Raw genomic sequence first — 56,149 nt, 5'->3', positions numbered from 1 at the left:
CCTTGAATGTATTTCCGTAACGCGCCAACTTGTTCTCTCTTTATCGCCCCCAGATTCCAATTTTATCCAGGCGACAACCATTGTGACGCGGGGGGGTTCCGCCAAATGGCGCATACGGTGGGGTTTCCGACGTCGCCCAAAATGAAAAAAGGCCCTCGGCATTTGCCTTAGGGCCTTGATTTATTCAGGTTTGTGCTTTTTCGCTACTGATGTCGCGAAGTGCACCCTTCTCGTGTCGTTTGCGACATCTTTCGACCATCTTTCCGATGCAATCGACCGTCTCCGATGCCCGCGTTCCACGGGTGTACACCCAACCGTTGTCGCACGTTTCCTTCGGCACACCCTTCAGGTGACGCACGAGCGATTTCCCTCAAAGCCTTGCTGAGAAAGGCTGAGCGGCCTTAGAAGCAGTTTAGCCTGCTCGAATTTGCAATGGCACCAAGCTTTTTGCTCGTCATTCGCTCCGTGCGCGCGCCGACAGTTCAAGGCTGGCCCCAACCCCGCTTCGCATCTATCGAGCACTCTCCGCATCCGGATTCAAATAACTGTATATTTATACAGTATAAGTGAGTTGCTTCCACTGCAGTTTCAGGCGACGCGTATGCCGGCACCCGTAGCCCCGAAACCCGCCATCTGGCAACGCAATAAAAATGAAGCCCGCCTTTGAGCGGGCTTTTCTCTATACAGCGCTTTCGACGCTATCGACCGACATAAAGCCCGTTCACAAAATTGCAATCGACATCCGGCCCATACAACTTCGATATGTCGATGTACTGCGTACCGTGCATCGTCTGCACCCCCACCATCGGAAGACGAACGTCGAACACTTGACCGCAATTCGTCTGCGTGCCGATTCGAACCTGCTTTCTCATGGAGCTAGCATTGTCCTCAATGCGCTGATTCGCCAGCAATCTCGCTTGTTCCTCTTCCTCGCGCTGTTCATCGAGTTTCGCTTTTGCCAACGCGCTTTGGTCAAGCTCGTCCTTGAACATCTTCAAATACGCATCGTTCAATTCGCCTTCCGGGATTGAATGAACGACGTTTTCGGCGTCGGCCTTATTGACCGAATAAGGCTTGGTCTTAAGCATCGATGCACCAAGGCTCATCGTCACCGAAACCATGGCCCCGAGCTTGCTGAAGCTGCCGAGTTGGCTATTGCAGACCGTGTAGGGCGCAACATCCTGGCTCGCTTTCGAGTCACACCAGGCAACCTCGCTGGGGATGGCCAGATACCAATCGCGCTGGTCTTCCGAAACCCAAAATATTTCCTGCAGTTGATTTCTCGACAGCTGATTTCTGGATATCGAGTCCAATACCCAACCGCCGTGCTCGTGCGTCACGCGAACGTAAAAGCCACGAACTGCAATGGGCGGCTTCATGCTTGAACCGACCAGTTTTCTAAAGCTGGTATCGGTGCTGAATGTGGCAGCAGAGAGTACCGCCTTCCCCTTCCCATCGGCATTTAGCGATGCATCACCTCCGCAAGCCGAAAGCGACATCGCGACACAGCAGACGAGACCAGACAAGCTTCGCTTCATGTTCTTTCCAAGAAAAACGAGATTCCAACGAAATGCTTTCGATTTCTTTTACCCATTACCACTCGACTAGTCAGTGCTCTAACGTCACTTTTTTTAATAACTTAATACTTATCGCCGGGCACGCGAAGCAGGAAGCGTTCGTGTTGAACGGCAGAACTTACAGTTTGAAGGACATCGACTTGACTGGACGAGAAGACGAAGCCGGAGGGCGGATATGTACAAGGCATAAACGGCGTGACAGATATGCGACTTCCGGAACCTGAGGCTCCATATCTTAAATCGCGGGTTTGACGCGCTGAGCTAACGTGGGAATCTCTGACGGCCATTTGACCAGGGTGGCACCTGGGACGGCGCAAGAGAGGGGGCGGCGGACAGTAGAGCTTGAGCCAAATGCGAGACCTAATCAGTCGAGCATAAGGTGAGCCCGTGCAAGGCGCTTGAAAACTGCCAGCGGCTGCGGTGTATGCACCCGAAACGGGAAGGGCTTGGCAGCCCGAATGCAGGTTGTGCCAAATGCAATGCTTGGCGGTGTTGCACCTGAACCTCTACTTTGGCCAGTGAAGCAGCGGCATGAATAAAAAATGCAGGTCTCGAAGATTTCTCACTCAGCCCCGCCGAACAGCGCGGCTTCAACCGCCAGCCCTCACCCGTTGCGAGTGCAACCGCACTCCACCATACGCATCCGTTCGAAGCACCTCATCGTTCGGTGGTTCAGAAGTGAGTCGGCTGAATTGGCACCATCGCCGACTTATGCGGCGTCAAGTGACTCCTGACAACACGCTTGGGACTTGCGAGTTATTGGTTTTCGGGTAAGAACCGCGCTCTTGGATGCCAAGTTCCAGTCTTCAGTATCTTCAAGATACTTTTCAAGGCTCTCAATATTTCGTTCATACCAGCCGTCAAACCCATTCTTGGGCGACTGAACCAAATCGCGAACGATTCGCCCTAAGCATTGGTGGACCTTAACCATTTTCTCAATAAAAACTGGGTCCAATGAGGCCAGAGCACTGCTCAACTTCGGATTCTCTCTGGTATTTTTTGAATTCAGCGCACGTATCCACTGGCCATGAGCAATCTTGTTTCTTATAGTAGCAGGCTGCTCAATGTAAATATTCACGAGGCCTATCAGGGTAGCTAGACGCTCTGAAATCAATTTCTTTACTTCTTCATCAACAATTTTTGTTGACGCCAGTTTCAACATGTACTTCCACCCGTGAGCAATGCCTTGCCGCTCCTTCTCTTCACCAATTTTCTTTATTTCAGACGAATTAAAACTATGTGGCGTGTATAAAATTTGTACAAATTGCGCCTCCGACCATGCCGAATAGGTCAAAGCAAGCATTTTTGTTTTAATTGACACCTGAAAATCATCACCCTTTCTTATTTGGTGATTTATATCTCTAACAACACCATCTATTACCTTGAGAAGAGCCCGCACATTTTCGCTCTGTGCTAAATAGAGATTGTAGATTTCTTGGTCCGTCATCGGCAGCTAGGGGATGAGACGTTTGCAGTAGGCGGGGGGGCGGGAATCGAACCCGCGTTCTTTCCTTGCCCTAAGACAAGGAACGCATTAGGCCATCGTATGCTAACCCCCATTGATGACTCTTCTAAGAGCATACCCGAACCACTTCAACGCAGTCAAAAAGAAAATGCATGCTTCGTCTGTACCCTGAGTATGGCCATAAGGCGTCCCACGACAACAGTGCCCACGTGATAGCTTGATTGTGAAAGCAATTTGCGCCCCCGGGCATCAGGCACCGTCACGCTATAAGGGGCTCGCGACGAGCTAGTCGAAGCAGATGGGCTCCCCGGGCGTACAGCTAGCGCCGGATAACTAATGCAAAAGTGCCCTTAACGGAAAATCAGCCTCAGCTGTGCGCCATTAAAGCCCATGCTCGGGCGCCGCGAGACGGGTTGTGCAAGCGACCTAGTCGGCGGCCTCCGGCACCGCAGCATAGGAGCCAGCACCTTTCTTCGCGCTCATCCTTTTGTTACGCGAAAAGGTCCCTGACGCGCTCGAAGGGAAGCCCCGATTCTGCGGCACGTCGAACCTTACGTTCGAGCACATGGTTCAAAGGCAGTTGTCTGTCCAACGCGTCAAAAAGGTCAAGTCCGTCCATACAAATGACGCGCTTAGCGCGACCGAAGGCGGCTAACCCGTCCGCGGTGAATCCACTGTTGCTCACAAACAAGCCACGAGCCCACGCTGCTTTCTGGTCAAGCTTCCCGTGGAATGCATGCAAATCGGCCGCTCCTGTCGGCTCGGACTGCCACTTGGCCTCGACGAGGTAGGTCTCGCCTTGCAGCACGAAGCTGCCGTCTATCTGCTCTCCTCGATGGCGAAACGGCTCTCGGGCTTCCAGGCCGAAGCAGTCGAACGCCTCCTTGAGCCACGCCTCAAACGCGTAACCTCGCGGATGAGGAGGCAGTGACGACAACTCAAGAAGCTTGTTCTTGAGTCTCACGATTCGTTGAACGTCCAGCGCAGGCTTGGGAGGTGGATTTGCACCGAAGGTGTCCTCCGGCTTGCCCTCGAGACGGTTAATCAGGGAAAAAAAACGTCCTTCGGCATTGACTACCCAGTCGTCCCGACCCTGCGACTGCCGAACGGCTTCGCGATATTTCCATAGAGCCTTGAGCGTCTTGATGGCGGTCGCCAAGTCGACCTTGTTCAAAAAGCACCTCAAGCGCTTCGCTTTAGACTTACCGTTATCAAGGTAGGCTGGGTCGTCGATGTCGACATTGAGCTCTTCCAGGAAGAATATGCCCATGGTTCGGTCGGAGAAATCGAGCACATACCCGCCATTCATCTCAAACAAGTCATCGACGAGTTTCATGTCGAAGGTTCGAATATTCGGCGTCTTTATACGTTGCATAAGGTACCTGCGTGATGGGTAATCATGCCGGCGTCAGTTTTCCGCCTGCACCGCAGGCCGCCGCGCTTCTCGAGTCCAATCTTGGGAAACGAAGAAAGTATGCCCGAACACTAGCCGGGCATTGCTACATGTTCGGCGTCGATGAAGGCAGGCTCACCGGCATGTAACGGCCCGCGCACATCATTGCGAACAGAGAGTCGTATCGACAACCCTACGGACGGACGCCTCGTATTATTCTGCGCAGGCGCTGCATTTCGTCGACGCCACGGAACATCAAGGAATTATCTTGCCTGACCACATCTGCTACGAATGCTTTGAAGATTCCGTCCTCCATGAAAGAGTACAACGCGAGGGGGACGTTGACGAGTGCAGAGTCTGCCAGGAACGGCGCGAGGGCATATCCGTCGAACAACTTGCCGAATGGCTAGAGCCCGTTATGCGCGACAACCTCGGTTGGGGCCGTGAGGTACCGGACTTCGGCGGCGGCGACAGCGACCGCATCAGTTACCGCCGCCTTGGCGACCCCCTCGAATACTGGGTGCAGACCTTTCTCGGACAGTATTTCGATTTCCAGAGCGAAATAATCGACGCGGTCATCGAAACCGAATTCATCAATCCCGGGGATGGCGAAGAGGCCTTCTGGGACGAAACGATGGATTACGAGGAGGTCAGGCAAGGCGGAGGGGACTTCGGACTTGCGTGGCACGAGACCCTCCAGGAGGTGTGGCATAGACGGCGCTTCTTCAGCGAGAAGGCTCGCAACTTTTTCGCCGAGCTGTTCGCCGATGTCGAACACATGCACCTACCCGGCAAACCGCGGTCACCGGTCGTACGCACACTCCGAACGGGTACTCGACTCTTTCGAGCACGGGTGGTCACTAGCCCCTCACTGTTAAGCGAGATGGTCGATAACCCGTTGGCGCACATCGGCCCGCCGCCTCCGCACCTTGCGCGGGCTGGCAGGATGAACGCGGAAGGAATTTCGGTCTTCTACGGCTCGCTGGAGTCGCCAACCTGCCTGGCAGAGATGCGCCCCGCGATTGGAAATGACATCGCGCTTATTGAACTGCGAACCAGCCGGCCGCTGCGTGTCCTCGATTTCGCGAGGCTTGAGACAGCACACTCGAGCAAGCCACTCAGCTATTTCCAACCGGATTTTCAAAAGCAGCGAAAGCGGCGCAACTTTTTGAAGATACTTCACACGCTGATTGCGCAGCCCGTCACGCCTGGTCATGAATCTGACTACCTCATCACCCAAACAATGGCGGAGTTCCTTTCCCACGTCGCCAAGCCGTCGTTCGATGGAATCTTGTTCAAATCGACACAGCGCCAGAACGGTACGAACATTGTGCTGTTTCCGAATGCGATGGTCAACGATGCTGGCCAGCCTCTGGCCTTGCCAGTGTCTCTCGCAGACGGAAAAGTAAATCTGTTCCGGACCGAATCCATCTCTTACTCGCACGTGACGCTGGACTTCTATCGGGAGGAGGATACAAATACAATTTTTGTCCTTCGAGATGACGTAATTTATCCGGACGACGCCCATTGGGACGACTGGCCCGACTAATCGTGGCCTACCCTAGACCGGATTGGAACTTGTGCCAACCCGACCAGCCGCCTCCTAGGCGCGTGTCGTCTGGTCGGGCAACATTAGTCACGCAATAGGAGCGAATGGTGGCTGAATACATCCCGCCGAATGATGGGCACGGTCGCGCAGGTCATCTCCCAGATGCGGCAAACACCCTCCTCGAACTGCATCGACTGCTGGCAATCTTCCTGGCAAGCAAAGGATTCGCGGAGCTGGTCGAAGCCGGGGTTCGTCATGCCGCGGAGTTGCACGACCCTATCCTAGTTTTGCAGGAAGTCGAGGATTCGGAGATACCAAGAATTTTGCTGGCCGTTGCCATTACTGCGCGGGTGCTCGACGACGCCAACGAACGCGTGCTCAACGAGATTGCAGGGGAGTGCGGGACATTGATTCAGGACCTGCGGGCGCCAGAAAACTCCGTACCGCTGTCGCTTCGCGAGGCATGCAATAAAATCATTCACGCATCCAAAATTCGTGTCGACATAGCACATAACGAGCGCGGTCGTCCGTACTTGCAACCCTTCTTGTATCTGTACGGGCAACGAAATCGGGTTGAGTGGAAGGCGACACTCGACGTCGTCGCCTTTGTGAAGCAATATTCGACGTGTGTCTCCCGACTATAAGCAAAACATCGATGGAAGAGCGTCCCGCCATGGCATTCGTAGCTGAAGGATTTACGAAGCAATATTGCGATAACTCCCGAAGCGAGCTTCGAGCGCAGTATCCGGAGGTCTTCGACCTAGCTGATAGGTGCGGCGCGCATGCAGCAACCATTACGGCGATTCTGGACAAATCAAAGAACCGTCGGCAACTCATCGTGTCGCTGTTTTTCTGCCGGTGTATGTCGCACTACCAAGCTGCATGCATGTTGGCTGAATGCAGCATGACAGTCGAGTCACTGTCGCTCTCACGAAACCTGATGGAGACGGTTTTCGTCATGCTTGCGATAGTGGAGGATGCTGTCACCTTTGAGGAACTGGTTGGACACGACAGAGCGACAAGGGTCAAACATGCAAATGCAATCATGCATTCGAGCTATCCCGAAGTCGACTCATACAAAGATATTCTGGCCACATTTCTAGCCGAGTCGAAGGGCCTGAGCGCGATAGACATTCGCGAGTTCGCGCGGCGAGGCAACGCTCTCGCCGCATATGATGGAATCTATCGACACCTGTCGCACCACGCGGCGCACCCGTCTCTCTCCTCCGTTGACGACTTCATCAGCCGTACACCGACCGGAGGCCTCTACGCGGACTTCCGACCACTGAAAGAGAAAGCGCTGGCTGCTTCGCTGAGCGCCAGCGCTGGGATACTGCTGGCGTGCTCTGCATGCGACAAAGCTGGAATTGGCACTGCGGCGAGCAAGGCCGCCTTCGACACGCTGTGGAAGAAGTACACCGAGATTTACGCGGTCCACAACCCTTGGCCAGAATCACCGCAAGCTGGTTGCTGACCGCGTACGGGCGACGCCGTGCGACTACAAGACGCCATGGTGAGCAAGCGGTCCGACAACCTTCTGAGGGAGTTGGATGAGATGAAATTTACTTCCCTCGGTGACTTCCGTGAAGAGCGCGTCGCTATCGTCGAACGAAGCGGCGACGATGCTCTGGAGTTGTTTCTCGCCACTCAAAATCTGCATCAGCGCCTTCTGACTATACGTACTCATCGAATGCTGACCAGGTTCGTCGAACAGAAGCACGCCGGGGTGGTTGCCTTCATAGCCCAGTTGGTGCGAGGCCTGATAGATAGCGATAAGGTACGCCCAGATTAGACGCACAAAGTCGCTGGCCGACGACTCCGACTTCATATCCCTGCGAAACATCACACGAAGGGTCAAATCGTCCAGTGCCGGCAACAGCGTTTCAGGATTGATGCGGATGTCGGACGGGTTCGCGCTACTGTATTCGAATGATGATGCGTTAGCCCGGAAGTGCTTTTCCAGGATGGAAATCTTTGTCCTGTCGCGTTGAGAACAGAGGTCATGAGGGAAGTCCTTCTTCGCCTTCTCCGCCACATCCAAACGGCGAGCCAACTCTGGCCCTTCCTCAAGGAAGGTGGACAGCCGTGACTGAGCAGCCTCATATTCCTTGATTTCGCGCTCCAGGATTACCTGCTTTCTGACCGCAGCTTCGAGGACTGCATCCGACTGAGAGGTACTGCGCCGGATACTGACGACATAGGCACGCTGCTCGGAGATGACAGCCTCCAGCTGCTTCAAGACTGCGCCGCTCTCCTCAAGGTCGCTCGACAGCCCAGCAATTTGTCGACGGAGCATACGAACCTGCGCTTCCAGGTACTCGACATTCGCGTCTAGGTCCATGGGCTGAATGCCTTCGGCGCGCCCTGCCAGGGTTGCGGTCGGAGAGCCACATGTGGGGCATTCCTCCTTTGACGTAGCAAGTTCCATCGCGGCGCCAAGCTCTCGCAGCTTGCGAGTTGTCTTGTTCTTTTTCAGGTCCGAATCTGCTTCTGCAAATAGCTCTCGAAGCTCAGCAAGAGTCGCTTTCCGCAGGCGCTCCTCTGTTGCCAGTTCCTCATATTGAGCCAGCGCGACCTCGAGCTTCTTCGTTTCCATGTCAAGAAGACGGATGACATCCGGCGATGCTGATGTTGGGCCGGCTCTTCGTTTCGCATCAATATCGTGCCATTCCTGGAGCTTCGCCGAGATTGCTGTCTGTATCGGAACATCTTGCCCATCGAATTGCACCCACAACGAGGCATCGTCTGCCTTGAACTCCTTGTTGAGTACCTTCGGCACACCTCTCACCGCCACGCCCGTCGAGCGCAGACTGCCATGAAATTCGGCGTATGCATTAGCCCATTGAAACTGAAGCGATGCGATGAGCTGCTGGTTCTTCGCCTTTTCCTCTTCCAGCCGGAAGTTGTCCAATCCGAGGAGATACTGCACCACACGCGTCGGCGCAGAGAGTATTTGATAGAAGGGAATGTTCGCGATGTAGTCAGTCCAGCCGCGCTTTTGCTCAATAAAGAGCGCAGCGGCTACGACCTGTGGGTAAAGCCGTGTCAGTCCTCCATTCGAGGACTGTACACGCGGCAGTTGCATTCCGATAAAGCGCTCAAAATAGTTCAGAAAGCCCTGTTCATCTTGCGCCGCGCCTCTATCGTGCAAGTACAGCGGGAGCGGCGCTCTCGTGGCCGTCGAAGGTTGCGTGAGCACCGCTGCGTCGAAGACTTCGACGAGCTTCGTCCCCTTATTCACGTTCTTGATGGGTCGGCGGAACGTCACGACGCGACCGGCTGCATTACGCACCTCCACCAGCACTGCCGATTCGTCGATTTGTCGTACTTGCCCGTCGTACTGGAAACTGTCTCGGACGGCTGACGTAAGCGCCCGCTCCCCCTTCATTCCAACGAGCTCCTCGAGGCCCAGACCGTACATCAGCGTGTTGACGAGGGTACTTTTCCCAGATGAGTTGTTGCCTCGGATGACATTGAGGCCACCCTTGAACTCGCACCTGAATCCAAAGCGCTCGCCGTTGCTATTGATTCTTACCTCCGCCGCGCTGATGAACATGCTTATACCCACCTGTTAACGATAATTTCAACCATCTTTTCGGTAATCGAAGTCTTCAACGTTGCCAGGAAGCCTCGGTCCTCGGCATACAGCTCCTCGGCGACGACGGCAGCACATAGTTGCGCTCCCTTCGCGGTCAGCTTCACCCCCGTTGAGGTAGGCTCGACTAGTCCATCTGCCCTTGCCAGGGAGACTGCAGTATCCAGTGCTGGGTCAAAGCCCCAGGCTGGGAAATCCAGTCCGCCTTTCGTGGCCGCCGCCGCCAATTTCTGCCGACGCGGAGCGCTCTTGAGGACCCAGTTGAACATCTGCAAACGGACCATGCTCGACTTCTTTCCGTACGAAGCCATCTGGAGCACCAGAAGAATCTGGACAATCTTGTAAAGCGGGCGATGTTCCGGGATGACGACCGATGGGCGAACAGTGAATGCGAGGGATGTCATGGCTATTCGGACTCGCTGAAGTCGAGCTGACAGACCGCTAACCAGCGGGACACCATAAGGTCTGCGAGATGCAACGCGTCTGCGACGCTGATGGCCGTCTTCGACTCATTCGCAAGCCGCTGGCTCAGTTCCGCTTTGATACGGTCAATGAGCTTTTGTGGTTCATCAGACCACGTGAACTGGAGCTCAGTCATCTCCTCCGCATAGCGACCGATGACATGAACAATGTGCTGATAGGCTTGCGGAGAGACCTTCTCAATAGCGGACAGGCGTATGTCGCATTCGACGAACTTGCGCTCGGTGGTATCGTTCAACGCTCTAAGGCTGCGCTCAAAGCCCGGGCGGTCGGCCTTGCTTTGCAGTCGAACTCGATTTTTGCGGTCAACGAGCAGTTGAAACGCCTCCGGGGCCTCCGGTAGCACCATCGTGGGCGGTAGCTTGGGACCAAGCTCCAGCTTGGCTCCTTGGCTACGACGAGACTCTTCGAATTGGGTTGCGTAATGCTCAACATCTTGAATGAATATCGAAAAATTCGAATCAAGGATGTTGCACTCCCACTTACGCGCTTCCGCCTCTTTCTTCCGAGCGTGTTTGTGAATATCGTTGTGAGGGATGACGGGCGTAACGAAGAGCCACGAGTGAATCCTGGTCTCGCCGATTCGAGCCTTGATTTCTTTCTCGTAGCGTTTGAGCTTGGGTATATCGGTCGTTATCTTGTCCCTGACAGCCTCGTGCAGTTCGGTCTGCGTGTAGTTCTTTTCTGGGCAGTAACATTGAAAGGCGTGGCCGTCAGCGGTCCAGCCTTCAATTCCGTAGTCGCCAGGGGACGCGGGCATATGCTGATACCGGTCTCCGTACTTAAGAACGAAAGCCGCCCGGCACATACGCTCCCAACTCGGGCCATCCAAGTGCCCAAAGGTCGTGTGATTCAAATCGCCCCCATATTACGTACGCCTTGTGCCGGAGATTCGCATTTTCCACGCCCTGACGGGCCCATGAAATGAGCCACGCGGGCGGCCCCCGTCGCATCTCTCGCTGCGCGTCAGCGTTACATTATCTTCCACAACGCACAATATCAGGAAATTGTGGCCTCACGGCTTGTTGAGTAAATCTGTCAGCATCTCGGAAAACGCGGTAACCAACGGCAGGGAGCCGGCAGTTAAATAGGATTTTGGTGAAAATAGCCAATCAGCATCTTCAAGGCCTATTGCAGCAGGGCGCAACTACGGTCGAAGAACAATTCTTCCGCTCTCTCCTCTGGGCTTCATCAAGACGCAAACCGGCAGCCTCTCGAAGGGCATCTAGATTGTCGCGACAGGCATGGTCGTCGGTGGTCTGACCGTGCTGCTCGCGCTGCCGAAGGGCGCGTTACGCGTGGGCACACAGACATCTTGAGCTCCTCACCCCACGCACCTGTCGCACATGAACCGGTGCCTTCCTCCCGCTGTTCCGGCAGGCAAGGTTCGACTGGAAAAAAATTTGCAGCCGAATCTCCCACGCGTGCGGTCTGATTTCCGGACATCGCTCGCCAAAGCGAAATCATCCCCCCTGTATCGAGGTATACATTGCGCTGCCGCGTTCAGCGGTGCAGCCGCGCGACTGGTCGGACATCTGTATAAGAAGTCTCTGCGAGAGAGGGCGCTAGCTGAGTTCGGCCATCTCGAATATTCGTTGTGCACGCAGCACGACTGCCGGGTCTCACCTCAATGCGGACGAAGGCCTTCGACAGAGTGCTACGATGTTCAGAACCGCGTGCGATGAGAACGTGTATGGAGACGTTCACTGACACATACCTCGGACTCGAGATTCAGGTGCAAGTGTTCTCGGTTTCGTCTGACGAAGCAGATGTCTCGTGCCGTATCGTCGGCCCTTCAGACCTTCCCCCCATTTCTCCCACTGGAGAGGTCATGCGCGTACCAGGAGGGCCATTTCCTCGAGCTTCTGCCGCGCGCATAGGTGTCGTGTATTGCATGGGCGTCACAGACGGATTTCGCGAGAACGACGGCAACTCAACGTTGCACTAAGAACAACCGGTTTAGTCTTTTGCCATAAGCCCTCTTACAACATGCCCAGATACAAGGTCCCGTTTGCCGCCTTTCAACGCGCCTTGGAGTTAGCGCGTTCTGTGGACGCCGGCAACCTAAAAGCGCCGTTCGCCGAGCGAGCATTACGCGAAGAGTTCCCAGAGATGTCACCCCGGGCAGCGCAGGGCTATATCGGCAGCTACCTTGCAATGCGACGTGGAACACAGCGTTTTGGAACGACCATCGCCGCTGACGCGTGGCGTTTGTATCTTGCTGATATTGCGAACCTCGGCCCGGGCCAGTTATCAGTGGCATTGGACGCATTTCTTTCCCACATCGTCTATTTGTAGGGCAAGACCAAGGGACCAGAATCCGCGCTTCACACTGTCCACGATGACTTCACGACGGTGCTTGGGGGGAATGGTTGTCCATGAACCGATATCTGAAAACCTTGACAGAGCAGTCGAGCATTCCTTGCTGGGAGATGTTGAAGACAGGCGGCAACGGCTTTCCGTCGCCAACCACAAACCGGAGCAGATAGCAGTCGTTACCCGGGCGTTTCGAAGAAACCCGGACGTTATCGCCGAAGTGCTCTTCCGCGCTGACGGAATCTGCGAAAGCTGTCGACGCCCGGCTCCGTTTAAGCGAATTGACGGCAGACCGTACTTAGAGGTGCATCACCACCGTCCGTTGGCTGATGGAGGTGACGATACTGTTGAGAACGCGATTGCGCTCTGCCCGAACTGTCACCGTGAGCGTCATCACGGTGCGAACTTTGCGACTCGGAGGGATTAGGCAATGGTCGCCCTAGCTTCACCGGAACTGCCTGTTCACACCGGTCATCGACACGCGATAGGTGTACATCCTCTTACTCGCGCCGTATTCCGCGACGACCTCTTCGTCGGACAACCCTTGGCGTCGGATATGGACAAGGGCATCTCGCGGCAACAGCAGCACGCCTGCCAGCCAGTCCGCCTCCTCCTCCTGCTCCTTGTCGTATGCCTTCAGCAACATCAAGCCTTCGGAGGATATGCTCATCTCTTCCGGCTCGTGATTACGGATGCGATGCGCTAGTTCGTGCATGAGGTCGCTCGCCTGTCGCGCTCGTGAATGCGACGAGTTCAGGATGACCAGCGTTTTATCCTCGACGACAAGCGTGACTGCAGACCAGCAGCTCGGCGTGCCGTCATTGCGCAGAAGCACTTTTCTGGTTTCGGGTGGCAAGCCGGGGACGTCGTCGGGCGTCCAGACACGAATTCCTAGGTGAGACGCCAGTTGTCGTGCACCGAGCGGCGCGGTTGAGGGCAAACCAAGTTCGCCGCGAGTGTCGGCTGAAAACCGCTCGCACCAAGCTTTGTATCCACGCTGCACAGTATGCTCAGACCTCTTCCTTTAGGAGGGCCTCCTGAGCGAGCACAATCATCTCGCTCAATGCCTTCGCACTGTCAGCGCGTATTGCCGCTTCCTTCTTGAAATGAACCTGAGCGCGTGGCGCCGATGAGGATGCCTGCACCAAGCCAAGGAAGGTTGCAGGGTCCTCTCCGAGCCACGCGCAAATCTTCCCGAAGGTTTCCAGGTCCGGGACTTTTCTGTTCTCTACCCGGGAAAGGGTGGCTGGACTAATGCCGACTTCCTTGGCTGCCTCTCGAATACCACGACCGTCTCGGCGACGAAGGATGTGCTCGGCGAGCACATCCATTTTCACGTGTTCCATTGCTCTCCTGTCTTATATGTGCAACAAAATCTGTTTGACATGAGAAACGCGCAGTGCCAGACTGTCTCACATGTAAGACGGAGTCTGGCACCTGGCTGGCTGGCCGTCAACATCGCCCTGTGGCGCCTGTCAATCCGACGCAACGGAGTTTGAGATGTCTGCAAACGAGCAACGCATTGAAGAAACCATCATCGTCGGGGCGACCGGCCCTGACGGCGAGGCAATCATTGAAATCATTGACGTGGAAGTCTTCGTCCGCGAAAAGCAGCCGGTTCCCCACGGCCACAAGTACCGGATTCGCATCGACAAGCAATACTACGTCGTCGACGTGCCGCACATGACCGGCGAGCAGATTCTGGGTCTGGCCGGCAAGACGAGCGTCGGCTACCTGCTGTCGGAAAAAATCCACGGGCAGATGCGCCCGGTCGCGCCGAACGAGACCGTGGATTTCACGACCCGCGGCGTGGAGCGCTTCGCGACCATCCCGAAAGAAGTACAGGAGGGGGAAGGGCCGGTCCGCGCGGACTTTACGGTGCTGGGAGAGGACGCCGAGTTCCTTAATGGCAAGGGCTACACCTGGGAAGCTATCACGCAGTCTGAAGTTAAACGCATTGTGGTGCGCGGCTTCGAGCCCCCGCACGGATTCACGCCAACGAAAGTCGACATGTTCGTGATTCTGCCTCACGGCTACCCGGATACCCAGATTGACATGGTGTATTTCTATCCGGCGCTCGCGCGGAACGACGGCAAATCAATCCGCTCGCTCGTGACCAATGACTTCGAGGGCAAGTCTTGGCAGGGCTGGTCGCGCCACCGCACGGCAAATAGTTCGTGGCGTCAGGGCATCGACAACGTGGGGACCCACCTCATGCTGGTTGACGATTTTCTGCGCGCGGAGCTATCGAAATGACCACGGATGACCGGCTTTCGGTGCTGGCTATGTCCGGCAAGCACCGCGCGTGGCTGCGCCAACACCTCTTTCCTGGCGACGGAAAGGAGGCGGTCGCCATCGCCCTGTGTGGCCAGGCGGTGGGCGTGCGGCGCAGCCAGCTCTTTGTGCACGAAGTAGTGCTGGTTCCGTACGATGCGTGCCGTGTACGCGGACCTGACGCAGTCGCCTGGTCCGTCGAGGCGGTGCTTCCTGCGCTAACAGCGCGATGAAAAAGAACCTGACGGTGGTCAAGTTTCACAGCCACCCCGGGGGGTATCCGGAATTCTCGCGATACGACGACGAGTCCGACCAGTCCTTTTTCTCCGCCGTCGACAACATTCTCGACAATCACGACGCGCGAGCGAGCGTCGTGATGCTCCCCGACGGGCGGTTTTTTGGCCGCCACGTCCGTGACGGCGTTCTCGGCGAACCTATCGACCTCTTTCGCATCGCTGGGGACGATTTCGAGTTCTGCCGGCGTGGCGACGATGGCCTCGAGGAGTCGGAACCGCCTGAGCACGCAATACGCCTCATCCAAACCTTTGGTGAAGGGACATATCGAACATTACGACAGCTGCGCATCGGCGTGGTCGGCGCCTCTGGCACAGGCAGTATCGTTCTTGAGCAACTGGCGCGTAATTGCGTTGGCGAACTGGTACCAGTCGACCCGGACCACCTCGAGCGAAAGAATCTCAATCGCGTCCTGAATGCGCGCGGTTCAGACGCGGACAAAAAGCGCCTGAAGGTCGAGCGGGTTCACGAAGCCATTCTGGAGATGGACCTCGGCACGAAGGTATGCCCGCTTCCCAACGACATCAGCGACCGCGATACGATTCTCACGCTCGGCGAGTGCGACATTCTGTTCGGCTGCACGGACTCGGTAGATGGTCGACATGTCCTCAACAAAATCGCCTCGCACTTCCTGATTCCGCTCATCGACATGGGCGTCCGCGTCGATGCGGATGGCAAGGGTAATGTCGACCAGGTGACCGGTGCCATCCACACAGTGCTGCCGGGCGGCTCAAGCCTGATGAGCCGCGGCGTCTACACCCAGACGGACCTCAACGCGGCCTTCATGAAAAAGCACGAACCTGAGCGATACAGCGAAATGGTGAAGGCCGGCTATGTTAAGGGTGCAGAAGTTGACCGTCCTGCCGTTATCTCGCTCAACATGCTGGTTGCCGCGTACGCAGTCAACGAACTGCTTGCACGCCTAGCGCCGTATCGCGTGGACCCGAACGCCGAATTCGCACAGCGGCGTATCAGCCTGTCAGACCCGCTCGCGAGCAGTCATCAAGGCGACGGCGAACGGTGCGTTGCATTCGCGAAACGCATCGGATTCGGCGCTAGCGAGCCGCTCCTCGGAATCATGGACCTCTAAAATGGCAAACCTACTGTCTCGATTCTGGAACTGCGCTCTTGCTTGTATTGACGGCTGGCTCGGTCGATACACGGTGGCCGTCGTTGACGACCTGCCCGATGAACTTCAGGGCAACAAGCTGTATGTGGTCGGCGAGAACGGCCATTACTGGCTAGCTGCCCTCCGCTGTCCGTGTGGATGCGGGGATAGCATCCAGTTGCCGATGATTGAAGGGCAACGTCCGCGGTGGGCTCTCACGCAAGAAAACAGACGCCTTCCGAGCCTGTCTCCGTCCGTTGACCGCACAGTCGGCTGCCGCTCACATTTCTGGCTGAAGCAAGGCGCGATTCGCTGGTGCGAAGCCCGGTGATGAGAGCCGCCTGGACCCAGTCCCGCGCCAGTGATGACCGGCAACCTCGCGCAAACTTCCGACTAAGCGCCAATGTTGATAAACCACGCACAAGCCAAGAGGAAAAAAGTTGGCAACTGAATTCAATTTTACCGGGCTACACCCCGCATTTCTGGAGGCGGTCAAGCGGCACGAGCCTTCCATTGCCTTTACGCTTACGGATGGCGTCGGCAAGTTCACCTTCCTGCTGTTCATGAAAACGGATTCGTCGGGCAAGATTGTTTGGGGACAGCTCGAGCTATTCATACTGCTCGCTCGCACGCAACGGATGATACGGTGCAAGCTCCTCGGAAATCACAAAAATGCGGGTGATTTCAAGGTACGCCTGACAGACGATGATGAGCAGAAGGTTCGGGAAGAGCTGGGGCTCGGCGAATCAACGGCTGGCCCAGCTTTCGTGCTTCGCGACTTACTTGCGAAGCTGAATGTCATCATTCCAGCTTCAATTCCGCTCGAAATGAAGATAGCTGTTGTCAGAGAGCATAGGGTCAACATCAGAACGCATTGCCCGGAGTATTTCGACGACGCGAGCAAGGTCTATCTGCTCAGGGCCGGGCCATTGGCCGCGGGCAAGCGGCCGCGCGAGGAAACGCTGAGAAAGCTGTACATGCTCGATGTGCCAAGAGAGGATATCGCTGCACTCATTCGAAATCTGAAGGGCATCCGCTGGACTACTTACTGGACTGCGTCGGTGCCAGCGACCGACAAGTTCGCGGAAATCTTCGCGAAGGTCGCAGGTGTTCCGGTCAACTCGTAGCCGACGCACGGCGGCTCACATCATCCTGACCAATGCAATAACTATCGGAAAACGTACTCCCGCGGCTTCGGCGCATCACAGCGGGTAGCGCCAAGCAGGCGAGCAAACACCGTCGACGAGTCTCGGCAGGCCCGATGCGCAACAGTTCAAGCGCCATGTGGCTATCCAGCGAAATCTGCGGCACGAGCGCCAGCGCTATCGGCAGCAACATCGCCTTCGAACGTTGAGACGGGCGGCGGGATTTTTACCGGCTGTGTGTCTGGATGTCATTTTGCCCATCGTCCCGTTCGTGGCGTGCGCCGCCCGTCGCCTTTGTTACTCCTCAAACGACCAACGAATGTCACCGGAGAGAAAAAATCACAACTATTGACAAATACGACCACCGGGCCGGCAAAACAGAAAAACAATCCGCCGTCAGTGCACCAAGGACAATCCACGAAGCGATGTCATCTCCCGCACAACCTGCACGAGAGCGCCCGGAATTGCCATTACAGACGGCCATGTCCGTCGTCAACGGCCTGCTCGACCTTGTACTCAAGATGTCAGCGCTTCTGCTGGCGCTGCCGGCGGTCGCAATCCTGACATACCTTAGGACCATTCATCGCACCGACCTGTTTCTGCCCGCCGTCGCCTCGGCTCCCGGCCTGTTTGCGCTACTCGAAGCGACTTTCATCCTGTGCGCCGCTCTTCTCGCGAGCTTTGCTGGTCCCTCTTGGTTGGCCGCACAGATAGCCAATACCTACGGCAAGGACGAGCGCCCGAAGCTCGGGGCGGCGAGCTTCGTGTTGTTGACCGGTTTCATGTCGGGAGCATTTTTTCTCCTTCTCTGTTACCTGCCCGACAGCGCAATGCCACTCTGGGTGAAATGGCTAACCGGAATCGCATGCGGGCTCCTCATGCCAGTGCTGCTATTTGCGCTCGCCTGGCGGAGTCCTCGCGGCTTCCAGATGCTGACCAGCACCGAACGGACGGACAGGAAGCGGCGCACCTGGCAAAGTGTCAAACGTACGCTCTGGGGATGCGCAAGCGCTGTCATCGCTCTGAGTACCTTCGTCACATTCTCTTACCTCTTTCAGCTGTATGGGTTATCAGGCGATGGTTGGCAAACTTGGCTAGTCGGCTTGCTTGTTTTCCCGGCAAGCCTGCTACCCGGCACCATGTATCTCGCGAGGCGCAGCTGGGGAGATTCGCGACTCGCGGCACTCGGTACGTCAGCGATGATGGTTGCGCTGACGATTTTTGTGCTCTTGATGAATGGAGTCTCGCCAGAACCACTTGCACTGCTGACCATGCGCGCCATGAGCATCGCTGAGAGGGAACCCCGCACATTTGAACTGATGACTCATGATGAGCGCTCTGCTTGGCAGGCCCTTGGATTTCGGTTTATCCAGGACAGCAACTTCTTTCCAGCGACCATCCGATTCCAGTTTGGCGACGTGAGATTGTTGTGCGTTGACCCATATGATGTCGCTAGCCCCTATCCCGGGGCACTTGGACCGCTCAGTGGAAAGCCAGGGAAATCTACCGTGCCACTGACCGGCTGCATCACCCCGCTCAAGGAAGAGGTGCGGGTCGTCGAGCCACCAGCCACAAGCGTCCTCCTTCCGAAAAGCAGGCGGGAGCTTCAGCCAGTCGCATCGGATTCCGAGAAACCAGCTGAAAGAGACCGGTCGAAAGCAGTGGCTGCCGCAAAGCAGAACTGACACGCACACGAACTACGAGAGCAGGAAGGTGCGCTGGCACATCAACATGGAGTCCGGTGAGCCACTTGCGGTCGCTGGGCTGTGGCGCGGGACGATGAGCACTGCTCATGCTCGCGCAACAGACGCGCCAGTTCATGCCCGTGCCTTGTCGCACTGAGCGGTTACGTCGAGCGTCAATAGCATCGCGAGCGCCTCAGTGGCGTCAGCATTGCCGTCTACCAGCAGGATGCGAGCTCGGGAAGAGGATTACAGTGCAGTCGAGAATTAACGCCAAAGGTCAGACTACTGTGCCGGCTGCACCCGGACCCCGAGGGAATTTGTCGTTCCCCACGTGGCTAACTCGAGCAGCAGCATGACAACGACTGTGACGGCGAACGCCACTGCAAGAATGCAGAGGGTCTCACCGAGCCACATTGCGACGCAGTCGATGTTCTTCTGCGATGACGCGAAGCGCAACAGCACCATTCAGCAAACCGGAGCGGTTGTTTCATGTAGTACCCAGCGCATGTGCCTGTGCTGATGAATTTTCGAGCTAACCCCCTTCCTTATGTCGAACATCCTTCAGCCACTGCTTGACGCGCTGCTGAGCATCGGAATCACCAAGCCCCTGGGCCGAATCGAGCAGAACAAAGTGATGTGCCAGCTCGCCGGGTTCGCGACCGAACCTATCTGCCCCGTAGACGGAATCATCTATCGCGAGCCATTTCGTTAAGCTCGCGCCGTAAGCGTAACTAGTGATGACATAAGTGCGTGCCATACCATTGAGCAGGTAGCTCAAACGCGGCTTGATGTCCCGCGTGGTGCCCACTACCCGCCGCGCCAGCGCTAGCGGAAGGCATGCCGTCACTTCCTTTGTATTGAGTGTCATCAGCCACGATGTTGTCAGAACTAGCACCACCTCGGGATAGGGCTCCAGTAAGTCAGCAAGCAGCGGCGCAAACTCGAACAGCGGCCTGCCTGTGTCGAGCGCAATCTCGCCGTGCTCGTCCATCGAAGCATGGCCAATGTGGAGCGTACCGTCGAAGTCGACGAAGAGCGTTGGCGCGGCCGCCGCGCTCGCGGAAGGAATTTGCTTGCCAGGCCCAACTGCGGATGCGGGCGCAAGCAAACGTCGATGCGCTTCTATGTGCAAGGTAGGCGTGACCGTACTCGCGCCGGGCGTGGCCTGAATAGCGTTTGGAGCCATGGTGTCACCTCATCTCAGCGTTCGCGACTGCTCACCACCGGAGTAGCGTTCGAAGGTGCCCGATAAGCCACTCGAGTTCGTCGGGCGCAAGCCAGTTCTTTGCCTTTACCGCCTTGGCGACGCGTTTGAGGACCTGCTGTGACGTCAGCTCGGGATACTCCAGCAGGTCCTTCCTCGCCACATGCACGAGTTGCACCGCCAGGTCTACACACATGGCCCAGCGCTCGTAGCGTTCCTCATCCGATAAGTCTGTGCGATATACGCCTCCCGAGAGTCTCGCGCAGACCTTCGGGGTGTAACCGGCCACGACGGCGGCACACGAGCTACTCGGGAAATCGTCCGGTACGTCATCCGTACCTTCATGCACCGGGGTCATCACCAGCTCCTACGAGAAGCTGCGGCGTCACGTCCGAGAATGAGGCCACCTCGTTTACAATGCACCACTGCTGCCAGACATAGTCGACGTTGTCCGCTTGCCCCGGATTACCGATAAGCCGGTATACGCGGCCCGATAGCGTGCGGCCGCATAGACGCGAGTGGTCGAACGCGACGATTGCAGAACTGACGCGACCGGTTAAGTCCCGTTCGTCCAGTCCGACGAAGTGACGGGTACCAGCGTCGATTTCGATAACTTTCCATCTTGCGATGGAAACCTCCGGCTCAGATTCGACCGGGCCGATGCTCCAGATAGGCATGGTTGCCTCCATTGGGGAAGGCGAGGATGCTGACTGCGACACACCTTGCACCAGTCCGAAGGCGTTCCGTCGACTCGCACGTCGAGGTTGTCCTCGGAACTGAATGACGCCCGCGACCCTCGCGTACAGACAGGTAATCGGGAGCGGCCTCCGGAGGCGGCAGTCCGTTATGACGGCAACGTCCCATCGCGCGAGCGCGGCGTCGCCGACTAGCGACTACGTCCAAAGGGGCATTCGGGCAGATGCGCCGAGTTGAGCTTTAGCGAAGGCTTCGGTTCTTTTACTTTTTACGTCGCTCTCGTGTGTGTTTCCACACACGATGTCAGTGTAGATTGCCAGCGCGAATTAGCAAGAAAAATAGCTCGACGGAGGGTCACAAATCCTGGCTGGCCATCAACGCGGCGTGATTCAGCGAAGAAATGTCGAGAAATCGCTTGATGCTGTCGAAACGGCAGACGGTCCCGCACTGAAGAAACAACGAAGTCAGAAAGGTCCCGCTTTCGACCTGTAGCCTCAAGACGTCGGCGGGGATTTCCACGCCGATTTCCAGCAGACGGTTGGAGAGCATCGTCCAGTCCAGCCATGGCTGAACAGCCATCTCCATCGAGAAAACCGTTGCCGCGCGGGCCTCCCATGAATCAACTGACGAGCGCGCTTCCCCCCATTGATGCGGCCATTCCGCCTGGGATGCGGCGAGCGCCTGCAGGAAGAACGTGAAGCGAAAAGTCCCCCGGATGACCTTAGCTTCGACCGCCCGGGGCGACTCCGTGACGCCGAGCTTTGCAAGTTCGTCGGACAAGCCGGCGTAGCTCATGTCCTGGCGAGCGAGAATGACCCGAGTCGCGCGAGAAGCCAGTCGGGTCCAGACACCGTCCACGGGAGGGAGCGATTTCACTTGCAAACCGTAGCAATTGAACTATGTTTTCTGTGTGGAAACACACAAGGCTCTTTCATAAAAGTAAAAGTTAGCAATTCTCGAAGAGCTACTCCAACTCTCGTGCCATACGACCTACAGGATGAGCACCCTTCAGCCGCAAACGGCGCCCCTGAGAGACTCGACCATGGTCCAGATATTGTATTTGGGAGTCGAGGGCGTCCTCTTCGAATGCCGGTACGCCAGCGAGCGGCATCCCCGCTGGCAGCATCAAACGCCACCCACGACACCACTGCCCCTTCTCGAGGCCATTTCTCGCTTGGTTGCAGGTCAACGCGAGCTTGCCATCGTGCTGAATTCGAGAATGGTCTCCGACTACGGCTACCGCACTATCGTCAACCTGCTTCCGGACTCGATAGCCGCACTCACTATCGGAGCGACCTCGCCCGGCAATCGCCTGCACAGGCACGACGCGATGCTGTCCCGTGTCGACCTGTTACGCGCTGACATCAGACGGCGTTGCCCTGCCCATCTGGTTATGGTCGACGCTTCGTCCTTTGCCATACCGTATGAGTACCTGGATGTGGCCGTCCACGTCGCCCCCATTCAAGCCAGGGCCGCCGCAGCTATCGCCGACCAGATACTGCACTTGCTAATGCCCAATGCGCGACCTGAGAGCAATGGAATCGGTGTCCCCGCATCGCGCTCATCTCCGCGCTCAGTTTAACGTCGACGGCACCGTCCTCTCAACCGGGAACTGCCTCGGAGGCTCATCGGCCACCTACGCGTGCAGACACGGGCTACCGGGAACGGTCGTGGCTCAAGGAACTAACCGTGAACATCTATCTCAACTTCGATGGTGTCCTACACCCAGACCCGGTCTTCTATGAGAACGGGTGCATACCGTCATTACTGACACCGGGCCACAGCGCTCTCGAATATGCGAAATTTCTGGCGAGCGCGCTGGACGACTACGACGACGTCGCCATAGTCCTCAACACGTGGTGGACCTTCTACCTCGGCCTCGATGCCTGCAAGGACCTCCTTCCGGCGACACTCGCTTCTCGGGTTATCGGCAGCACCATTCAACACATTGACAACTACGAGACCATGCCCTGCCGTCGCGAAGCAGCCGAATGTCACATTGCCCGAAGCAGCTTGCAAGCCAGGATGATTCTTGACCACAATCACGCACGCTATCGTCGTGACCTCCACCCCAATCTTTTACTCCTGGACCCCTCCGAAGGTCTCGGAAGTCGAGCCGCGCGAAGAAGTGTTGAGAGGCGATTGCGTCTCCTCAAATCGAGCGAAAGTTCTCGCCCAATAACTCAGGAATCCGAATCATTTTATGGCTCACATAACCGTCATGAAGCCGTCGCGTGACGTTGCGAAACGAGTCGATACTATGTTTGCATTTTGCTCAAAAAACCCTATACGAAAGCACTTTTCTTGTTTTGAGCTATACGTGTGAAAGATGAGCAGCGAGCTGGATTGGGTCGTGCTAATGTGTGCACAATTCACTTTGAATTCGCGAAAAATCGCTTCTCTTGCAACAGGCATCGACATACAATTTTATGTCATCCAGCAGAAGCCAAGGAGGGTCCTCGACGCGAAAATTGCCTAGCGAAAAATTGCCCGATGGGCGATGCGGACCGTCTTGCTTCTTTTCTGTCGTACAAAAAAGAAGAGGCCGCTAAGCCCAAGCGAACTTGAACCGCGGCCCCGGTGTACTCCCGAAAGAGTCCACGCCTAGCACTCGTGATGCTCTCACGGGGGTTACCGGGTGTCAAGGCTCCCTCACGTCTGCAACATACGTTGAATCGACAGCAAATGACCCATAACTTCGAGCATCTTTGCCCAAATCCGCCGAACTCCCACCAGCCGCAAGCACCAACGTCTTACCGGCACCCGTTTCGGCAGAGGCTGAAATCCCGCCCCAATTCTCCGCAACCGCCCCAGCGCTGTTCTCGCAGTCCCCTCCCCCCTCCGTTTGGCCCCTTCCGTAATCCTCCCTTACCACTCAACGCGCCTGGCAGACCCGGCTATCAGACCGTCTGGAGCCTGCAGACCGCGGCTAGTTAGCGCGCAGTAAGCCGCCCCGAATCCGACCGCCGACAGCGTTTGCCGGCGAGTGCCGACGCACGTCTATCGCCACCAGTTCACAGACTGGCGCGAGGGGCCCGGCCGCACCTTCACCTTTAACTTTTGAGGAAGTTCATGAAGATGCAAGTCAGCGAACCCAACTTCGAGAGTGAACTGTCAGCCCTCATCGCGGGGCTCGACAGCTTCCCAAAGTGCACAGCACCGCGCAGCAACAAGACTTCGCATGTCCCGCAAGCCGCAAGTGCCGAAAGGACACGAGTTGAGGAGGCAGCAGAGCGCGTTGATGCCGACGGCAGTATTGGCCACTGGCCTGAGCACTGCCCCGACAGCATTCGTCGGCTGTGCTCTCCTGCTCTGCGCAAACCCCGCGCAAGGTCGGTTGCGACGACGCGTTTCGGCTCCGCGCCCGAGGACTCTCACCGAAAGGCACCGGCGCAGTTGTCGGTCGTGCGCGACGGGACCGTTTACGAGCTGAATGTAGTTAGCGTTGACGTCACGAATCAACCCGGCTGGAAACAGGATGGTGACCTTGTTGCGACCTGGGCCAGTGTTTTTAAGCCTGGCAGCAAATTTCGACTCGTCTCATCGCAGCAGCAATTTCAGCAGATTCGCCGCCTTCTTTCCTCCATGCAGTGTGGGGAGGTGAAGGGCGCCATCAACGCGTGGCTTACGTCGTCGCTTGCGACACTGAAAATCAGTCGACACACCGCGATGCAGATAAAGCTTGTCACCGAGGTACCGGGCGACTGGCAACAACTGCGCGTGCATCTGCGCCCGTCTCGAGTTGAGGTGACTTCTGACCAGTTGTCGCATAGCGAACGCTTTACACGCAGTCAGGAAGCGGAAATCCGCAACACGCAAAGCTACCGCGACGCTCAAAGGAAGCTGCAACAACTCTGGTTTCCGACGCCTTCTTCATTCAATGAGCTTGTTTAGACCAGGAGCTAATCATGCCTCTCAATATCCCGACCACCATTCCCATCGACTCCGAATGGAAGCGAATGGAAAACCGTTGGGCTCTCGAAAGCCCTATCGGAACCGCACTACCGCCATATACGGACACTGAACTGCGGCAGGAGTTAGAACGATGGGGAACGCCTGTGGAGGGACAGGCGTACATCTGGGATGCCCGAGCGAATTCCCCCTCCCGAAAAGTGCAGTCCCGCGTCGGGAACGTAGTCTCGCGTTACAGCTCGCGAAAGATGCGAAGACGTTTGGCGACAGAGAGCCGGAAGCCAGAATATGGCGCGGTCGTACGCTACGACTTCGACGGCACGACTCGCGAATTCTACTGTCAGCCGCCTCAAGTTAGGTTGAGCGTCGAAACCGAGAGGAAGCTGAGCGACGGCAGTTTCACCGTCTATCAGGCCCCGACGCCATATACGCCGGACATTCTTCGTATAACCCCTTACGGGGTCTACATAGACGAGTGGAAGAACGAAAGAGACCTCGAAAAGCTTGCCGAAAAGTACCCGCGGCGATTCTTCAAAGACGATGACGGAACATGGCGATGTCCCGAGCGTGAAAAACACTTCGGCGAGATGGGGTTCACGTTTTGCCTGCGGTCGGCAAGTGAGAACGGTGCCGTCTTCGTGAGCAATCTCGAATTCCTCGACGACTTCCTGAGCGACAAGTGCGCGCCATTGACCGATAGCGCATGGCACACAATTGAGCGGATAACCAGCGCCTCCTGCCCCATGACGCTAGGCCTGCTTCTGACTCACGCGTATCCGGAGCAAACGCCGTGGAACGAAGCGCTCCTTGTCGAGACTCCGCCGAACGCGTTTCTTGTGGACGACGTGTACAAGGCGATTGCAGAACAGCGTCTGTTTGTCGACCTTGAATACGACGACCTCGGCGAACCCCAAGATGTCGTGTTGTGTAAGTCCCGCGCCCAACTCGACGCACTTCAGTTCAATCGACCCGTTCCGAAAGCCGTCAGCGAAAAGATTGCGTTTGATGTCGAAATAGGAACGGAGTTCGTGCTCAACGGCCCCCCCGAGGTATATGAGGTGTCGCTCGTGAGCATGAATTCCGTACATTATTTTGACCAGCAGTCGCGCAACGCCGGTCTCATGCCCGTGGCGGAGTTTGAGCGCGCGACGTTCCAACGCGAAATCATTCTGCTTTCCTCGCAGGCCTCGACCGACGAACGTCTGTCGCAGATTAATGGGCTGACCGACTATCAGATTACCGAGGGAAAGAATCGCTTCCTGATGGTTCGGGACCTTGAGGCTGGCAAGCAGGTGCGATGCAACCTCTCAACGAGGCAAATTCAGCGGATACGCAAGAAAGTGCGCGCGGCCGGCGAATCATTGCCTGCTCAACGACGAGCTGCCACGCCGGAACGTCGAAGGGGCGGCCGGTGCCAGGTGAGCCAGACTCAGATAGACCTGATACGCACGACGACAGAATGGGGTAACAATCCGACAAATCCTGGTGGACGCGCGTCATACCGGAAATACCGGGAGTTGAGCCTCGACGCCAAGGTGGACCTGGTCTCACGAAAGACATTTTATGAGCGAAGAAGAAAGTACATCGACAGGAAGGCGCGCCAAGGCGGGAGAGTTACGTACAACGAGGAACCGGCGACCTGGTATCTCCATCTCGAGGACAAGGTAAACGGCGGTCGCCCGTTTCACCGCGTTCACATCGACCACACGAAGCTTGACGTCTTCATCGCAATTCGAGGTAAAGGCGGAAGGATTTTCCGAAAGCGGCCATGGCTCACTCTAATCATGGACGCAGAGACCCGCGCGGTACTCGGTTTCTATCTGTCGATTCATGCGCCGAGCACGGTCAGTTGCATGATGGCGATTCGCGCTATGGTGAAGATGTTCCGGCGCACCCCGTCGGTCATCGTCGTCGACAATGGGAAGGAGTTTCACTCCGTCGCGTTCGACAAACTTTGCGACCTGTTGTACATCACGCTGCAATTCCGTCCGGCGCACCAGTCACGGTTCGGCGGCGTCATGGAGCGACTGTTCGGCACCACCAATACCGAACTCATCCACAACCTGGTCGGCAACACGAAGGCCCTCCGCAACGTCAGAACGGTGACGCGGTCTGTTGACCCTCTTCGGGCAGACCTACTGGGCTTCGCCGAGTTGCATGCGCTGCTGGATGAATATTTTTATCGGGATTACAACCTCCGAATTCATCCGGCGCACGACCACTCGCCTGTCGAATACATGGACCTACGGTTCGCGCTCACCGGGCGTCGTTTGGCGCGACTGACTCCATTCGATGACTACTTTTATATCCTGACATGCATTCCGCCGTCCAAAGGCTCAACCCGCATGCTGAACAAGAGCATGGGGGTAAGCATCTCGGGCGTGTGGTATTGGGCCGATGAGTTTGCCAGCAGAGATGTACGGCCACAAAAACTCGAGATTCTCATCGACATGTGGGATGTCAGCGTCGTGTACGCGCTCCTTGATGGGAGGTGGGTACGGTGTCAGTCGAAGTTGCTTATGAAGTACCGCAAGCTCACGTCCGTTGAATGGGCGTATGTCATATATGAGGTGCGGCTGCGGATGCGTGGTGAACCCGATGAGAACCTCGAGAAAGTGCTCTACGCGGTCATCAGCGACCACACCCTTCCTGACGCAGCGTCGCTTACCGCCGCAACTCGGCAGGTCTATGGCTCGGCCCAGCTCATCTGGGATGATTCGGCCGCTCAGCGCGACCCGAGCATCGAATTGCCCATTACTACACCAGCGGAAGCCGGACCGCCGGATGATGACAGCGTCATGCGCGTCCCCGTGCCGAAGCCCGTGCATGGGCACCTCAAGATGAACTACGACAGTCTTCCCACGTCTCGTCCCGTTTAATCCAGGAGCTGGCCATGAACTCAATCAGCTTTGAACAAGCGTTGCACGGAGGCGCCGACGACAAAGGCGCGTACCTGAAGGGCTTGCGCTTCATGCATCGGAATCTGAAGAACGTGATAGATGAGATTAAGCGTCTCATGCTTCCTTGTGCGGGCCTTTCACTCACAATCGTAGCCGGGCCATCTGGCGTAGGTAAATCCACGTTCGCTGCTTTACAGGCAGAGGCATTGCTCAAACTCTATGAGGTCGAGATTCGCGAAAATCCCGGCGTAATTCCGGTCGTCCTGAGCGAGGTCGACGCCGCGGATGGCAAGGAGTTCAACTGGCGGTTGTTCTATCATCACCTGTCCGAAGACCTTCAGTTGCTGAGCCCAGACTATCAGGGCGACGGGCCACTCACCGCCAACGCCTACAAGCTTCGGAATCTACGCGTGCGATTCGAAAAGGGGTTGGCCTGCCGGAGCGTACGCCATCTGATTTTGGACGAGGCCGTGCATTTCACCGACTCCAAAACCGAGCCGCTGCAATACGGGAACCTTCTCAAGAGTCTCGCAAATCGCAGCGGCATGAACGTGCTACTGGTGGGTGCCTACGGCTCAGAAAAGCTTATTCATGCCAGCGGCCAAATCGCGCGGCGCAACGGCGTGGTTCACTTTGAGAGGTACCGCGACAATCAGGACGACTTCGACGCGTTCACCCAGTTCATCAAAGAGTTTGAAAGGCATATCCCCCTGCCGTTCAAGGTTGACCTCAAGAAGTACATGATGCAACTCTTCTATGCACACCTCGGCATGCCGGGCTATGCGGCCGGCGCATTGATTGAGGCAGTTACCCACTGCGCCTACGACGGCAGTCACTCATGGAAAGATGAGTACGTCTGGAATGCGCTGCCGAGCAAAGCAGAGTATGAGACCGTCGCGGCCGAAACGTTGGCGGGCGAGGACAATATCCAGCCATATCTCTCGATGTCGGAGCACACGGCTTATCCGTCCGAGGCAGAAATCCGCGTCCGCATCGGTGCCAAGAAGGTTCGCGAGAAGGCGAAATCGCGCCGCGCGAGAATAGGCAGACAGCAAGTCAACCATCGCGGAAATCAGGGAGCGCTATGGCACTGACGTCTCCATTTCGGAACAGGTTGCCGGGCGGCTGGCCAGAGGACTCGCCGCCTCGGTCAATACTCTTTAGCCTTGCTCCCTATGGCTGCTCAGGCGAAGACCGCGAGAGCCTTGGTAGCTACCTTACTCGTCTGAGCCAGGCTCACGAGATGAAACGCGGGACACTCGCCAGCACGATTGTCGGCCCGGCAGCAGAGGAGCTTCTACACGTGAGCGGCGACAGGATGTGTAGGGATGTCGGCCGCGCGGCTTATGTCCTCAATCTCTCGGGCCCAACCGAACAAGTGAGTCACTGGGCTAAAACCCTGAACTACCTTACGCGTCGCAACAATCTGCAGCTCTGTACCTTGTTGCCGCTCAGAAACCTTGTCTCCGATTTTGTGCTGCTCGCGCAGAGCGAGCGTTTTTGCCCAGGGTGCCACGAAGACGACGCGGCGCTGGGCCGCGTCGCCTACGGCCGATTGCTATGGAGCATTGACGCGGCAAAAGCGTGCCCGTTGCATCGGCTACAACTTGTCAGCCGGCGTCAGGTGAAGAGGTCACGCGGCTATAGAAGCGAGACTGGAAGCTCCTCCCAGCGGTCGACGAAACAGCACACAATCGGAGACTTGCCCATCCATCGGCCTGCTTCGGACTTCGAAGTCGAGACCTCTCGTCTTATTGCAGAGCTTCTTGACGACGCTGTCTTTTTTTCTCACGCGGGCTATTCGGCCTCCGCTCAAACCGTCTTTCTGACCCATGCGATTAATCACCTGTTCGAACGCTCCCCGGCGCGTTTCGCCGCACATCTGGGTGTCAATAAATCCCAAACGCATGGATGGGTGAAAGGTAACGTGCAGATGAGCTTCACGCGCCTGGTGCAGACCGCGTTTTGCTGTGGCTGTGCTATCGCTGACATTCTGCTCGGAAACAAGGTGATGCTTTCGCTTCGTCCCATGCCGGATGGGCAACGCGGTCGTCTGACGAATTGCAGAGCGACCGGCGCTCGGCGGTCGATGGACTTCTTGCGCGCAGAACTTGACGGACTGATTCGCAGCGGTGGTGCAACGAATGCAAGTGAAGCTGCCGCCGCAATCGGGATTTCGCTGAAATTTCAGCGGACCAACTTCCCCGAGCAACACGAACTGTTGGTGAGACTCGGCCGGGAGCGGGCTGACTCTGTTCGCAGGGAGGCAACTGAGTCCTTCAACAAAATGTATTTGAAAGTGGCAAACGCGCTTCGCGCGGAAGGCGTCTATCCGTCAAGAAGGCGCGTGGTCGGGCGATTGCGAGGGAAAGTGATGCTCGGGAGATTTCAGCGCGTACAGAACGCTCACCACAGAGCGTTGGCTGCAACAGGTGTGAGTAACTCGGAGGCGACAGGGAGAAGAATGACGACTCGTCCAAGTTTGGGACTGGAAGACCGAGGAGTCTAAATTTGGACTTTGTGTGGTAGCCACGGGTGTCGTTTACGACATCTGTGGCGAAAATTCACAAGGTTTCATCGACCTGGCATCACTTCGAATTTTGGCGCGCCCGGCTGGGATCGAACCAGCAACCCCTGCCTTCGGAGGGCAGTACTCTATCCATTGAGCTACGGGCGCTTCACCACAAAACTGCGGGGAATCTACGCGACAGCGCGCCAACCGGAACGGACGCGACGCCAACGCGAGAGACCGCAAGGATACCCGGTTTCGGCCGAACCGTCCACAGGACGGCCTCCGACGCCCATCCCAGCGTCTTCCCCGACCCCTGCCATCGTCCATGCCGATCCGGGTAAACGCCTGCTGAACACCGTCCTGGGCACCTCGCCGCCGCCGAAAGCTTGCGTCTATAATCGTCCGTGGCTGATAAAGAACAAGAAGTTGCCGTCGCGCTGTACCGCTCACACACCCATGGAGACGAGACAAGCATGAGCGAAGCACCACACGGAGCCCCGATCAAAACCCCAGCACAGCTCATCGCCGCGGTCGTCGCCGGGTTCGCTGTGCCGATCGTCATCATCGTTCTGCTCGCCGTCTACGTCGATAATTCGACGCGCACCGGCGCCGGCACCGACTCTCTCTCCGAAGCCGAAGTCACCTCCCGCATCCATCCGATCGCCCAAGTCGAGATCCGCGACGCCAACGCACCGCGCGTCTACAAGAGCGGCGAGGAAGTCTACAAGGCGGTCTGCTCGGCGTGTCACGCGTCGGGTGCCGCAGGCGCGCCGAAATTCACCAACACCGCCGACTGGGCGCCGCGCATCGCGCAAGGCGTCGACACTCTGTGGCACACCGCGCTGTCCGGCAAGGGCGCCATGCCGCCGCGCGGCGGCACGAGCCCCGACGACTACAGTGACTTCGAGATCGCGCGCGCGGTCGTCTATATGGCGAACAATTCGGGCGCGAGCTTCCCCGAGCCGGCGCAGCCGGCGGCGGGCGCGGCCGCGGCATCCGGTGCGGCAGCGGCAGCAGGTGCATCGGACGCGGGCGCGGCCCAAGCCGCCGCGGCGATGGCCGCAATGGCCAGCGTGCCGCAGACTTCCGCCCCGGCAGCAGCTGGCGCGCAAAGCGCGGACGCCTCGCAGGCCGGCAAGGCGCTGTATCAGTCGGTATGCCAGGCCTGTCACGCGGCCGGCGTGCTGAACGCGCCGAAGTTCGGCGACAAGGAAGCATGGGCGCCGCGCCTGAAGGACCCGATGGACACCGTCTACAACTACGCGCTGCACGGCAAGGGCGCGATGCCGCCGAAGGGCGGCTCGAACGCATCGGATGCGGACGTGAAGGCCGCGGTCGACTATATGGTCAGCGCGGTGAAGTAAAGCACGCGGCATCGGTCGTCGCTGAAATGAAAAATCCCTGCATGCGCTAACGCGATGCAGGGATTTTTTATGTGCAATCGCAAGCAACCGCAACTGGCGGGCACTTGCAGTCCCGCCCGCTCACGACTTCTGCAACAACGCCTTCAGGCTCGCGAGCCGGTCCTTCGGCGACATCGGCGCTTCTTCCGGTGTCGGCGGCGGCGCATCGTCGAGCAGCATTTCGTTGATGAAGCGCGACGCCTCGCAGACGATCGTCTCCCGCGCCCGCTTGCGCTTCTTGCACCAGTTCAGATGCAGGCTGCGCTGCGCGCGCGTGATCGCGACGTACATCAGCCGGCGTTCCTCCTCGATGCGCGCGTCGTCGATCGGCTCGTCGTCCGCGCCGCCGCGATGCGGCATGATGCCTTCCTCGACGCCGACCAGGAACACGTGCGGATACTCGAGCCCCTTCGACGCATGCACGGTCGACAGCCGTACCGCATCCGGATCTTCCTCACGGCCTTCGAGCATCGACATCAGCGCGACCGTCTGGATCAGCCCGAGCAGGTTCTTGCCGGTGTCGCCGAAGCCGTCGGCGGTGTCGTAGCCGGTCGCTTCGCCGCCACTGCCGTGCTCCGGCTCTTCCTTCGTGCCCTTGCGCTTGAGCCACTCGATGAACTCCAGCACGTTCTGCCACTTCGCCTGCGCCTGGCGTTCGTCGAACGCGTCGTACAGATACGCTTCGTAGTGGATCGCCTCCATCAGCTCATTGAGCAGCGTGCCCGCCGCGTCCTTCTCCGCGCGGTCGGTCAGGCGCTGCATGAAGTCGCAGAACGCGCGCATCGGCTCGATCTGACGCGGCGACAGACGCGCCTCGATGCCGCCCATGTAGACCGCCTCGAACAGCGACACCTTCGCCTGACCCGCGAACGCGCCGAGCGCCTCCAGCGTCGTATTGCCGATGCCGCGACGCGGTGTCGTGATCGCGCGGATGAACGCGGGATCGTCGTTCGCATTGGCGATCAGACGCAGGTACGCGCAGATGTCCTTGATCTCGGCCTTATCGAAGAACGACTGGCCGCCCGACAGCACGTACGGAATCCGTTCGCGGCGCAGCACCTGTTCGAAGATGCGCGCCTGGAAGTTGCCGCGATAGAGGATCGCGTAGTCGCGGAAATTCGCGCGCCGCTCGAACTTGTGCGCGGACAGCCGAAACACGACGGACTCCGCCTCGTGCTCCTCGTCGTTGCAGCCCGTCACCGTGATCGTGTCGCCCATGCCGTGCTCGGACCACAGCTTCTTCTCGAACAGCTTCGGGTTGTTCGCGATCACGTTGTTCGCGGCGGTCAGGATGCGCACCGTCGAGCGGTAATTCTGCTCGAGCTTGATCAGGTGCAGGTTCGGAAAATCCTTGCCGAGCTGGCCGAGGTTTTCGAGGGTCGCACCGCGCCAGCCATAGATTGCCTGGTCGTCGTCGCCAACCGCCGTGAACGCCGCGCGCTTGCCGGCCAGGAGCTTCACCAGTTCGTACTGGCACGCATTGGTGTCCTGATACTCGTCGATCAGCAGGTAGCGCAGCTTGTTCTGCCAGCGGTCGCGCACCTGCTCGTTGCCCGCGAACAGTTCGGCGGGCAGGCGGATCAGATCGTCGAAATCGACCGCCTGGTACGCATGCAGCGTCGCCACGTAGTTGCGATAGACGATCGCCGCCTGATGCTCGTCCTCGGTCGAGGCGGTCGCGATCGCCTGCTCGGGCATGATCAGGCCATTCTTCCATAGCGAGATGATCGACTGGATCTTGCGAATGAAGCCCTTGTCCGTCGAGCCGACCTGTTCCTGGATCATGCCGAAGCAGTCGTCGGAATCCATGATCGAGAACTGCGGCTTCAGGCCGACATGCTCCGCCTCCTGACGCAAAATCTGCACGCCGAGCGAGTGGAACGTACACACCGTCAGCTGGTTCACGGGCACCTTGCGGCCTTCCTTGCCGGGTGCGGTCAGCGTCTTGCCTTCGAGCAGCTTGCCGACGCGCTCGCGCATCTCCGCCGCGGCCTTGTTCGTGAACGTGACGGCGGCGATGTGGCGTGGCTCGAAGCCCTTCGCTTCGATCAGGTGCGCGATTTTCTGCGTGATCACGCGCGTCTTGCCGCTGCCGGCGCCGGCGAGCACGAGACAGGGACCGTCGAGATAACGGACCGCTTCACTTTGAGCGGGGTTCAGGCCTGCGGACATCGTTTGTGGATGGGTAATACGGTTGAAGGCCGCTGAGGTCGGACCGGCGGGTGGCGCCGGCCGAAGGCCCGGGACATGCTGCGCGGCGCAATGCGCGCGAGAGGTGCGATGTTAACATGGACACTGCGATGGCCACCGCGATGGACGCCCTCGTTGGATGCCTCGATGGATCGGACGCCCCGACGGGCTGCGCGCAAGGCCGGGCGTCATGCTCCGCCCCCGTCCAGCCCACAAATGCCACAATGATGAGATTGCGCGCCGCCGCCGCGGTGGCAAGGCGGCGCGCCGTTCCTCCAGGAAGACTCGCATGTCCGCATCGCTGAAAATTGGATTGATGGGCTACGGCTTCGCCGGCGCGACGTTTCACGCACCGGTGATCGAACACTGCGGACGCGCGAGCGTCGCCGCGATTGCGACCGGGCAATCCGAGCGCGCGCACGCTGACTATCCGCACGCGAAAATCGTCGCCGATCTCGACGCGCTGCTCGCGCTCGACGACATCGACTGCGTCGTGATCGCGACGCCCAACGACACCCACTTCGACCTCGCGCGCCGCACGCTCGAAGCCGGCAAGCACGTGGTCGTCGACAAGCCGGTCACACTGAGCGCCGCCGACGCCCACACGCTTGCCAACATCGCGCTGGCGCGCGGCAAGCTGTTCGCACCGTTTCACAACCGACGCTGGGACGGCGATTTTCTGACCGTCCGCGATCTGCTCGCGCGCGTGGAACTGGGTCGCGTCACGCAGTACGAATCGCATTTCGACCGCTTCCGGCCGGGCGTGCGTCAGCGCTGGCGCGAAGACGTGACGCGCGGCGGCGGTCTGCTGTTCGATCTCGGTCCGCATCTGATCGACCAGGCGCTCACCCTCTTCGGCTCGCCGCGGACCGTATCGGCGACGGTGCGCACCCATCGCGACGACGCCAGTGCACCCGACTACGTACACATCCAGCTCGGCTACGACGAGTTCGAGGTCGTGCTGCACGCAAGCGCGCTGACCGCGTTGCCGGGACCGCGCTTTGCTGTTCACGGCACGCGCGGCAGCTACGTGAAGTACGGCCTCGACACCCAGGAAGATCAGCTGAAAGCGGGCCTGCGCCCCGGCGACGCAGGCTTCGGCGCCGGCAACAGCCCCGGCGTGCTGCGCGTGCTCGAAGGCGACGAGGAAGTCGAGTGCGAATTGCCGACCCGCAACGGCGAGTACGCAGGCTTCTATATTGCGTTGGCCGACGCGATCCAGAACCGCGTCGCATTTCCGATCAGCACGCGCGACGCGGTCGACGTGATGACGATCATCGAACTGGCCGCGCGCAGTTCCGAGCAGGGCGTGCGACTGCCGTTCGAGCGCATTCGCTGAACCCCGCCCCGCTGCGCGTCGACACCGCGCCACCACGATCTGTGTACCCAAAACGGGACCGCCTTTAGCGCCGCGAAGGCGGTCGGCGCGGGCTTTCCTGACGTTCCGGAAAGGAACATAACGTTACAAATTCGCCCGCTGCCAAGTCAGCGGGCGTTCTTCGTCAGCCGTTGCTAATGAGGTAGCAACCCAACACGACAACGACTCCGGGAGAATCCATGTCTCGAATCATCCGTGCCCTTGTTGCATGCGCGCTGCTCGGCTCCGTCGCCGCCTGCGTGGTAACGCCCCCGCCGGCGCCGCATCCGGGCCCGACTCCGCAGCAGATCGCGGACCAGCGTCTGCATCAGGTCGACGGCCGCATCGACAATCTCGCGCACCGTATCGATAACCGCGTGAATCAGGGCTATTACCCGCCGCCGCAAGGCGCCGCGCTGCATCACCGTCTCGAGACGATTCGCCAGGAAGCGCATGACATGGCCGCACAGCATGGCGGCGGTCTGTCCGCGGAAGAACAGCGCGTGCTGAATCAGGAATTGGATAGTGCAGCTCATGCGATCGGCGAGTGAGTCAGCGAGCAAGTGGGCAAACCGAGTCGGCAAACGAGCCGCCTGGTGAGCCTCCACTACCGCTCATCGTGCGGTCACGGATGGCACCGGCAGAAGCAACTGAAAAGCGCGGGCACCACGATCCGCGCTTTTCTTTTTTGACGCCCCCGACCAGCCACAGCCGGCCCCACACCGCTCCCGGGCCTTTATTTGACAAGCCCCGGCCCGTCGCGTACATTCGCCGCACGCGTCGGGAGAGCGCGCTGGCAGGCGAAAAATCGCAGGCCGCGCCGCCGAAGGGGCACACCCGCAAACTCTCAGGCAAAAGGACCGACCGCGTCGAAAAACCCGTCTTCCGGCGGCTTTTTCGCACTCTGGAGAGCGGCAGTAGCCATCCGCGTCGCACGTCGTGCACCGCAGGCAGGCTGCCCACCGAAGGGGCGCGCGTTTCACCGTGACGGATCGAGCTCATTGAGCCAGTCGCGGCGGCGCAATCTCTCAGGTATCGAGGACAGAGGGGTCATGCAGAAGCACGCTCGCAGGCACACGGCCGCGAGGCAGTGCGCCGCATGACCTTTTTTGTTTCGCGAGATGCCCGAGGCCCCATGACCGAACTCAAACACACCCCGCTCCACGCCGCTCACCGCGCGCTCAATGCTCGCATGGTCGACTTCGGCGGCTGGGACATGCCCGTCAACTACGGCTCGCAGATCGAGGAACATCGCGCGGTGCGCACCGACGCCGGCATGTTCGACGTGTCCCACATGTGCGTGGTCGACTTCACCGGCGAGCGCGTCCGCGCGTTCTTCGAATACGCGCTCGCGAACAACGTCGCGAAGCTGCAAACGCCGGGCCGCGCGCTCTACTCCTGCATGCTGAATCCGAACGGCGGCGTGATCGACGATCTGATCGTCTATTACTTCGCCGAAGACCACTTCCGCGTGGTCGTCAACGCCGGCACCGCCGACAAAGACATCGCCTGGTTCGGCCAGCTCAACGCAGGCGGCTTCGGTCTCACCATCACGCCGCGCCGCGATCTGGCGATCGTCGCCGTGCAAGGCCCGAACGCACGCGAAAAGGCCTGGCAAACCGTGCCGGCCGCGCGCGCCGCGACTGAAGCGCTGAAGCCGTTCAACGCGGCGCGCGTCGACGGCACGCCGTTCGGCGAGTTGACCGTCGCGCGCACCGGCTATACCGGTGAAGACGGCTTCGAGATCATCGTGCCGGCTACCCACGTCGAAGCGCTGTGGAATGCGCTCGCGGCCCACGGCGTGCGCCCGGCCGGTCTCGGCGCGCGCGATACGCTGCGCCTCGAAGCCGGCATGAACCTGTACGGCCAGGACATGGACGACAATGTCTCGCCGCTCGACGCCGGCCTCGCATGGACCGTCGACCTGGCCTCGCCGCGCGAGTTCGTCGGCAAGAGCAGCCTCGAAGCCGACGGCTCGCGCGCCGCGTTCGTCGGCCTGATCCTGCTGAAGGAAAACGGCAAGGCCGCGGGCGTGCTGCGCGCGCATCAGAAAGTCGCCACGCCGCACGGCGACGGCGAAATCACCAGCGGCACATTCTCGCCGACCATGCAGGAATCGATCGCCTTCGCGCGCGTACCGAAAGGCGTGCAGCCGGGCGACACCGTGCACGTCCAGATTCGCGACAAAGCCTGTCCCGCAAGCGTGGTAAAACTGCCGTTCGTGCGCAACGGCAAGGTGCTGGCGGTCTAAGCGGCCGGCGCACGCCCCTACATTCAAACACTACCGAACGTACCGTTCAGGAGCATCCAATGAGCATCCCGGCCGAACTGAAATACACCGAATCGCACGAATGGGTCCGCACCGAAGCGGACGGCACGCTGACGGTCGGCATCACCGACCATGCGCAGGAAGCGCTCGGCGACATCGTCTTCTTCGAAGTCCAGGAACTCGGCAAGTCCGTGACCGCGGGCGACACAGTCGCCGTGATCGAATCGGTGAAGGCCGCCTCGGATATCTACGCGCCGGTCTCGGGCGAAGTCATCGAGGCGAACACGACCGTCGCGGACTCGCCCGAAACCGTCAACAGCACGCCGTACGACAGCTGGCTGTTCAAGATCAAGCCGGCCGCCGATGCGTCGCTCGACCGTCTGCTCGACGCCGAGGCGTACGCGAAGTCGATCGGCGCCTGAGTCACCTTTTGTTTTAACCGTCAGGCGCGGCGCTCGCACAACGGCGCGCCGCGCCGCCAGGAACACCCATGAAGCTCGAACACCCGGATCGTCTGATGAACCGCACTCCTCTCTCGCTCGCCGCGCTCGAAGTGCACGACGCCTTCGCCGAACGTCATATCGGCCCGGATACGGCCGACCAGCAAGCGATGCTCGAAGCACTCGGCTTCGCGTCGCGCGCGGCATTGATCGACGCCGTCATCCCGAAGACGATCCGCCGCACCGAAACGCTGCCGCTCGGCCCGTTCGCGCAACCGAAGAGCGAAGCCGAAGCGCTCGCCGCCTTGCGCGAGCTCGCGGACAAGAACCAGGTGTTCCGCTCCTACATCGGCCAGGGCTATTACAACGCCCATACGCCGACGGTGATCCTGCGCAACGTGCTCGAAAATCCGGCGTGGTACACCGCGTACACGCCGTACCAGCCTGAAATTTCCCAAGGCCGTCTGGAAGCGCTCCTGAACTTCCAGCAGATGGTCACCGACCTGACCGGCCTCGCGATCTCGAACGCATCGCTGCTCGACGAAGCGAGCGCCGCCGCCGAAGCGATGACGCTGCTGCAACGCGTCGGCAAGCCGAAGTCGAACGTGTTCTTCGTTGCCGACGACGTGCTGCCGCAGACCATCGAAGTCGTGAAGACGCGCGCGACGCCGGTCGGCATCGAAGTGAAAGTCGGCACGGCCGCTGAAGCCGCCGACGCCAACGCATTCGGCGTGCTGCTGCAATACCCGGGCGTGAACGGCGACGTGCGCGACTACCGCGCGCTGACCGAAGCGATCCACGCGGCGGGCGGCCATGTCGTCGTCGCCGCCGACCTGCTCGCGCTGACGCTGCTTACGCCGCCGGGCGAATGGGGCGCGGACGTCGCGGTCGGCAATACGCAGCGTTTCGGCGTGCCGGTCGGCTTCGGCGGCCCGCATGCCGCGTACCTCGCGGTGCGCGACGAATTCAAGCGGCAAATGCCGGGACGTCTGGTCGGCGTAACCGTCGACGCGCAAGGCAACCCCGCGCTGCGTCTCGCGCTGCAAACGCGCGAGCAGCACATCCGCCGCGAGAAGGCGACCTCGAACGTGTGCACCGCGCAGGCGCTGCTCGCGATCATGGCGAGCATGTACGCGGTCTATCACGGCCCGCGTGGCCTGAAGACGATCGCACTGCGCGTCAATCGCATCGCCACGCTGCTCGCCGAAGGCGCGAAGCAGCTTGGCTATAAGCTCGTCAACGAAACTTTCTTCGACACGCTCACGTTCGACACCGGCGCCCGCACGCAAGCGCTGCACGACGCGGCTACGGCCAGGCGCATCAACCTGCGCCACGTGAGCGCGACGCAAGTCGGCCTGTCGATCGACGAAACCACCACGCGCCACGATCTGGCCGACCTGCTCGCGGTGTTCGCTCAAGCGGCCTTCACGAGCGACGTGCCGCAAGTCGACGCGCTCGACGTCGCGCTCAACGCATCGAACTCTGCGTCGGTGCCGGCCGCGCTCGAACGCACGAGCGCGTACCTGACGCATCACGTGTTCAACCGTCATCATTCGGAAACGGAAATGCTGCGCTATCTGCGCAGTCTGTCGGACAAGGACCTCGCGCTCGATCGCTCGATGATCCCGCTCGGCTCCTGCACGATGAAGCTGAATGCGACGTCGGAAATGCTGCCGGTCACGTGGCCCGAGTTCGGCCAGATCCATCCGTTCGCACCGACCGAACAGACCGTCGGCTACCGCGAGATGATCGACCAGCTCGAAGAAATGCTGGTCGCCGCGACCGGCTATGCGGCCGTGTCGCTGCAGCCGAACGCGGGCTCGCAGGGCGAGTACGCGGGTCTTTTGATCATCCACGCCTATCACGCGTCGCGCGGCGAAGCGCATCGCGATGTCTGCCTGATTCCCGCCTCGGCGCACGGCACGAACCCGGCGTCGGCGCAAATGGCCGGCATGCAGGTCGTGGTCGTCGCATGCGACGCGCAGGGCAACGTCGATATCGAAGACCTGAAGAAGAAGGCCGCGCAGCACGCCGATAAGCTCGCGGCGATCATGATCACGTACCCGTCGACGCACGGCGTGTTCGAACAGAACGTCCGCGAAATCTGCGAGATCGTGCATGCGCACGGCGGCCAGGTGTACGTGGACGGCGCGAACATGAACGCGATGGTCGGCCTGTGCGCGCCGGGTCAGTTCGGCGGCGACGTCTCGCACCTGAACCTGCACAAGACCTTCTGCATTCCGCACGGCGGCGGCGGACCGGGCGTCGGTCCGGTCGCGGTCGGCGCGCATCTCGCGCAGTTCCTGCCGAACCAGACCTCGTCGGGCTACCAGCGCGCGGACGATGGCATCGGCGCGGTGTCGGCCGCGCCGTACGGCTCGGCGTCGATCTTGCCGATCTCGTGGATGTACATCGCGATGATGGGCGCGAAGAACCTGACCGCCGCGACCGAAACCGCGATCCTCAACGCGAACTACGTCGCCAACAAGCTCGCGCCGCACTATCCGGTGTTGTACTCGGGCCCGGGCGGCCTCGTCGCACACGAGTGCATTCTCGATCTGCGTCCGATCAAGGACACGAGCGGCATCACCGTCGACGACGTCGCGAAGCGCCTCGCCGACTATGGCTTCCACGCGCCGACGATGAGCTTCCCGGTACCGGGCACGCTGATGGTCGAACCGACCGAGTCGGAGTCGAAGGAAGAGCTCGACCGCTTCATCGAGGCGATGATCGCGATCCGCGAGGAAATCCGCGCGGTCGAGGAAGGCCGCGCCGACCGCGAGGACAATCCGCTGAAGCACGCGCCGCACACGGCGGCGGTCGTGATTTCTGACGACTGGAAGCATGCGTATGCGCGCGAGACCGCCGCCTACCCGCTGAAGACGCTGATCGCGAATAAGTACTGGCCGCCGGTCGGTCGCGCGGACAACGTGTACGGCGATCGCAACCTGTTCTGCTCGTGCGTGCCGATCGCCGATTACGAGTAAGCAGCGCGAGTCGGCGAGACGTCATGCGCGGCGCCGTGAAGGTCCGTCGGCGTTTGCGAGCGGTCCACCCGCGGTCCTGTCGTTGAAAGCCGCAACCGGCTAACATCACACACCGAATCAGCCTAACGAGGAGTTTCGCATGGCGCGAAAGGTGCGATTGATGCAAAGCCGGGCCGAGGCGGCAGGCGTCCGTCCGTGGCGGCCCGCTTACGCGGTACTGTTGGCCCTAGCGGCCGCGTTGCTGCCGCTGCGCGCGGCGCAGGCCGCGATGAATTTCTGCGCGGCGCCGGCGCTGCAAACGAGCGAGCGCACCAATGCCGATCCCGGCGTCAAGGCGCTCGTCGCCAACGTGCAGGCACATCTGAACGAGCAGCCGCATGCGCTCGCCAAATTGCACACCGAGGGCACGCTGCCGCACGAGGGCATCTACGATCAGAGCGTCGAGGCGGAGAAGGATCTCGACCTGCTGCGCGACGCCGCGCTCGCGTGGCGCGCGACCAGCGACGACCGCTTCCTGAAGCTCGTCGACCGTCTGCTGTACGCGTGGGTCACGACCTATCAGCCGAGCTTCAATCCGATCGACGAAACGCGTTTCGAAGGTCTGATCCTCGCGTACGACATGACCGCGAGCGCGTTGCCCGTCAAAACGCGCAACGCGGCGATGGCGTTTCTGACGAAGCTCGCGAACGGCTACATCGCGCAGATCGACGCGCAGCCGCGGCCGCTCACGGGCACGTTCCGCAACAATTGGCAAAGCCACCGCATCAAGCTGATCGCGATGGCGGCATTCACGCTCGACAACCGCAAAATGATCAACGCCGCGCAGCGGCTGTTCGTCGAGCATATCGGCGACAACATCGCCCCGGACGGCTCGACGATCGACTTCGGCGAGCGCGATGCGCTGCACTACGTGACCTACGATCTGCAACCGCTGGTGACGGCCGCGCTCGCGGCGCGCCGCCACAACCGCAACTGGCTGCAAGAAAAGGGCGCGAACGGCGCGACGCTGCTCGCCGCGCTGAATTGGCTCGTGCCGTTTGCTACCGGCGGCCGGACGCATGAGGAATTCGTGCATTCGAACGCCGCGTTCGATACAAAACGTCGCGAGGCCGGCTTGCCCGGCTATTCGGGTCAGTGGGATCCGAAGAACGCGACGGAACTGTTTCACCTGGCGGCCCGTCTCGACGGACGCTTTACGCCAGTCGCCCTGCAGCTCGCACCCACGCCACCCGCGTGGCTCGCCGTGTGCTTGCCGCTGCCGGCGCGCTAAACTCTTTATCTATAGGCAGGGAGCAGTACATGGCAGTCAGCGTCTTCGATCTCTTCAAAATCGGCATTGGTCCGTCGAGCTCGCACACGGTCGGGCCGATGCGCGCGGCGCTGATGTTCGTCCAGGGACTCGAGCGCGACGGGCTGCTCGCTTCCACCGCATCCGTGAAAGCGGAGCTGTACGGCTCGCTCGGCGCGACCGGCAAGGGACACGGCACCGATCGCGGCGTCATGCTGGGCCTGATGGGCGACGCGCCCGACACCGTCGATCCCGAGACGATCGCACAACGGCTCGAAGCAGTGCGCACGTCGCGCCAACTCGCGCTGCTCGGCACGCACGAGGTGCCCTTCGTGCAGAAAGAGCACATCGCGTTTTATCGTCAGGCGCTGCCCGAGCACCCGAACGGCCTGAAGCTGTTCGCCTTCGACGCGCAAGGGGCAACGCTGCGCGAGTCGACCTATCTGTCGGTCGGCGGCGGCTTCGTCGTGACGGCCGGCGCGCCGAACACGAAGGTATTGAGCGCCGTCGATCAGCTTCCGCATTCGTTCCGTACCGGCAACGAATTGCTCGCGCTGTGTGCGGCGAGCGGCAAGAGCATCGCGCAGCTGATGTGGGAAAACGAGCGCGTCTGGCACAGCGAGGAAGAGACGCGCGCGGGTCTGCTGAAGATCTGGGACGTGATGCAATCATGCGTCGCGCGCGGATGCGGCATCAACAATCCCGATGCCGATGGTCACTTGCCCGGACCTTTCCAGGTGAAGCGGCGCGCGCCGCAGCTCTATCGCGCGTTGACGGGCAACCCTGAGCGCGCGTTGCAGGATCCGCTGTCCATGGTCGACTGGATCAACCTGTACGCGATCGCCGTCAACGAAGAGAACGCGGCCGGCGGGCGCGTCGTCACCGCGCCGACCAATGGCGCGGCCGGCATCATTCCGGCGGTGCTGCATTACTACACGCGCTTCATGCCGGACGCGAACGAGCAGGGCGTGATCGACTTCCTGATGACGGCCGCCGCGATCGGCATCCTGTACAAGCTAAATGCGTCGATCTCCGGTGCGGAGGTGGGCTGTCAGGGCGAAGTCGGCGTCGCATGCTCGATGGCCGCGGGCGCGCTGGCCGCCGTGATGGGCGGCACGCCGAAGCAGGTCGAGAACGCCGCGGAAATCGGCATGGAGCACAACCTCGGGCTCACCTGCGATCCGGTCGGCGGCATGGTGCAGATTCCGTGCATCGAGCGCAACGCGATGGCATCGGTGAAGGCGGTCAATGCCGCGCGCATGGCGTTGCGCGGCGACGGCAGCCACTACGTGTCGCTCGATTCGGTGATCAAGACGATGCGCGAAACCGGCGCGGACATGAAGACCAAGTACAAGGAAACGTCGCGCGGCGGACTCGCGGTAAATATCGTCGAGTGTTGAGTCGTTGAACGCGGCATTCAATTGCGTGCGATCGCATCGGAAAAGCGCGGGCCCTGCGGCTCGCGTTTTCATTTGCGCAATCGCGTTGCGCGCACGCCGATCGAACAGTTGCGCTGCGCCATGACAACGCCCACGTGCTCGGCGTAAGCTGTCGAAGCGCCCATCGGCCGCTGTTGCACGTTCCGCCGATGCGGCTCCATCCCAACGCACCCACGCACTGCCAGGAGGCTTCTTCGCAATGTCGCTGCCGAATGCTCCCGCTGCCGATTCCGCTGCCAATTCCGTCATCGCTTCCCATACCGCACGCACAACCGGCGCGCGCCTCGTCGTCGAGGCGTTGCTCACACACGGCGTCGAGCGCGTGTTCTGCGTCCCCGGCGAAAGCTTTCTCGCCGTGCTCGATTCGCTGCACGACGAAACCGGGCGCATCCAGACGATCGTCTGCCGTCACGAAGCCGCGGCCGCGAACATGGCCGAAGCGCTCGGCAAGCTGACCGGCCGCCCGGGTGTCGCGCTAGTCACGCGCGGGCCGGGCGCGACGCATGCGTCGATCGGCGTTCACACTGCGTTTCAGGACTCCACGCCGATGATTCTGCTGATCGGTCAGTGCGCGCGCGAACATCTCGATCGCGAGGCATTTCAGGAGATCGACTACCGACGCATGTTCGGTCAGATGGCGAAGTGGGTCGCGCAGATCGACGACCCGAAGCGCATCCCCGAATATCTGAGCCATGCGTTTCACACGGCTACGTCGGGCCGCCCGGGGCCGGTCGTGCTGGCGCTGCCCGAAGACGTGCTGAGCGATGCCTGCGACGCGGTACCTGGCGCACCCGCTTATCACCGCGTGGCGGCGTCGCCATCGGCCGCGCAGATCGCGAAGCTGCGCGAGTTGCTCGAAGGCGCGCAACGGCCGATGGTGATCGCCGGCGGCAGCGGCTGGACAGAGGCCGCATGCGCGGACCTGCTGCGTTTCATCGAAAACTGGCAGTTGCCGATTGGCCTCGCGTTCCGCTTCCAGGACACCTTCGACAACGAGCATCCGAACTACGCGGGCGACGTCGGTCTCGGCGTCAATCCGGCGCTCGCTCAACGCATTCGCGACGCGGACTTGCTGCTCGCGCTCGGTCCGCGCCTCGGCGAAGCGACGACCAACGGCTACACGCTGCTCGACATCCCGAAGACGAAGCAGACGCTCGTGCACGTGCATCAGGGCGCAGAAGAACTGGGCCGCGTATATGCGGCCGATCTGCCGATCGTCTCGGGCATGCCTGAGCTTGCGGCGATGCTTGCGGAACTGAAACCGTCGTCGTCCGGCAGGCTCGCCTGGGCGGGTGCCGCTGAAGAAGCGCATCGCGCGTATCTGGATTGGCGCAAGCCGCGCCCAATTCCCGGCGACGTGCAGATGGGCGAAGTGATCCAGCAGTTACGCGCCCACTTGCCCGACGACGCGATCCTCACGAACGGCGCGGGCAATTACGCGACGTGGCTGCATCGGCATTTCTCGTATCGGCACTTCCGTTCTCAGCTCGCGCCGACGAGCGGCGCGATGGGCTACGGCGTGCCGGCGGCGCTCGCGGCGAAGTCGCTGTATCCACAGCGCGCGGTGGTCGCACTCGCCGGCGACGGCTGCTTCATGATGGCCGCGCAGGAGCTCGCGACAGCGATGCAGTACGACCTGCGCGTGCTGTTCATCGTCGTCAACAACAGCCAGTTCGGGACGATCCGCATGCATCAGGAGCGACACTATCCGCATCGCGTGCATGGCACCGGCCTCACGAATCCGGACTTCGCGGCATTCGCGCGATCGTTCGGCGCGCATGGCGAAACCGTTGAACGTACCGGGGATTTTCTGCCGGCGTTGCAACGCGCGATCGAATCGCAGCTGCCGGCCGTGATCGAAATTCGCATGCCGCAGGAAGCGAGCACGCCCGCAGCGACGCTTGAGATGATTCGTGAGCAGGGGAGGAGGATGCGCGGGCAGTGAAAATCGCCACGTGGCCTGACAGCGTGTCGAATGCGCCGCCCATATAAAAACCCCGCCAGAGCGGGGTTTTCTATTATCAACCGTAGTCAGCAAAAAACTTACTTGCCGCCCACGCTTTGCAGCGTCGTCCACTTGCCATCGACGACCTTGTACAGCGTGATACCGCCGTTCTTCAGATCGCCGCGCGCGTCGTACGCGAGGTCGGCCGACGTCACGGCCGGCTTCGACGTCTTGGCGAGCACCGGCAGGTACTTGGCAGGATCGGTCGAGTTCGCGTTCTTCATCGCGGTGAACATCGCCATCGCGCCGTCGAACGCGTACGGCGAGTACGTTTGCACGTCTTCGTTGAAGCGCGCCTTGTACTTCTCGACGTATGCCTTGCCGCCCGGCATTTCTTCGAGCGGCAGACCGGCGAGCGAGGCCACCGTGCCGTTCGCCGCGTCGCCGGCGAGTTTGATGAAGGTCGGCGTGTGGACCATTTCGCCGCCCATCAGCGGCGCCTTCACGCCGAGCTGCTTCATCTGCTTGACCATCGGTGCTGCTTGCGAATCCGCGCCGCCGTAATAGATCAGATCCGGGTTCGACGACTTAAGCTTGGTCAGGATCGACTTGAAGTCGACGGCCTTGTCGTTCGTGTATTCACGATCGACGATCGTCGCGCCTGCCGCCTTCGCAGCCTTCTCGAACTGATCCGCAAGACCCTGGCCGTAAGCGGTGCGATCGTCGACGATCGCGATCTTCTTCATGCCGAGGTTCTTCACCGCGAACGTGCCAGCGACCGAGCCTTGCTGCGTGTCGGACGTCATCATGCGGAAGGTGGTCTTGAAGCCCTGCTGCGTGTATTCCGGCGCGGTCGCCATTGCGATCTGCGGAATGCCCGCGTTCGCGTAGATGCGCGAGGCCGGAATCGTCGTGCCCGAGTTGAAGTGGCCCAGCATGCCCTTGATGCCGTCATCCACGAGCTTCTGCGCGACCGTCGTGCCGGTGCGCGGGTCGGCCTGGTCGTCGGCCGAGTCGAGCACGATGTGAACCTGCTTGCCGCCGATCACAGGCTTCGTCGCGTTGAACTCTTCGACCGCGAGCGTGATGCCGTTCTGGAAGTCCTTGCCATAGTGCGCCTGTGCGCCCGTCATCGGACCGGCGAAACCGATCTTCACGTCTTCCGTCGATTGAGCGTTGGCCGTCCCCGCCAGCGACATGGCGGCAACCAGAGCTGCGCCTGCCAGCTGTTTCATTTTGTGTTGCATAGCTTCTCCTTGATACCAGGTGTGGATGAAGCGGTATCGGGGTCGCCGTGCCGCTTCCTTTCTATTGAATAAATCGCCGAGGTTCGCTCAACCGATCGTCATCAAATTCGCATTGCCGCCTGCCGCCGCGGTATTCACGCTGACCGAGCGCTCGGTGAGCAGACGCTCGAGCGCATAGTCCTCGTCGCCGCTCGCGAGCGCACGGGCCGCGACGCCCTGCACCGACACGATCGGCCCCGGACGCTTCGCGACTTCCTTCACGAGCGCGAGCAGTTCATCGCTGTCGCCTTCGAACAGCACGGCGTCGAACGGCGCGTCGGCGCTCTTCTTCACGCTCGCGTGGGCCTTCAGCGACGCCGGCAATTGCGAAACCAATTGTTCACCGGCCGCGCCCTCGAACAACGCACGATTTCCCGTAGCCAGCGCCGCCGCGAACTGCACGCCCGCGCCGCTCGCCGTCGACGCGATACACAGCACCGTGCCGCGCGGGCCCAGCGTGTACGTATTGCGCTCGCCGGTCGGCCCCGACAGTACCGCGGTCGCGCCCGCCGGCACATGCGACAGATAGCCGTCGCAACGCGCGGCGAGCTGCGGCTCGCGCTCGGCGATCAGCCAGTCGCGCAACGCGCTCAGCGCGGCCGCCGGATTGTCGCCCTTTTCTGCCGCCTGCGGTACTTCGACCACCAGCGCCTGCGCGAGCGACTTCGGCAAACCAGCCGGACGCGTTGCGAGCAGACGCTGCAGATATAACGCACCGCCGGCCTTCGGCCCCGTACCCGACAGTCCTTCGCCGCCGAACGGCTGCACCCCGACCACCGCGCCGATCACGTTGCGGTTCACGTAGATGTTGCCTACGTGTGCGCGGCTGATCACGTGCGCGATCGTTTCGTCGATGCGCGTGTGGATGCCGAGCGTCAAACCGTAACCCGTCGCGCGAATCTGTTCGAGCAGCTTGTCGAGCTGGCTGCGGCGGTAGCGCACCACGTGCAGCACCGGACCGAACACTTCGCGCTTCAGCTCGTCGATGCTGTCGAGCTCGATCAGCGTCGGCGGCACGAAAGTACCCTGCGTCGCGCCCTCCGGCAGCGGCAGTTGCTCGACCTTGCGGCCCTTGTCGCGCATCGCCGCGATGTGGGCGTCGATGCCGCGCTTCGCGTCCAGGTCGATCACCGGGCCGACGTCGGTCGACAGCCGATCCGGGTTGCCGAGCGCGAGCTCGCGCATCGCGCCCGTCAGCATTTCGAGCGTGCGGTCCGCGACATCGTCCTGCAAACAAAGAACGCGCAACGCCGAACACCGTTGACCGGCGGAGTCGAAAGACGACTGCAGCACGTCGGCGACGACCTGCTCGGCGAGCGCCGACGAGTCGACGATCATCGCGTTCTGGCCGCCAGTTTCGGCGATCAGCGGAATCGGCTTGCCATCCGGATCGAGTCGGCCGGACAGCGTCTTGTTGATCAGACGCGCGACTTCGGTCGAGCCGGTAAACATCACCGCACGCGTGCGCGGATCGGCGACCAGCGCGGCTCCGACCGTCTCGCCATTGCCCGGCAGCAGTTGCACCGCGCCCGCCGGCACGCCCGCTTCGCGCAGAATTCGCACCGCTTGAGCTGCGATCAGCGGCGTCTGCTCGGCCGGTTTCGCGAGCACCGTGTTGCCGGCCGCGAGCGCGGCGGCCACCTGGCCCATGAAAATCGCCAGCGGGAAATTCCACGGGCTAATACAGACCACCGGACCGAGCGGCCGATGCGTGTCGTTCGAAAACTCGTCGCGGATCTGCGTCGAGTAGTAGCGCAGGAAGTCGATCGCTTCGCGGATTTCCGCGACCGCGTTGGCGAGCGATTTGCCCGCTTCGCGCACCACGAGGCCCATCAGCGTGTGCATCTGCGCTTCGAGCAGATCCGCGGCACGCGCGAGGCAGTCCGCGCGCGCCTCGACCGGCGTCGCCTGCCAGATCGGCGCAGCGGCCACCGCATGGCCGAGCGCGGCGCTCACATGCTCCGCCGTCGCTTCGACGACCGTGCCGACGAGATCACGCTGGTCGGCCGGGTTGCGCACGTCGCGCCCAGCGCCAACCGCGATCTGGTTGTCTTCGAGCATCGGCGCGGCGCGCCACGGATGATGCGCGCTCGCGAGCAGCGCCGACGACAGCGACGCGAGCCGATGCTCGTTCGACAGATCGAAGCCCATCGAATTGAGCCGTTCCGAGCCATACAGATTGCGCGGCAGCGGAATGCGCGCATGCGGCGCGCCGAGCGGCACGATTCTCGACGCTTCCTCGACCGGATCGGCGACCAGGTCCTTGATCGCGACGGATTCGTCGGCGATGCGGTTCACGAACGACGTGTTCGCGCCGTTCTCGAGCAGCCGGCGCACGAGGTACGCGAGCAGCGTCTCGTGCGTACCGACCGGTGCGTACACGCGGCACGGGCGGTTCAGCTTGTCGCGGCCGGTGACTTCTTCGTAGAGCTGCTCGCCCATGCCGTGCAGGCACTGGAACTCGTACTGGCCGGGGTAGTAGTTGTTGCCTGCGAGCTGATAGATCGCCGACAGCGTGTGCGCGTTGTGCGTCGCGAACTGCGGATAGACGGCATCGGGCGCGCCGAGCAGTTTCTTCGCGCAGGCGAGGTACGACACGTCGGTGTAGACCTTGCGCGTGTAGACCGGATAGCCTTCGAGGCCGTCGACCTGTGCGCGCTTGATTTCCGTATCCCAATACGCGCCCTTCACGAGCCGCACCATGACACGGTGACGGCTGCGGCGCGCCAGATCGATCAGGTAGTCGATCACGAACGGGCAGCGCTTCTGATACGCCTGCACGACGAAGCCGATGCCGTTCCAGCCTTGCAGCTCCGGATCGAAGCACAGCGCTTCGAGCAGATCCAGCGACAGTTCGAGGCGGTCGGCTTCTTCGGCGTCGATATTGAGGCCGATGTCATAGCGGCGCGCGAGGATCGCCAGCGAACGCACGCGCGGCAGCAGCTCGCTCATCGTGCGTTCCTGCTGCGCGCGCGAGTAGCGCGGGTGCAGCGCCGACAGCTTGATCGAGATGCCGGGGCCCTCGTAGATGCCGCGGCCGCCCGCGGCCTTGCCGATCGCGTGGATCGCCTGCTCGTACGACGCGTAATAGCGCTGCGCGTCGGCCTCGGTGGTGGCCGCTTCGCCGAGCATGTCGTATGAATAGCGGAAACCGCGCGCCTCGTACTTGCGGCTGTTCGCGAGCGCTTCGGAAATGTTCTCGCCGGTCACGAACTGCTCGCCCATCAAGCGCATCGCCATGTCGACGCCCTTGCGGATCAGCGGCTCGCCGCCCTTGCCGATCAGGCGCGTGAGCGCCGACGACAAGCTCGTCTCGCTATTGGTCGTCACCAGCTTGCCGGTGATCATCAGGCCCCAGGTCGCCGCGTTGACGAACAGCGACGGGGCCTGGCCGACGTGCGATTTCCAGTCGCCCTTGCTGATCTTGTCGCGGATCAGCGCGTCGCGGGTCGCGCGGTCGGGGATGCGCAGCAGCGCCTCGGCGAGGCACATCAGCGCGACGCCTTCCTGGCTCGACAGCGAAAACTCGTGGATCAGCCCTTCGACGCCGCCGCCCTTGCTCTTCGAGCGCAGCGTTTCGACGAGCTTGCCGGCCATCGCCTGCACGTCGCCGGCGAGGTTGGCCGGCAGACGCGCCTGGCCGAGCAGGAACGGCACGCACTCAGGTTCAGGGCGGCGATACGCGGCGGTGATCGCCGCGCGCAACACCGACTGCGGTTGCACGTTCTGCGCGAAATCGAGGAACGGATGGGACGCGCCGTCTTCGTCGTTCTCGACCGCCGCGCCGTCGGCGAGATCGGCCGTGCCGGTCGCGCCTGACAGTTCGGCCGGCAACTGGCCGTGCTCGATCTTTTCGAGGTAGGCGAAAATCGCCTGCTTGATCAACCAGTGCGGGGTGCGCTCGAGGCGGGTGGCGGCATCTTTGAGCCGGGAACGCAGGAGGTCGTCGACCTTGACGCCAAGAGTGGTGCTAGCCATGTTTCCTTCTTTGATACCGGGCGCGAGCCTGGCGAAAGACTAAAAGTTGGGCGAATCGTACGCCTCCAAATAAAAAGGTGCAACCAAATCGGCAGGTTGGTTGCACCCCACCGGAAGCCCTATGGAACATGGGTTTCCGGGCGGTGACCGCCAGTCGAACCGGGGTGTTTTCGATCGGTATTTTCCCTGGCGTGATTCTTTTTGAAATAAGCCTTATCAAACGACTTCGCGCGCCGATATACAGAAGCACGAAGACGGACGGCCCGAAACGTCGGTTTCAGGGCACGCAGAAAAGATAAACGGGGTTCCCGAGGGTTGGTGTAATGGAAAAGTGGCTGGTAATACTGGGCATCTGGGCGATGTGCGCGGCCTGTGCGGTGTTTTTCATTCGAGGCGCGACCAGGGCCTCGAATCGGCGCGAAGAGGAGCGCAAGCGTGCGAGCGCGGCCTCGCGTGGATCGGCGGAGAATACGCGAAACGCGCTGAACGACTGAGATCAGGAGAGCGCGCGCAACGGCTCATGAAGCCGGATGCGCGCGAATGTGGGGATTCGCGACTGGATTGGCGCGGAGATTTGCGCCTGAAGATCACTGTTGGATCAGCGCGGCCCGAGCGACGGCGCAACCGGCTCGAACCGCGCACAGACATCGCCGGGCGATACCAACTGGTCATGCAGACGACACAGCCGGCTATCGGCGACGCTCGCGCCGAACCCTGAACTGAACACGGCAAGCCCTGGGATACGCTGCTCGAGCGCATCCCGTTCGTTCACGCGATGCCGGCATCCGGCGCAGCAGGGCGCGTCCGCCGCGCTGCTGCGCTCTGCGGCGCCTATGTATGGCGCAGCGCCCGCGCCTCGATCCATCGAAATCTTCACGGCGTTATCCGAGGCTGTTCCAGTACGACGCGAACACGTGTGCGGACAGCGCGTAACCGATCGCGATATTGACCACCACGCCCGCCGTGAACGCGAGGAACGGCTTCAGACCGGTCGCGGCAAGCGAGCGGAAGCGCGTCGTCAGACCGATGCTCAGGAAGCAGAAGGTGAACGCCCACGTGCGCAGCACCGTGATCGGCGCGACGAATTCCGGCGTGACGACCTTACGGTAATCGGCGAGTGAATAATGGCTCGCGATCCACGTGACCAACGCCGACGCGATCACGAAGCCGATCACGAACTTCGGAAAACGCGCCCAGATCTCACCGGCATTCGCGCGCGCGGCGACGCCGCTGTCCTGCGCTTCCCAGCGCGTCGTCGCGACGATTGCGAGCACGAACGCCCAGATGCCGATCCAGATGTCGCGGCCGACCACCTTCATCAGCGTGAAGGCCTGCAACGACGCTTCCGGCGCGCCGGCGATCGCGCCGCCCGCGTGGCGCGCGAAATCGCCGTAGGCCTGGGCGGCGGCGATGCCCGCGGCGTCGGCGAATTCGGAGGTGCCGATCCAGGCGCCGGCGACGGCCGTCGGCAGTCCGAGCGAGCGCGACGCGAACGGCAGCACGAAGATCATCACGATCGCCCACAGCACGACCAGTGTGATCGCGACCGACGCCTGCTCGCGCTTCGCCCGTACCGCGCCGGCAATCGCGATCGCCGCCGACACGCCGCACACCGCGCCGCCGACACCGAGCACGGCGGCAAAGCGTCGATCGAGTCCGAATGCTCGCGCAACGAAAAAGATCACGAAGAACGTTACCAATGAGACGATGCTCGCCTGGACGACCGCGACCGGACCGGCCCACACCAGCAGCGTGAACGGCAGCGTCGCGCCGAGCAGCACGATACCGACCTTGATGTAAAACTCGACGCGCAGCCCGGTCGCGAGCCACTCCGGCAGCGTGAACAGATTCGACACGAGCAGCCCGAGCGCGAGCGCGACGAGCGGCGGCTCGAGGTTGTACCTGGACGCGTCGACCCATGCGCCGAGCGTCAGAATCAGCGCGGAAGCGACGAACACGACGATGAACGCGGCGAGAAACGCGCCGACGCGCTGCCGGAGCAGGGCGACGCTCGCGCCGAACAGCACCGCGAATGTCGCGAATAGCGCGAGGTAGTTGGGTAGATGCTTGCCGATGTCCTGCGCGGCCTGCGCGACGCTCGACCATTTGGCCGGCGCGACCGCGAGCCACTTGATGCTGCTACCCGACGCGAACAGCGCCCACGCGATCACGATCACGAGCAGGCCGACGCCAGCGGCGAGCCAGTCTTCGGTTAGCGAAAAGCCGCTGCCTCGTGCGGTTTGCGCGTCTTGTGTACCTTGCCGCTGATCCGGCGCGGCGCCCTCCGGCACGGTGTGATGGGTGTCGCTCATTGCAGATGCCCCGAGAAAGGTGAGTGGCATCGGCGCGAAGTTATTGTCGTTTAGCCCCAAGATGCGCCGATTTGGCGACTATAGGCGAGCGGGATCGCAAAGCGAAACGATCATTCGCTCTATAGATATGACTCAAAGAAGTATGGCGGGCGTCATCTGGCCCGTGGCGTCAGATATCGAGCGGATCGACTTCGAGATTCCAGCGCAGCACGCCCTTGAGCGCGCGCAACAATGGCTGCCACGCGCGCAGCGTAGCCTGCAGCGCCGCGCGCGACGCGCTTTCGATCAGCAGCTGCGCGCGATGCACGTGCATCACCTTGACGATCGTGAGCGGCACTGCGTCGTAGACGGTGACGCGCTCGGCGGCAGGAATCCGCGCAAGTTCGGCGGCGGCCTGCTGCAGAAACGCGAGCGCCGCTTCGAGCGTGCGGCCTTCGGCGCGCAACAGCGCTTGGTAGACGAACGGCGGCAGGTGCGCGTCGCGTCGCTCGGCGAGCGTCGCATTGGCGAAGCCGACGTAGTCATGACGGCACAGCGCGTGATATAGCGCGTGGCGCGGATAGCGCGTCTGCACCAGCACTTCGCCCGGCAGACCGGCGCGGCCCGCGCGGCCGCTCACCTGCATCAGCTGCGCGAACAGGCGCTCGCTCGCGCGGAAATCATGCGAAAACAGCGCGGTATCGGCGTTCAGCACGCCAACCAGTGACACGCGCTGGAAATCGTGTCCCTTCGCGATCATCTGCGTGCCGACCAGAATATCGACCTCGCCCGCGTGCACGTCCGAGAACAACTGCTGCGCGCTGCCCTTGCGGCGCGTGCTGTCGGCGTCGATACGCAGCACGCGGGCGCCCGGCACCGCGCTCGCAAGCGTTTCCTCGACGCGCTGCGTGCCGCGCCCGAGCGGTGCGATATCGACGTTGCCGCACTCCGGGCACGAACGCGGGATACGAGACTCCCAGCCGCAGTGATGGCAGCGCAACGCGCGCTCGGGCTTGTGCAGCACGACGTAGGCGCTGCAGCGCGGACAACCGGCCACCCAGCCGCACGCGTCGCAGGCGAGTTGCGGCGCGTAGCCACGGCGGTTGAGGAACACGAGGCTCTGCTCGCCGCGTTCGAGCCGCGCCTTCATCGCGGCGATCAACGGGCCCGACAAACCTTCGATCGATCCCCGCCCACGCCGGCGCTCGTCTTCGAGATCGATGAGACGCACGCTCGGCAGCGCGGCCTCGGCGACGGCGCGGCGCGACAGCGTGAGCCGCTCGTAGCGGCCCTGATCTGCCTGCCACCAGCTCTCGAGCGACGGCGTCGCCGAGCCAAGCACGACCGGCACGCCGAGTTGCTTCGCCCGATAGATCGCGAGATCGCGCGCCGAATAGCGCAAGCCTTCCTGCTGCTTGTAGGCCGGATCGTGCTCCTCGTCGACGACGATGATCGCCAGCCGCGGCAGCGACGCGAGCACCGCGAGCCGCGTGCCGAGCACGATGCGCGCGCGGCCGGTGTGCGCGGCGAACCAGTTGCGGGCGCGCTCGCCTTCGGCGAGGCCGCTATGCAGCGTGACGATCGCGCTGGCGTCAAGCGCGGCGAAGCGGGCGCGGAACGCCGCCTCGAACTGCGGCGTCAGGTTGATTTCCGGTACCAGCACGAGCGCTTGCGCATCGGGCTTGCCGGCCAGAATCGCGGCGAGCGCGCGCAGATACACTTCGGTCTTGCCGCTGCCCGTCACCCCGTGCAGCAGGAACGGCGCGAAGCCGTGGGCGTCGCGGATCGCTTCGACGGCACTCGCCTGTTCGTCGGTGAGGGTTGGCAGGGCAGGCGCGGGCATGTTCGGCAGCGACGCGGCGGCGGGCACCGTGGCGGCGTCGATCACATCGAGCGTGACCCAGCCTGCCGTCTGCCATGTGTCGAGTGTCGCCAGCGCCTTCGGATGCAGCGCGCGGGCGTCGGCAGCGAGGAGGAAGTCGGCTTGAGCGAGTGCTTGAGCGAGCGCTCGGAGCGCCGTCGCTCGGGCCGGCAAGGCGTCAGGCAATACCGTGCGGCCCTCGGCCGTCAACCGATAGCGCTCTTCCGGCGCGAACAGCCGCGACCAGCGCGACGCGTCGCGCAGCGCCTGCGGCAGCCCCGGCAGCGCCACTTCGCCGAGACCGCGCTGATAGTAGTCCGCGGCGAATGCGGCGAGCGCGAGCCAATGTGCCGACACCGGCGGACACGCCGTGCAGACCTGATCCACATCACGCAGGCGCTCGGCCGGCACGTCGCTGTGAGCGGTCACTTCGCAAACGAGCCCCACCACGTGCCGCTTGCCAAACGGAACGCTGACGAGCGTGCCTACGACAGCCGCCCCGGATATGTCGCAGCGGTAGTCGAACAGGGTCGGCAGCGGATGGTCGAGCGCGACGCGGACGAACATTTCGTTCACTCGGCGTGGCGCTGAGGATGAGCCGGCACGAGGCCAGCTCGCGGCGCGGGGTGGGTCGCACGGGACGCGAAGCCGTCGAAGTTAAAGTAAAACCTTAATTTCACCGCTAAGTTTTGGATTCGACTGAACAATTGCGCTCGGCTCGCTGCCCTGTGGATAACTTTGTTGAGAACTTCACTTCGACAGGCCGCAAACGGCGTCACGACGGCCTTGTGTGGGGTTCCGCACATTTCATCACGCGCCCCGCAAACCCTTGCCGGGCAAGGCTCAGATCAAATGCGCCGAGTATGTGCAAGGGTCGGGGCACGATTAAAGTCTCTGCCGCGCCGCAGCGTGCGAAGTGTGCATAAGTCGGCTCTTGACTTTCCTAAGACCACCATCTGGCGGCCTCTTCGCGGACCTGCGGTCCTTAGGGCGAGAGCCCAATTCGCTGCGATGCAACAAGAAACGGTAATGATTACAGTCTCACGCGGGTGTATGTGCACCACTACGAATAGCGCGGCTGTGACGATGCACTTCGTCGACCAGTTCAGCAACATGCTCTGGCGGCGTGAACTGTGAAATGCCGTGACCCAGATTGAAAACGTGGCCGGGATGATTGCCGAAACTGTCGAGCACCGCGCGCGCTTCCATGCGGATCGCGGCAGGCGGCGCAAACAGCACCGACGGATCGATGTTGCCCTGAAGCGCCACCTTGCCACCGACACGTTCGCGCGCCTTGCCGAGGTTCACGG

45 protein-coding genes, 2 tRNA genes and 2 riboswitches (1 of these 49 running past the window's edge) are annotated in these 56,149 nt (G+C 60.8%); of the genes, 26 read left to right on the top strand and 21 right to left on the bottom strand.

Features of this window, described 5'->3' with window-relative positions; genetic code table 11:
• Positions 1–698 precede the first annotated feature (698 nt).
• The 4 genes from HDG39_RS03270 to HDG39_RS03255 all read right to left on the bottom strand — a co-directional run bounded on the left by HDG39_RS03270 (position 699) and on the right by HDG39_RS03255 (position 4,378).
• Positions 699–1,538, bottom strand: coding sequence for a hypothetical protein (locus HDG39_RS03270; protein ID WP_184003174.1), 840 nt, complete (start codon positions 1,536–1,538; stop codon positions 699–701).
• A 748-nt stretch (positions 1,539–2,286) separates the two neighbouring features.
• Positions 2,287–3,024, bottom strand: coding sequence for a hypothetical protein (locus HDG39_RS03265; RefSeq protein WP_184003172.1), 738 nt, complete (start codon positions 3,022–3,024; stop codon positions 2,287–2,289).
• 32 nt (positions 3,025–3,056) lie between these two features.
• Positions 3,057–3,135, bottom strand: a tRNA-OTHER gene (locus tag HDG39_RS03260).
• 397 nt (positions 3,136–3,532) lie between these two features.
• Positions 3,533–4,378 carry a restriction endonuclease gene (locus HDG39_RS03255; protein ID WP_184003170.1) on the bottom strand — a complete coding sequence of 282 codons (846 nt, stop codon included), beginning with the start codon at positions 4,376–4,378 and terminating at the stop codon, positions 3,533–3,535.
• Positions 4,379–4,703: 325 nt separating this feature from the next.
• On the opposite strand from HDG39_RS03255, the gene HDG39_RS03250 reads away from it, so the two are divergent.
• The 3 genes from HDG39_RS03250 to HDG39_RS03240 all read left to right on the top strand — a co-directional run bounded on the left by HDG39_RS03250 (position 4,704) and on the right by HDG39_RS03240 (position 7,458).
• A complete protein-coding gene (locus HDG39_RS03250) occupies positions 4,704–5,984 on the top strand; it encodes an RES family NAD+ phosphorylase (protein ID WP_184003168.1) in 1,281 nt (426 codons plus the stop codon).
• Positions 5,985–6,091: 107 nt separating this feature from the next.
• On the top strand, positions 6,092–6,628 hold the full coding sequence (locus HDG39_RS03245; protein WP_184003166.1) for a hypothetical protein: 537 nt from the start codon (positions 6,092–6,094) through the stop codon (positions 6,626–6,628).
• Between the two features lie 11 nt (positions 6,629–6,639).
• Positions 6,640–7,458: a DUF5677 domain-containing protein gene (locus HDG39_RS03240; protein WP_184003164.1), complete on the top strand. Its 819-nt coding sequence runs from the start codon at positions 6,640–6,642 to the stop codon at positions 7,456–7,458.
• A gap of 24 nt (positions 7,459–7,482) precedes the next feature.
• On the opposite strand, the gene HDG39_RS03235 is transcribed toward HDG39_RS03240, so the two are convergent.
• Genes HDG39_RS03235 through HDG39_RS03225 form a run of 3 tightly spaced genes read right to left on the bottom strand, consistent with a single transcriptional unit; the run spans position 7,483 to position 10,819 of the window.
• Complete coding sequence (locus HDG39_RS03235) at positions 7,483–9,540, bottom strand: ATP-binding protein (RefSeq protein WP_184003162.1); 2,058 nt, start codon at positions 9,538–9,540, stop codon at positions 7,483–7,485.
• Between the two features lie 2 nt (positions 9,541–9,542).
• Complete coding sequence (locus tag HDG39_RS03230) at positions 9,543–9,983, bottom strand: hypothetical protein (protein ID WP_184003160.1); 441 nt, start codon at positions 9,981–9,983, stop codon at positions 9,543–9,545.
• A gap of 2 nt (positions 9,984–9,985) precedes the next feature.
• Positions 9,986–10,819, bottom strand: a complete 834-nt coding sequence (locus HDG39_RS03225) for a hypothetical protein (RefSeq protein WP_184003158.1) — start codon at positions 10,817–10,819, stop codon at positions 9,986–9,988.
• Between the two features lie 1,229 nt (positions 10,820–12,048).
• On the opposite strand from HDG39_RS03225, the gene HDG39_RS03220 reads away from it, so the two are divergent.
• Both HDG39_RS03220 and HDG39_RS03215 read left to right on the top strand, forming a co-directional pair.
• Complete coding sequence (locus HDG39_RS03220) at positions 12,049–12,357, top strand: hypothetical protein (protein ID WP_184003156.1); 309 nt, start codon at positions 12,049–12,051, stop codon at positions 12,355–12,357.
• Between the two features lie 43 nt (positions 12,358–12,400).
• Positions 12,401–12,802 carry an HNH endonuclease gene (locus HDG39_RS03215; protein WP_184003154.1) on the top strand — a complete coding sequence of 134 codons (402 nt, stop codon included), beginning with the start codon at positions 12,401–12,403 and terminating at the stop codon, positions 12,800–12,802.
• Positions 12,803–12,820: 18 nt separating this feature from the next.
• Here HDG39_RS03215 and HDG39_RS03210 read toward each other — a convergent pair whose 3' ends face one another.
• Both HDG39_RS03210 and HDG39_RS03205 read right to left on the bottom strand, forming a co-directional pair.
• Complete coding sequence (locus HDG39_RS03210; protein ID WP_260327499.1) at positions 12,821–13,231, bottom strand: ImmA/IrrE family metallo-endopeptidase; 411 nt, start codon at positions 13,229–13,231, stop codon at positions 12,821–12,823.
• Positions 13,232–13,385: 154 nt separating this feature from the next.
• The gene (locus HDG39_RS03205) at positions 13,386–13,721 is read right to left on the bottom strand and encodes a helix-turn-helix domain-containing protein (protein ID WP_176079557.1); all 336 of its coding nucleotides are present in this window, start codon (positions 13,719–13,721) and stop codon (positions 13,386–13,388) included.
• A 154-nt stretch (positions 13,722–13,875) separates the two neighbouring features.
• On the opposite strand from HDG39_RS03205, the gene HDG39_RS03200 reads away from it, so the two are divergent.
• The 6 genes from HDG39_RS03200 to HDG39_RS03180 all read left to right on the top strand — a co-directional run bounded on the left by HDG39_RS03200 (position 13,876) and on the right by HDG39_RS03180 (position 18,881).
• Entirely contained in the window at positions 13,876–14,631 is a 756-nt protein-coding gene (locus HDG39_RS03200; protein ID WP_184003152.1) for a multiubiquitin domain-containing protein, read from the top strand.
• Positions 14,628–14,882: a hypothetical protein gene (locus HDG39_RS34865; protein ID WP_260327498.1), complete on the top strand. Its 255-nt coding sequence runs from the start codon at positions 14,628–14,630 to the stop codon at positions 14,880–14,882. The genes HDG39_RS03200 and HDG39_RS34865 overlap by 4 nt, the downstream gene beginning before the upstream one ends.
• Positions 14,879–16,033, top strand: coding sequence for a HesA/MoeB/ThiF family protein (locus tag HDG39_RS03195; protein ID WP_260327497.1), 1,155 nt, complete (start codon positions 14,879–14,881; stop codon positions 16,031–16,033). Before HDG39_RS34865 ends, HDG39_RS03195 begins: the two co-directional genes overlap by 4 nt.
• Before the next feature lies 1 nt (position 16,034).
• The gene (locus HDG39_RS03190; protein ID WP_184003150.1) at positions 16,035–16,382 is read left to right on the top strand and encodes a ubiquitination-like system serine protease family protein; all 348 of its coding nucleotides are present in this window, start codon (positions 16,035–16,037) and stop codon (positions 16,380–16,382) included.
• A gap of 109 nt (positions 16,383–16,491) precedes the next feature.
• Complete coding sequence (locus tag HDG39_RS03185; RefSeq protein ID WP_184003148.1) at positions 16,492–17,178, top strand: hypothetical protein; 687 nt, start codon at positions 16,492–16,494, stop codon at positions 17,176–17,178.
• A 500-nt stretch (positions 17,179–17,678) separates the two neighbouring features.
• Entirely contained in the window at positions 17,679–18,881 is a 1,203-nt protein-coding gene (locus HDG39_RS03180; protein ID WP_184003146.1) for an MFS transporter, read from the top strand.
• A 532-nt stretch (positions 18,882–19,413) separates the two neighbouring features.
• On the opposite strand, the gene HDG39_RS03175 is transcribed toward HDG39_RS03180, so the two are convergent.
• The 4 genes from HDG39_RS03175 to HDG39_RS03160 all read right to left on the bottom strand — a co-directional run bounded on the left by HDG39_RS03175 (position 19,414) and on the right by HDG39_RS03160 (position 21,639).
• A complete protein-coding gene (locus tag HDG39_RS03175) occupies positions 19,414–20,067 on the bottom strand; it encodes an HAD domain-containing protein (RefSeq protein ID WP_184003144.1) in 654 nt (217 codons plus the stop codon).
• Between the two features lie 31 nt (positions 20,068–20,098).
• Complete coding sequence (locus tag HDG39_RS03170; RefSeq protein WP_221305578.1) at positions 20,099–20,443, bottom strand: hypothetical protein; 345 nt, start codon at positions 20,441–20,443, stop codon at positions 20,099–20,101.
• Positions 20,427–20,762, bottom strand: coding sequence for a hypothetical protein (locus HDG39_RS03165; RefSeq protein WP_184003142.1), 336 nt, complete (start codon positions 20,760–20,762; stop codon positions 20,427–20,429). Before HDG39_RS03165 ends, HDG39_RS03170 begins: the two co-directional genes overlap by 17 nt.
• A 373-nt stretch (positions 20,763–21,135) precedes the next feature.
• Positions 21,136–21,639 carry a DUF6471 domain-containing protein gene (locus tag HDG39_RS03160; protein WP_184003140.1) on the bottom strand — a complete coding sequence of 168 codons (504 nt, stop codon included), beginning with the start codon at positions 21,637–21,639 and terminating at the stop codon, positions 21,136–21,138.
• Between the two features lie 139 nt (positions 21,640–21,778).
• Between HDG39_RS03160 and HDG39_RS03155 the strand changes: the two genes are divergently transcribed.
• The 6 genes from HDG39_RS03155 to HDG39_RS03130 all read left to right on the top strand — a co-directional run bounded on the left by HDG39_RS03155 (position 21,779) and on the right by HDG39_RS03130 (position 30,102).
• Positions 21,779–22,363, top strand: coding sequence for a hypothetical protein (locus HDG39_RS03155; protein ID WP_184003139.1), 585 nt, complete (start codon positions 21,779–21,781; stop codon positions 22,361–22,363).
• Between the two features lie 107 nt (positions 22,364–22,470).
• Complete coding sequence (locus HDG39_RS03150) at positions 22,471–23,019, top strand: HAD domain-containing protein (RefSeq protein WP_184003137.1); 549 nt, start codon at positions 22,471–22,473, stop codon at positions 23,017–23,019.
• A gap of 834 nt (positions 23,020–23,853) precedes the next feature.
• Positions 23,854–24,675 (top strand): hypothetical protein, encoded by an 822-nt coding sequence (locus HDG39_RS03145; protein WP_184003135.1) that lies wholly within the window; start codon positions 23,854–23,856, stop codon positions 24,673–24,675.
• 14 nt (positions 24,676–24,689) lie between these two features.
• Positions 24,690–27,572: a TnsB C-terminal domain-containing protein gene (locus HDG39_RS03140; RefSeq protein WP_184003133.1), complete on the top strand. Its 2,883-nt coding sequence runs from the start codon at positions 24,690–24,692 to the stop codon at positions 27,570–27,572.
• 14 nt (positions 27,573–27,586) lie between these two features.
• Entirely contained in the window at positions 27,587–28,687 is a 1,101-nt protein-coding gene (locus tag HDG39_RS03135) for an ATP-binding protein (protein ID WP_184003131.1), read from the top strand.
• Positions 28,678–30,102 (top strand): TniQ family protein, encoded by a 1,425-nt coding sequence (locus tag HDG39_RS03130; RefSeq protein ID WP_184003129.1) that lies wholly within the window; start codon positions 28,678–28,680, stop codon positions 30,100–30,102. The genes HDG39_RS03135 and HDG39_RS03130 overlap by 10 nt, the downstream gene beginning before the upstream one ends.
• A 92-nt stretch (positions 30,103–30,194) precedes the next feature.
• On the opposite strand, the gene HDG39_RS03125 is transcribed toward HDG39_RS03130, so the two are convergent.
• Positions 30,195–30,270: transfer RNA gene (locus HDG39_RS03125), tRNA-Arg, on the bottom strand.
• A gap of 308 nt (positions 30,271–30,578) precedes the next feature.
• Here HDG39_RS03125 and HDG39_RS03120 point away from each other — a divergent pair.
• Complete coding sequence (locus HDG39_RS03120; protein WP_184003127.1) at positions 30,579–31,469, top strand: c-type cytochrome; 891 nt, start codon at positions 30,579–30,581, stop codon at positions 31,467–31,469.
• A 120-nt stretch (positions 31,470–31,589) separates the two neighbouring features.
• Here HDG39_RS03120 and HDG39_RS03115 read toward each other — a convergent pair whose 3' ends face one another.
• Positions 31,590–33,680 (bottom strand): UvrD-helicase domain-containing protein, encoded by a 2,091-nt coding sequence (locus tag HDG39_RS03115; RefSeq protein ID WP_184003125.1) that lies wholly within the window; start codon positions 33,678–33,680, stop codon positions 31,590–31,592.
• 307 nt (positions 33,681–33,987) lie between these two features.
• On the opposite strand from HDG39_RS03115, the gene HDG39_RS03110 reads away from it, so the two are divergent.
• The 8 genes from HDG39_RS03110 (at position 33,988) to HDG39_RS03075 (ending at position 45,423) form a co-directional block, all read left to right on the top strand.
• Positions 33,988–35,037 carry an oxidoreductase gene (locus tag HDG39_RS03110; protein ID WP_184003123.1) on the top strand — a complete coding sequence of 350 codons (1,050 nt, stop codon included), beginning with the start codon at positions 33,988–33,990 and terminating at the stop codon, positions 35,035–35,037.
• A 218-nt stretch (positions 35,038–35,255) separates the two neighbouring features.
• Entirely contained in the window at positions 35,256–35,606 is a 351-nt protein-coding gene (locus HDG39_RS03105; RefSeq protein ID WP_184003121.1) for a hypothetical protein, read from the top strand.
• Positions 35,607–35,826: 220 nt separating this feature from the next.
• Positions 35,827–35,928, top strand: a riboswitch (glycine riboswitch).
• A gap of 21 nt (positions 35,929–35,949) precedes the next feature.
• Positions 35,950–36,110, top strand: a riboswitch (glycine riboswitch).
• Positions 36,111–36,190: 80 nt separating this feature from the next.
• Complete coding sequence (gcvT, locus tag HDG39_RS03100) at positions 36,191–37,306, top strand: glycine cleavage system aminomethyltransferase GcvT (RefSeq protein ID WP_184003119.1); 1,116 nt, start codon at positions 36,191–36,193, stop codon at positions 37,304–37,306.
• Positions 37,307–37,365: 59 nt separating this feature from the next.
• Positions 37,366–37,746, top strand: coding sequence for a glycine cleavage system protein GcvH (gene gcvH / locus HDG39_RS03095; protein WP_184003117.1), 381 nt, complete (start codon positions 37,366–37,368; stop codon positions 37,744–37,746).
• A 68-nt stretch (positions 37,747–37,814) separates the two neighbouring features.
• On the top strand, positions 37,815–40,751 hold the full coding sequence (gene gcvP, locus HDG39_RS03090; RefSeq protein WP_184003115.1) for an aminomethyl-transferring glycine dehydrogenase: 2,937 nt from the start codon (positions 37,815–37,817) through the stop codon (positions 40,749–40,751).
• Between the two features lie 139 nt (positions 40,752–40,890).
• A complete protein-coding gene (locus tag HDG39_RS03085; protein ID WP_184003113.1) occupies positions 40,891–42,021 on the top strand; it encodes an alginate lyase family protein in 1,131 nt (376 codons plus the stop codon).
• 29 nt (positions 42,022–42,050) lie between these two features.
• The gene (locus HDG39_RS03080; protein WP_184003111.1) at positions 42,051–43,439 is read left to right on the top strand and encodes an L-serine ammonia-lyase; all 1,389 of its coding nucleotides are present in this window, start codon (positions 42,051–42,053) and stop codon (positions 43,437–43,439) included.
• A 238-nt stretch (positions 43,440–43,677) separates the two neighbouring features.
• Entirely contained in the window at positions 43,678–45,423 is a 1,746-nt protein-coding gene (locus HDG39_RS03075; protein ID WP_184003109.1) for a thiamine pyrophosphate-binding protein, read from the top strand.
• A 98-nt stretch (positions 45,424–45,521) separates the two neighbouring features.
• Here the strand turns inward: HDG39_RS03075 and HDG39_RS03070 are convergent, their stop codons facing one another.
• From HDG39_RS03070 to hemE, 6 genes are all read right to left on the bottom strand, one after another.
• Complete coding sequence (locus HDG39_RS03070) at positions 45,522–46,670, bottom strand: branched-chain amino acid ABC transporter substrate-binding protein (RefSeq protein WP_184003107.1); 1,149 nt, start codon at positions 46,668–46,670, stop codon at positions 45,522–45,524.
• An 87-nt stretch (positions 46,671–46,757) separates the two neighbouring features.
• Positions 46,758–50,687 carry a trifunctional transcriptional regulator/proline dehydrogenase/L-glutamate gamma-semialdehyde dehydrogenase gene (gene putA / locus HDG39_RS03065; RefSeq protein WP_184003105.1) on the bottom strand — a complete coding sequence of 1,310 codons (3,930 nt, stop codon included), beginning with the start codon at positions 50,685–50,687 and terminating at the stop codon, positions 46,758–46,760.
• Positions 50,688–51,285: 598 nt separating this feature from the next.
• A complete protein-coding gene (locus tag HDG39_RS03060; protein ID WP_260327494.1) occupies positions 51,286–51,459 on the bottom strand; it encodes a hypothetical protein in 174 nt (57 codons plus the stop codon).
• Positions 51,460–51,568: 109 nt separating this feature from the next.
• Positions 51,569–52,999 carry a YeiH family protein gene (locus HDG39_RS03055; protein ID WP_184003103.1) on the bottom strand — a complete coding sequence of 477 codons (1,431 nt, stop codon included), beginning with the start codon at positions 52,997–52,999 and terminating at the stop codon, positions 51,569–51,571.
• A 169-nt stretch (positions 53,000–53,168) separates the two neighbouring features.
• Positions 53,169–55,406 (bottom strand): primosomal protein N', encoded by a 2,238-nt coding sequence (locus HDG39_RS03050; protein ID WP_184003101.1) that lies wholly within the window; start codon positions 55,404–55,406, stop codon positions 53,169–53,171.
• Between the two features lie 474 nt (positions 55,407–55,880).
• Positions 55,881–56,149: the 3' portion of a uroporphyrinogen decarboxylase gene (gene hemE / locus HDG39_RS03045; RefSeq protein WP_184003099.1), read on the bottom strand. Its footprint extends 832 nt past the window's final position; only the last 269 of its 1,101 coding nucleotides appear in the window; its start codon lies off the right edge, out of view; it ends in the stop codon at positions 55,881–55,883.

Origin of the sequence: Paraburkholderia lebeckiae (assembly GCF_014201005.1) — a bacterium.
Taxonomy (GTDB): Bacteria; Pseudomonadota; Gammaproteobacteria; order Burkholderiales; family Burkholderiaceae; genus Paraburkholderia; species Paraburkholderia tuberum.
This window is presented reverse-complemented; position numbering and strand designations above follow the sequence as displayed.

What these genes read in the sequence shown, in the direction of transcription:
- HDG39_RS03240 (WP_184003164.1), top strand. Translation starts at nt 6,640, where the DNA reads ATGGAAGAGCGTCCCGCCATGGCATTCGTAGCTGAAGGATTTACGAAG.
- HDG39_RS03165 (WP_184003142.1), bottom strand. Translation starts at nt 20,762, where the DNA reads ATGCCTATCTGGAGCATCGGCCCGGTCGAATCTGAGCCGGAGGTTTCC.
- HDG39_RS03180 (WP_184003146.1), top strand. Translation starts at nt 17,679, where the DNA reads ATGTCCGTCGTCAACGGCCTGCTCGACCTTGTACTCAAGATGTCAGCG.
- HDG39_RS03115 (WP_184003125.1), bottom strand. Translation starts at nt 33,680, where the DNA reads ATGTCCGCAGGCCTGAACCCCGCTCAAAGTGAAGCGGTCCGTTATCTC.
- HDG39_RS03175 (WP_184003144.1), bottom strand. Translation starts at nt 20,067, where the DNA reads ATGGCTCCAAACGCTATTCAGGCCACGCCCGGCGCGAGTACGGTCACG.
- HDG39_RS03140 (WP_184003133.1), top strand. Translation starts at nt 24,690, where the DNA reads ATGCCTCTCAATATCCCGACCACCATTCCCATCGACTCCGAATGGAAG.
- HDG39_RS03190 (WP_184003150.1), top strand. Translation starts at nt 16,035, where the DNA reads ATGGCAAACCTACTGTCTCGATTCTGGAACTGCGCTCTTGCTTGTATT.
- HDG39_RS03265 (WP_184003172.1), bottom strand. Translation starts at nt 3,024, where the DNA reads ATGACGGACCAAGAAATCTACAATCTCTATTTAGCACAGAGCGAAAAT.
- HDG39_RS03075 (WP_184003109.1), top strand. Translation starts at nt 43,678, where the DNA reads ATGTCGCTGCCGAATGCTCCCGCTGCCGATTCCGCTGCCAATTCCGTC.
- HDG39_RS03050 (WP_184003101.1), bottom strand. Translation starts at nt 55,406, where the DNA reads ATGTTCGTCCGCGTCGCGCTCGACCATCCGCTGCCGACCCTGTTCGAC.
- HDG39_RS03080 (WP_184003111.1), top strand. Translation starts at nt 42,051, where the DNA reads ATGGCAGTCAGCGTCTTCGATCTCTTCAAAATCGGCATTGGTCCGTCG.
- HDG39_RS03235 (WP_184003162.1), bottom strand. Translation starts at nt 9,540, where the DNA reads ATGTTCATCAGCGCGGCGGAGGTAAGAATCAATAGCAACGGCGAGCGC.
- HDG39_RS03110 (WP_184003123.1), top strand. Translation starts at nt 33,988, where the DNA reads ATGTCCGCATCGCTGAAAATTGGATTGATGGGCTACGGCTTCGCCGGC.
- HDG39_RS03195 (WP_260327497.1), top strand. Translation starts at nt 14,879, where the DNA reads ATGAAAAAGAACCTGACGGTGGTCAAGTTTCACAGCCACCCCGGGGGG.
- HDG39_RS03270 (WP_184003174.1), bottom strand. Translation starts at nt 1,538, where the DNA reads ATGAAGCGAAGCTTGTCTGGTCTCGTCTGCTGTGTCGCGATGTCGCTT.
- HDG39_RS03130 (WP_184003129.1), top strand. Translation starts at nt 28,678, where the DNA reads ATGGCACTGACGTCTCCATTTCGGAACAGGTTGCCGGGCGGCTGGCCA.
- HDG39_RS03220 (WP_184003156.1), top strand. Translation starts at nt 12,049, where the DNA reads ATGCCCAGATACAAGGTCCCGTTTGCCGCCTTTCAACGCGCCTTGGAG.
- gcvH (WP_184003117.1), top strand. Translation starts at nt 37,366, where the DNA reads ATGAGCATCCCGGCCGAACTGAAATACACCGAATCGCACGAATGGGTC.
- HDG39_RS03145 (WP_184003135.1), top strand. Translation starts at nt 23,854, where the DNA reads ATGAAGATGCAAGTCAGCGAACCCAACTTCGAGAGTGAACTGTCAGCC.
- HDG39_RS03170 (WP_221305578.1), bottom strand. Translation starts at nt 20,443, where the DNA reads ATGACCCCGGTGCATGAAGGTACGGATGACGTACCGGACGATTTCCCG.
- HDG39_RS03055 (WP_184003103.1), bottom strand. Translation starts at nt 52,999, where the DNA reads ATGAGCGACACCCATCACACCGTGCCGGAGGGCGCCGCGCCGGATCAG.
- HDG39_RS03255 (WP_184003170.1), bottom strand. Translation starts at nt 4,378, where the DNA reads ATGAAACTCGTCGATGACTTGTTTGAGATGAATGGCGGGTATGTGCTC.
- HDG39_RS03215 (WP_184003154.1), top strand. Translation starts at nt 12,401, where the DNA reads ATGACTTCACGACGGTGCTTGGGGGGAATGGTTGTCCATGAACCGATA.
- HDG39_RS03120 (WP_184003127.1), top strand. Translation starts at nt 30,579, where the DNA reads ATGAGCGAAGCACCACACGGAGCCCCGATCAAAACCCCAGCACAGCTC.
- HDG39_RS03230 (WP_184003160.1), bottom strand. Translation starts at nt 9,983, where the DNA reads ATGACATCCCTCGCATTCACTGTTCGCCCATCGGTCGTCATCCCGGAA.
- HDG39_RS03105 (WP_184003121.1), top strand. Translation starts at nt 35,256, where the DNA reads ATGTCTCGAATCATCCGTGCCCTTGTTGCATGCGCGCTGCTCGGCTCC.
- HDG39_RS03085 (WP_184003113.1), top strand. Translation starts at nt 40,891, where the DNA reads ATGGCGCGAAAGGTGCGATTGATGCAAAGCCGGGCCGAGGCGGCAGGC.
- HDG39_RS03225 (WP_184003158.1), bottom strand. Translation starts at nt 10,819, where the DNA reads ATGCCCGCGTCCCCTGGCGACTACGGAATTGAAGGCTGGACCGCTGAC.
- HDG39_RS03205 (WP_176079557.1), bottom strand. Translation starts at nt 13,721, where the DNA reads ATGGAACACGTGAAAATGGATGTGCTCGCCGAGCACATCCTTCGTCGC.
- gcvT (WP_184003119.1), top strand. Translation starts at nt 36,191, where the DNA reads ATGACCGAACTCAAACACACCCCGCTCCACGCCGCTCACCGCGCGCTC.
- gcvP (WP_184003115.1), top strand. Translation starts at nt 37,815, where the DNA reads ATGAAGCTCGAACACCCGGATCGTCTGATGAACCGCACTCCTCTCTCG.
- HDG39_RS34865 (WP_260327498.1), top strand. Translation starts at nt 14,628, where the DNA reads ATGACCACGGATGACCGGCTTTCGGTGCTGGCTATGTCCGGCAAGCAC.
- HDG39_RS03200 (WP_184003152.1), top strand. Translation starts at nt 13,876, where the DNA reads ATGTCTGCAAACGAGCAACGCATTGAAGAAACCATCATCGTCGGGGCG.
- HDG39_RS03070 (WP_184003107.1), bottom strand. Translation starts at nt 46,670, where the DNA reads ATGCAACACAAAATGAAACAGCTGGCAGGCGCAGCTCTGGTTGCCGCC.
- putA (WP_184003105.1), bottom strand. Translation starts at nt 50,687, where the DNA reads ATGGCTAGCACCACTCTTGGCGTCAAGGTCGACGACCTCCTGCGTTCC.
- HDG39_RS03155 (WP_184003139.1), top strand. Translation starts at nt 21,779, where the DNA reads ATGAGCACCCTTCAGCCGCAAACGGCGCCCCTGAGAGACTCGACCATG.
- HDG39_RS03135 (WP_184003131.1), top strand. Translation starts at nt 27,587, where the DNA reads ATGAACTCAATCAGCTTTGAACAAGCGTTGCACGGAGGCGCCGACGAC.